We start from the raw sequence: 57,325 nt of genomic DNA, 5'->3' as shown, positions 1-57,325 counted from the left end.
CATTGCAGCGCCACCTCGGTAATCGGCATGTCCGAGTGCAACAGCCGGTGGGCGTGTTCCAGGCGCATTTTCTGGATCATCTGCCGGGGGGTGAGGTGGAACACGCGCTTGCAGTAACGCTCCAGCTGGGCCACGGAAATACCGGCGATCCGCGTCAGTTCACCGAGGGTCACGCGGCGGTTGAAGTGCGCGCGGATGTGCTCGTCCACCGCTGCCAGGCGCTGGTAGGCCGGGTGGGTTTCGCTGGCCGATTGCAGGTCGACCGAGAGGCCAGCCAGGCCGATGATTTGGCCTGTGTGGTTGTACAGCGGCCATTTGTGGGTCAGGCACCAGCCCGGTTCGCGGGTGCCGTAGAGGTGCAGTTCAAGCTGGTCTTCGAGCACAAAGCCTTCTTGCAGCACGCGCCGATCCTGCTCGGTGTAGCCCGGCCCCAACTGCGCGGGGAACACCTCGGCGCTGGTCTTGCCCAGCAGCGGCTGCAGGTGCTTGAGGCCGCAGCGTTGCACCAGGGTGCGGTTGGCGAGGAGGTAACGGGCGTCCATGTCTTTGATGAAGATCGCGGCGTTGGGGATCACATCCAGCATCGGCAGCAGTTGGGCGACGCCGGCCAATAGCTGCTCGATGCTGTGCGGGCGGCTGGCCTCGCTCCCTTGGCAAAGGGTCGCAAATGCGCTGTGCAGCATGGTCTCTCTCCCCACTTTCTGACGCGGACGCCGAGCAGATTGCCGCATGCCCGGGGCGCTGTCGAGCGCGGAAAACTGTGCTGAATTCGTCATTCGCGCTTGCGCAAAACATCAATCGGCGCCCTGCCGATGCGTTCACGATAGCGCCACTGCATGCCTATCCAATAACTCACAAGAAGGCGACGCTATGTCAGGTCAAGGCAAGTTCAAAAAGCAACTTTCGTTGATGGACCTCACCTTTATCGGGTTGGGTGCGATCTTTGGTTCCGGCTGGTTGTTCGCGGCCAGCCACGTCTCGGCAATCGCCGGTCCAGCCGGGATTTTCTCCTGGTTGATCGGTGGTTTCGCGGTGCTGCTGCTGGGCATCGTCTACTGCGAACTGGGCGCGGCATTGCCCCGCGCCGGCGGCGTGGTGCGTTACCCGGTGTACTCCCACGGCCCGTTGCTGGGCTACCTGATGGGCTTTATCACGTTGATCGCGTTTTCCAGCCTGGTCGCCATTGAAGTGGTCGCCTCGCGCCAATACGCCGCCGCGTGGTTTCCCGAGCTGACCAAGACCGGCTCCAGTGACCCGACCACCCTCGGCTGGCTGGTGCAATTCGCCCTGCTGTGCCTGTTCTTCGTGCTCAACTACCGCAGCGTGAAGACCTTCGCCATCGCCAACAACCTGGTGAGCGTGTTCAAGTTCATCGTGCCGTTGCTGGTGATCGGCGTGTTGTTCACCTTCTTCAAGCCGGAGAATTTCCAGGTGCACGGCTTTGCACCGTTCGGCCTCTCGGGCATCGAGATGGCGGTGTCGGCCGGCGGCGTGATTTTTGCCTACCTGGGGCTGACGCCGATCATTTCGGTGGCCAGTGAAGTGAAGAACCCGCAACGCACGATTCCGATTGCGCTGATCCTCTCGGTGCTGTTGTCGACTGCCATCTATGTGCTGCTGCAGACCGCGTTTCTCGGCGGCGTACCCACCGAAATGCTCGCCAATGGCTGGGCCGGGATCAGCAAGGAACTGGCGCTGCCGTATCGCGATATCGCCCTCGCACTGGGTGTGGGTTGGCTGGCCTACCTGGTGGTGGCCGACGCGGTGATTTCGCCCAGCGGCTGCGGCAACATCTACATGAACGCCACGCCGCGCGTGGTGTACGGCTGGGCGCAGACCGGCACGTTCTTCAAGATTTTCACGCGCATCGATGAGAAATCCGGTATCCCGCGCCCGGCGCTGTGGCTGACCTTTGCCCTGTCAGTGTTCTGGACCCTGCCGTTCCCGTCCTGGGAAGCGTTGATCAACGTGGTGTCCGCCGCGCTGATCCTCAGCTATGCCGTGGCCCCGGTGACCGTCGCCGCGCTGCGTCGCAATGCACCAAGCATGGCGCGGCCGTTCCGGGTCAAGGGCATGGCAGTGCTCGGCCCGCTGTCGTTCATCGTCGCCGCACTGATCGTGTACTGGTCGGGCTGGAGCACCGTTTCGTGGCTGCTTGGCCTGCAGATCCTGATGTTCGTGGTGTACCTGCTGTGCGCCCGCTGGGTGCCGACCGCGCACCTGAACCTCAAGCAACAAGTGCGCTCGTCGGCGTGGCTGATCGGTTTCTACGCAGTGACCATCCTGCTGTCCAAGCTCGGCAGTTTCGGCGGCATCGGCGTGCTCAGTCATCCGTTCGACACCGTCGTCGTCGCGGTCTGCGCCCTCGGCATCTACTACTGGGGCGCCGCCACTGGCGTGCCGGCCCACCTGGTGCGCCTGGAACACGAAGCGGATGAAAGCGAAGCCGTCGACGAGTCCCCGTCCCACGCACCGCTGGCACCGGCTACCCACTGATTGGAGCGTTTTATGAAGCGACTGCATGTGATCGACTCCCACACCGGCGGCGAACCAACGCGCCTGGTGATGAGCGGTTTCCCCGCCCTGAGCGGCGCCACCATTGCCGACCAACTGGAGCACCTGCGCAGCGAGCATGACCAATGGCGCCGCGCCTGCATCCTGGAGCCGCGCGGCAACGACGTGCTGGTCGGTGCGCTGTATTGCGCGCCCGTTACACCGGGTGCCACCTGCGGGGTGATCTTCTTCAATAATGCCGGCTACCTGGGCATGTGCGGTCACGGCACGATTGGCCTGATCGCGTCCCTGCACCATCTGGGCCGGATCACGCCGGGCGTGCACACCGTGGACACCCCCGTTGGCCCGGTGGCCGCGACGCTGCACACCGACGGCGCGGTGACACTGCGCAATGTGCCCGCCTACCGCCATCGCCGCCAGGTCGCCGTGGACGTGCCGGGCCATGGTGTAGTGCTGGGCGATATCGCCTGGGGCGGCAACTGGTTTTTCCTGGTGTCCGAGCATGGCCAACGCCTGCAGATGGACAACGTCGACGCCCTCACCGATTACACCTGGGCGATGCTCAAGGCCCTGGAAACCCAGGGCATCCAGGGTGCGGATGGCGCGCCGATCGACCATATCGAATTGTTCGCCGACGACGCCGAGGCCGACAGCCGCAATTTCGTGATGTGCCCCGGTAAAGCCTACGACCGCTCCCCGTGCGGCACTGGCACCAGCGCCAAGCTGGCGTGCCTGGCCGCAGACGCCAAGCTCGCGCCCGGCGAAATCTGGGTACAAGCCAGCATCACCGGCAGCCAATTCGAAGGCCGCTATGAATGGGACGGCGAGCGAGTGCGCCCGTTCATCACCGGCCGCGCCTACATCACCGCCGACAGCACCTTGCTGATCGACGCGCAGGACCCTTTTGCCTGGGGCATTTGAGCCCATCCCTTTTGATTGAACGTGGTTAGGAGTTAACCCAATGAGCGACAACATCTTCACCGGCTGCATCCCTGCCCTGATGACCCCGTGCACCGCCGCGCGCACGCCTGACTTCGACGCCCTGGTTGCCAAGGGCCGCGAGTTGATCGATATCGGCATGAGCGCCGTAGTCTATTGCGGCTCCATGGGTGACTGGCCGCTGCTGACCGAAGCCGAGCGCCAGGAAGGCGTCGCGCGTCTGGTGGCCGCCGGGGTGCCGACCATCGTCGGCACCGGTGCGGTCAACAGCCGTGAGGCCGTGGCCCATGCTGCCCACGCGGCGAAGGTCGGTGCCCATGGCTTGATGGTGATCCCGCGCGTGCTTTCGCGTGGTGCCTCCGCCACCGCGCAAAAGGCGCACTTCTCGGCGATCCTCAAGGCCGCGCCCAATCTGCCGGCAGTGATCTACAACAGTCCTTACTACGGCTTCGCCACCCGTGCCGAGCTGTTCTTCGAACTGCGCCGCGAACACCCGAACCTGATCGGCTTCAAGGAGTTCGGCGGCGGCGCCGACTTGCGCTACGCGGCAGAACACATCACCTCCCAGGACGACAGCGTGACCCTGATGGTCGGCGTCGATACCCAGGTGGTGCACGGTTTCGTCAACTGCAACGCCACCGGCGCGATCACCGGCATCGGCAACGCCCTGCCGCGCGAAGTGCTGCACCTGGTGGCGCTGAGCAAGCAAGCGGCCAAGGGCGATGCCAAGGCCCGCCGCCTGGCGCGCGAGCTGGAAGCTGCGCTGGCGGTGCTGTCGTCCTTCGACGAAGGCTGCGACCTGGTGCTGTATTACAAGCACCTGATGGTGCTCAACGGTGACCAGGGCTACGCCTTGCATTTCAACCCGAGCGATGTGCTCAGCGAAGCCCAGCGGCGCTATGCCGAGGCCCAGTACGCGCTGTTCCGCCAGTGGTACGCCGACTGGTCGGCCGAGCAGAACCGCGACTGATGCGTGACGCGCCGCCGTGGTGCTCACGGCGGCCATCCTCTCTTTTTTCCAGGAAAACCCCATGACTCTGACGGGCAAAATGCTGATCGGCCAGCAACTCCTTGGCGGTACGCGCGATGTGATCCGGGCCATCAATCCCGCCACCGACGCGCCCTTGGAGCCGGCCTACGCCGGTGGCAGCGGCGAGCATGTCGAGCAGGCGTGCGCACTAGCGTGGGCCGCCTTTGATCGCTACCGCGAGACTTCATTGGCGCAGCGCGCGCAGTTTCTCGAAACCATTGCCGAGAACATCGAAGCCTTGGGCGATGCGTTGATTGAGCGCGCGGCGGCCGAAACCGGCTTGCCGGTGCCACGGATCCAGGGTGAGCGTGGCCGCACCTGCGCGCAGCTGCGCACCTTTGCACGGACCGTGCGCGCCGGTGAATGGCTGGACGTGCGCGTCGACACCGCGCAGCCGCAACGCCAGCCGCTGCCGCGTGCGGATTTGCGCCAACGCCACGTGGCGCTGGGCCCGGTGGCGGTGTTTGGCGCGAGCAATTTCCCCCTGGCCTTTTCCGTGGCTGGCGGTGACACCGCATCGGCACTGGCAGCCGGTTGCCCGGTGATCGTCAAAGCCCACGCGGCGCATCCCGGCACCAGCGAGCTGGTTGGCCGCGCGGTGGCCAAGGCGGTCAGCGATTGTGGCTTGCCCGAGGGAGTGTTTTCCCTGCTTTACGGTTCGGGCCGCGAAGTGGGCATCGCACTGGTGACCGATCCGCGCATCAAGGCCGTCGGCTTTACCGGTTCGCGCAGCGGCGGCATCGCGCTGACCCAGGCGGCACAGGCGCGGCCGGAGCCGATCCCGGTGTATGCGGAAATGAGTTCGATCAACCCGGTGTACCTGTTTGCAGCGGCGCTCGAAGCACGCAGCGCCGCCCTGGCCCAGGGGTTCGTGGCGTCGCTGACCCAGGGTGCCGGACAGTTCTGCACCAACCCTGGATTGGTGATTGCGGTTCGGGGCCCGACCCTGGATCGGTTCATCCAACAGGCGGCAGACCTGCTGTCGCGCAGCGCGGCACAGACCATGCTCACACCGGGTATTTTCAATGCCTTCCAAGCCGGGGTCGGTGCCTTGAGCCAGCACGCCAAGGTGGTGGCCCGCGGCGTGCCGGCGCACGGTCCCAACCAGGGCCAGGCGCACCTGTTCGTGACCGAAGCCAGCGCCTTCCTGGCCAATGAACACCTGCAGGCCGAAGTGTTCGGCGCGGCGTCGCTGATCGTGGCGTGCGCTGACAATGAAGAAGTGCGCCACGTGTCCGAACAGCTCGAAGGCCAGCTCACCGCCACGCTTCAGATGGATGAAGCCGACCTGGCAAACGCCAAGGCGCTGCTGCCAGTGCTGGAGCGCAAGGCCGGGCGCCTGCTGGTCAATGGCTGGCCGACCGGCGTGGAAGTGTCTGATGCCATGGTGCATGGCGGGCCATTCCCGGCCACCTCGGATGCCCGCAGCACGTCCGTGGGCACGGCGGCGATCCTGCGTTTCCTGCGGCCGGTGTGCTATCAGGACTTCCCCGACGCCTTGCTGCCGACGGCGCTGCAACAGGGCAACCCGTTGCTGCTGCGCCGCCTGCTCGATGGCCAACGGGAGGCCTGAACAATGCCAGAGCGTACAGAGATCGCCGTGGTCGGCGCCGGCATTATCGGGGTCGCCTGCGCGTTGCAGCTGGCGCGCCAAGGGCGCCAGGTGGTGGTGATCGACTCGCAGGCGCCCGGCATGGGCGCCTCTTATGGCAACGCCGGCCACTTGGCCACCGAGCAGGTGTTTCCGATTGCCGACGCGTCGATCCTCAAGCGCTTGCCCGGCATGCTGATGGACCCGATGGGCCCGCTGCGCCTGGACTGGAAATACCTGCCACGTGCCCTGCCCTGGTTTATCCGCCTGCTGCTGAACCTGCGCCCGGCCCACTACCGGCGTACGGTGGCGGGCATCCGCGCGTTGAACGAAGCCAGCCTGGCCGCGTGGCAACGCTTGCTGCACAGCATCGACCGCGCGCAACTGCTGCGCGAAGACGGCTCGCTGCTGGTATTCGAACGCCCGGAGTCGCGCGCGGCACTGGAGGCAGTGCAGGAGCGCATGCGCCAGCAGCAGGTGCCGGTGACTTTCTGGACCGGCGATGCAATCCGCCAGGCGGCGCCGCAATTGAGCGATGCCATCCTGGGCGGGCTGTTTTTTCCGAGTACCGGGCACTTTCTCGATCCCTATCAGGTGGTCTGCGAGCTGGTCGAGGCGGCGAAAGCTGCGGGTGTGCAGTTTCTCCAGCGCCAGGTGCTGGACGGCCGCACAGATGATCAAGGCGTTACGCTGAGCACCGATCAAGGGCCATTGGCCGCGCGCCAGGTGCTGATCGCCTGTGGCGCCCACTCGGCCAGGCTCACTGCGGCACTGACGGGCAAAACCGTGCCGCTGGACACCGAGCGCGGCTATCACCTGATGCTGCCGCATGAGCATCAGCGCCTGCCTTTCGCGGTGACCTCCCTGGAGCGTAAATTCATCATGACGCCCATGACGGGCGGCCTGCGCCTGGCCGGCACAGTGGAATTCGCCGGGCTGGAGCGCCCGGCCAACATGCAGCGCGCCTGGCAGCTGCATCGACTGAGCAAAGGCCTGTTTCGTCAGGACCTGAGCCAGGAAGGTGCAACGCCCTGGATGGGTTTTCGACCGTCGCTGCCGGATTCGCTGCCGGTGATTGATCGAGTGTGTGACGGCAAGGTGCTGCTGGCGTTTGGTCACCAGCACCTGGGGTTGACGCAGGCGGCGGTGACGGCGGAGATGGTTGGCCGGCTGGCAAGCGGCGATCAGTTGCAGTCGGGCTTGGCACCCTATCGACTGGACAGGTTTTAAGCCGCCGGGTTGTCGGTGGAGGCCTTCAACAGTGCCTCCGCCATTTCCTCGATGTCGTCACGCATGCACAATTTTTCCAGCCAGCCGGCCGGAATTCCTTGCACACCATAGTGGGCGCCGGCCAGTTGGCCGACGATGGCCGCCGTGGTGTCGGCGTCATCCCCCAGGTTGGCGGCCGCCAACACCGCCTCGGCGAAGCTGTCCGTGTTGAGGACGCACCAGAGCGCGGCTTCCAGCGACGCCACTGCGTAGCCGGAGCCGGTGATTTGCTCGCGGGTCTTTTCGCGGTAGCCGCCTTGGGCAATCGCCAGCACTTTGGGCGCCTGCAGCCCGGTACTTGGGATCGTCAGCCATTGCTCTTTGGCGGCACCGCCTAACGCCCCGGCGATGGCCCGCGCGAGCACCACGCAACATTCGATCGCTTCCTGGGCGCCGTGTGTGGTCCGCGAGCTTTGGCGGGAAAAGTCCTCGATACGCTGAAGGTCTGGAAAGTAAAACAGCACCACTGGCGCCAGGCGCATCATCGAACCATTGCCGGCCGAAAACGGCGCGGTCGATCCGGCAAACGGGTCGCCGTGCTGTTGGAACGCCGACAGCGCCTCACGCACGGTCATGCCGATATCGAAACAATCACCCGTCGAACTCAAGTAGCCCCACGTCCACCAGTTCAGGTACCGGGCCATCTGGTCCGCCGCGTCAAAGCCGTTCTTGCGCAGGAGGCTCTCGGCCAGGCAGAGCGCCATGGAGGTGTCGTCGGTCCACTGTCCCGGCTTGAGCTGGAAAGGCCCGCCGCCGACCATATCGGTGACCGGCGCAAACGTGCCGCGCGGCATGAATTCGACTGTCGTGCCCACGGCGTCACCACACGCCAGCCCCAGCAAGCTGCCGCGATATCGATCGATAAGCGTGATGGTCATTAGCTCTCCTTGACTGAGCATTCGTGCGGATTTTTGTCTACCGCGCCCATGCTACTTGACCAACCGCTTCTCCTTCGAGGGGCGATATCCGAAATACGCGCTGTAGCACTTGCTGAAATGGCTCGGCGAGACAAAGCCGCAGGCCACCAGCACTTCCACCTGTGACAACTCGGTGTGCTGGAGCAAGCGCCGCGCTTCGGTCACGCGCAGTTCCATGTAGTAGCGCTGCGGCGTGGTGCCCAGTTGCTCCTTGAACAGGCGCTCGAGCTGGCGTCGCGAGCGCCCGGCGTAGACCGCGAGCTGGTCGAGTTCCAGCGGTTCCTCGAGGTTGGCGTCCATCAGTTTCACCACCTCACGCAGGGGGGCGCTGACGCTGACATTTTCGGTCGGCTTGATGCGCCGGTAGCGCGACTCTTCGAAGGCCAGGATGTCTTCGATGCCTTCGACCAGGGCCTTGCCATGCAGGGCCTTGATCCAGTCCAGGGCCATGTGGAAGGCGCCGGAGGGGCTGGAGGCGGTCAGGCGGTCGCGGTCGATCACGTAGGGTTCGCTGGTGACGTGGGTGGCCTTGGACACTTCGGCGAGGGCCGGCCGATGTTCGGGGTGGATGGCGCAGCGATAGCCTTGCAACAGGCCCGCACGCCCGAGGAACCACGCGCCGTTCCACAGCCCGGCGAGTTTCACGCCCTGCTCGGCAGCGCTGCGCAGCAGGTGGATGAAGTCTTCGCCGGCCTTGAGTTCGGTGCGAAAGCCGCCGCAGATCACCAGCAGCTCCAGATCCTGCAGCACTGACGAGCCCAGGCGTGCATCAGGACGAATGACCAGCCCGAGGTCGCTGATCACTTCGTCCTCCGCGCAAGCAAAGGTGCGCGTGGCGAACAGTTCAGGCCGCAGCAGGTTGGCGGTGACGAAGGTGTCGAGGGTCTGGGTGAAGGCCGGCAGCGAAAAGTGTTCGAGCAGCAAAAAGCCGACGCGGGTGAGCGGCACCGGCTGCTGCGAGGTTTCGTTGAGGTAGCGCAGGTTCTTGCCTTGCATGCCACCGCTGAATTGGCGTCTTTCCATCGAGGGTTGGCCCACGTTTATTGTTGATGCAGTGGGCGCCATCTTAGGGGCAAATGCGGTGGCTGTCTCACGCGCTGATCTTGAGAAAAGCGAGCTCGATCAAAGCCCGTGGCAGAACGGCGGCACACGCATCTGATACGGTTTTTTCTTTGTTATCTGCATCTGTATCGAAAAGCCGCCTGGGCGGACAATAGCGCCATCCCCACTCCCTTCCCTTCGGAGGCCTTATGACCAAGATGGCACTTTTCCTGTTCGGCTTTTTGGTATTGACCATCGGCATCGGCCTGCTGGCAACCATCTCGCCGGTCTGATCCAGCCTCAATCGCGGCAGCGGCTATCTCAACCGGCAAACAGCATCGGGTACAACGACAGCACCAGCAGCCCCGCCATCACGCCGTTGAAGAGCCGCACCCAGCGCGGCTCACGCAGCACATTGCGCAAGCCAGTGCCACACCCGACCCACACGCATACGCTGGGCAGGTTGACGATGGCGAACACCAGGGCAATCACCAGCACGTTGGTGACATAGCCCTCGGCCGGCGTATAGGTGGTGATGGCGCCGAGCGCCATGATCCAGGCCTTGGGGTTGACCCACTGGAAAGCCGCCGCGCCGAGGAAGGTCATGGGCTTGCCGCGTTCATCGTTGCTGTCGGACATGCCGCCTGCCGTGGCGATTTTCCACGCCAAGTACAGCAGGTACGTCGCGCCCACGTAGCGCAACACCGTGTAGGCCCACGGAAAGACCTTGAACACCTCACCCAGGCCCAGGCCCACCGCAATCACCAGCAGCATGAAGCCGATGCTGATGCCCAGCGCATGGGGAATCGAGCGGCGAAACCCGAAGTTCACCCCGGAGGCAAGCAACATGGTGTTGTTCGGACCGGGGGTGATCGAGGATACGAAGGCAAACAACACAAAAGCTGACAGCAGGCTGGTAGACATGACCATGACGCGGCATCCAAACGGGGGTGGCAGGCCTGCGACAGTAAAGCCATCCGCGCGCCTCCGCCCCGTACAGCTAGGAGCGGATCGAGCTGTACACTTTGGCGCCGCCGAGAAAGTCCCGGCAATACTGCGCGGCCAGCTCGGGACATTCGACCATCGGCAAGTGCCCCACGCCGTCGATGATCTGCAGTTGCGCCTGCGCAAGGCCGGCGAGCCAGGTCTGCGCACTGGCGACAGGCACCATGCGGTCTTCGCGGCCCCACAGAATCAAGCTGGGCACGCGCACCTCGGGTAGCCACGGCTCCATGCGGGGGCTGCCTTCGAAGTCTGCGAAAATTTCTGCAAGCTCAGCACGGCGCTTGATATACACCGCCGCCTCGGCCGCCAGCAGCACCTCGGGAATCCACGGCGGCGACGCCATGGTCATGGCGAAGAACCGATCAAACTGCGCCCGCGTGTGAATCAGGAAAGGGTTGTCGCCGGCATTGACCAGCTCTTCCACTTCATTGGGCTGCGGCAATTGCACGCCGGCTGCGCCGATCAGCACCATGGACAGCACCCGTTCCGGATACTGCGCAGCCAGCCAACTGGCGATGTAGGCGCCCATCGAACTGCCGATCACGTGCACCTGCGCGACCTGGCACGCGTCGAGCAATGCCACCATCCGCCGCGCCTGGGCCGCGATGCTGTAGTCGCCGCCTGGCACAAAGGCGTTGCTGCCGTGGCCAGCGAGGTCCGGAATGATCAAGCGGTAGTCGTCGGTAAAATACCGCGCGAAATCCAGCCACACGCCCTTGTCCGCGCTGAAGCCGTGGATCAGCAGCAGCGCCGGCGACTGGCGCTCACCGCCCTGCCAGGTCGCCAGCGTCATGCCCTTGATAGGCACCACCACGCCCTTCAAGCGCGCGCGCCGCGCCTGCACCTGTGCAATCAGCACAAACAGCAGATTGCCCACCCGTGGGTAGGTCAACCACACCCCGAGCCCCACGAGGGCCAGCAAGGCAACGATCACTAGCATCTACGCGTCTCCACCAGCAGAAATGGCTCAACGCTATAGTTGCCCAGCGTGCTTGAATCCGCGCTGAACGGATGATGAACGCCCACAGTGAAATACTTGTTGTCTTTCACGAACCTTTCACAGACGAGCGTCTATGGTCAATCCAGCTCCTAATGAACATCCCTTTAGCCCGTGCCCCCATCACGGGCTTTTCTTTGCCTGTGATTTATCGCGGGCAAAAAAACAGGCAAGTCATGGTGCATGACTTGCCTGTCTCAGTGCCTATCGGTCAGCGCGGACCGCCACCTGGCCCACCCGGGCCGCCGCCTTGACCATGGCCACCGCCATGACCGCCACCACCGCCGCCTCCCGGTGGCATGAACATCCAGCAGCCCGACAGGGTCGACAACAGCGCGACAACAACTGCCGCCTTGGTTACGTAACTCAACTTCATTCTGCACTCTCTTGCTTGACGAGATTAACTTCTCGCAGGCTATGACCGTGCAAAATGAAGTGCGTCATGACTATCGTGTAACACGTGGGTAAGGTTTGTATGCATGGCGATACAACCCATTGTTTTTCAATAGCTTGGGCTCTGTGACCGTGACAGCAAACATCCGTCGAGGCTAGCCCTTGCGCAGAAAGGCAAACATAGGCGGCACGTAATCCGCCTTGCCCAACGCCGTCATCAGGTGAACGTAGAACGGCGGCGTTGCCCAGTCGACCGCGTACTCATTCAGCGCGCAGGTCCCGGTGCCGAACCAACCCCTCCAGCGTAAACCGTGCCTGCATCAGCACCACGTCCCTGACCAGTTCCATCTCTTTGACGTTGACCTCGGTCCACTTCAATGCCTCAAGCAGCTTGGGCTTCTGCACCCGGAACGCCAGGCCCTGGGTAAACAGCGCCATCGAATGAATGACTGTGCGTTCATCCTCCAGCGCAAACCCGGCCAGGCGCGCGATAAGCAGCCGGATCACCCGGGCGATGCGTGCCTTGAAGCGCTCGTCGAACGCCGTGGTTGCACTTGCCGGGCATAACCCGGCCTGGTGGCGGTCGAGGAACGCCCGCCATGCGCTGGTCTGGGGGCTGTCCTGAATGGTCGAGACCACCGCGCCGAGGATGCCCAGTGACACCTCGATCAAGGCCGCATCAGCGGTATTTTCATCCGCAAGCGCCTGTTCAGCGGCCTCGACGGTTTCGCTCATCTTGCGCCAGAGCAAGGTGATCAAGTGCTCGACGCACGCCAGGTACACGCCTTCCTTGCCGTCGAAGTAATACTGGATCGCCGGCGCGTTGACGCCGGCCGCGGTGGCGATGTCGCGGGTAGACGCACCGTCGTAGCCACGCTCGCCAAAGATCACGACCGCCGCCTCGACGATGCGCGCGCGGGTTTCTTCACCGCGCTGATAGCCACCCTCGGCGGCCGGTTTATGTCGTGCCATGTGCTGCTCCCTTCGAATACCCGAAGCAAAATATACCAGTTGACAAAAATTCGCGAAAAAAGGAATTTATTCCACCTGATATAAATTCTGGAGTGACCCGATGTCCGCCGCACCTCCCTCCCCTCAGGTCATGCCTGAAGACAGCGTCACCACCCAACGCGGCAAGGCCCGGCGGATCCTGCTGACACTGGCGACCGTGGCCGTGCTGGTCGGTGTGTCATGGGCCGCCTGGTGGTGGATCACCGGGCGCTTCATCGAGACCACCGACGACGCCTACCTGCAGGCCGACAGCATCAGCGTGGCGCCGAAAATCAACGGCTACGTCGCCGAGGTGCTGGTCAGCGATAACCAGGACGTCAAGCGAGGCGACATTCTCGTGCGCCTGGATGCACGTAAATACCAGGCCGTCAGCGACGAGGCCTCGGCAACGATTGCCGCGCGCGAAGCCGATTTCGCCAAGGCCCAGGCCGACCTGGTGCAGCAGGATTCAACCATCGCCGAAGCCCGCGCGCAATTGCAGGGGGCGCAGGCCGATGCCCAGCATGCGCAGACCGAAGTCGCCCGCTATGCACCGCTGGCCCGCTCGGGTGCCGAACCGGAAGAACGCCTGGCGCAGCTCAACAACCAATTGGCGCAGGCGCGCAGCACGGTGGCAGCCAAGCAGGCCGCCTTGCGTTCCAGCCAGACCCGCTATGGCACGCTGCAGGCCCAGCTCAAGCAGGCCCAGGCGCAACTCGGCGTGGCCAAGGCCAGTGAGGCGCAGAGCCAGCTGGATGTGGATGACGCGGTGATTCGCAGCCCGCTGGATGGCCGCATCGCCGATCGCGGTGTGCGTGTCGGTCAATACGTGCAGCCCGGCACGCGCCTGTTGACGGTGGTACCGGTCAGCGCGATCTACCTGACGGCCAACTACAAGGAAACCCAGATCGGCGCGATGCACCCTGGCCAGCGCGTGAGCGTGCACGTGGACGCCCTGCCCGGCCATGACCTGCAGGGCCATATCGACAGCCTCTCCCCCGGCACTGGCGCGCAGTTCGCGTTGCTGCCGCCGTCGAATGCCACCGGCAACTTCACCAAGATCGTCCAGCGTGTGCCGGTGAGGATTTCCCTCGATGTGCCTGACGACATTCGCGCCGCCTTGATGCCCGGCCTGTCGGCCACCGTGGACGTGGACACCCGCACCCACGGCGCGGACGCCAACCATGGCTGAGGCACTCATGGCCGGGGTGGCCGCCGAGACACCGCGCAACGCTTCGCTGACCGACTGGATCGCCGTCGCCGCCGGGGCGCTTGGCGCGCTGCTTGCCACCCTGGACGTCTCGATCACCAACTCGGCGTTGCCGCAGATCCAGGGCCAGATCGGCGCCACCGGCACCGAAGGCACGTGGATTGCTACCGGCTACCTGATGTCGGAAATCGTCATGATTCCCCTCGCCGCGTGGCTGACCCGGGTCTTCGGCCTGCGCCGGTTCCTGATCGGCACGGCGCTGATGTTCACGCTGTTTTCGATGTTCTGCGGCCTGTCTTCCAGCCTCGGCGCGATGATCGCCGGGCGCATCGGCCAGGGGTTCGCCGGTGGTGCGATGATCCCCACCGCCCAGACCATCGTGCGCACCCGCCTGCCCCCGCATCAATTGGCGATCGGCACCACGATGTTCGGCATGACGGTGATCCTCGGGCCCCTGCTCGGCCCGGTGATTGGCGGTTGGCTGACCGAAAACATCAACTGGCGCTGGTGCTTCTTTCTCAACCTGCCCATCAGCATCGCGTTGATCACCTTGTTGATCACCGGCCTGCCCACTGAGCGCATGAACCTGCAACGTTTCATCAGCGCCGACTGGCTGGGCATTCTCGGCCTGGCCATGGGCCTGAGTTCGCTCACGGTGGTGCTGGAAGAAGGCCAACGCGAGCACTGGTTCGACTCGCTGCTGATCACCTGGTTGAGCATCGCCACGCTGGTCGGTTTTTTCCTGATCGCCGTCGGGCAATTTCGTTCGAGTACGCCGATCCTGCGCCTGCGACTGGTGCTCAACAAAAGCTTCGGCAGCGTGCTGCTGATCGGCACGGCAGTTGGCGCCGGCCTGTATGGCACGGCGTATCTGGTCCCGCAGTTCCTCGGCATTCTCTCCGGCTATAACGCCCAGCAATCCGGCGCGATCATGCTGCTGTCCGGTATCCCGGCGTTCCTGCTGATGCCGATCCTGCCGAGGATGCTTGGCCGCTATGATCTGCGCTGGATGGTCGGTATCGGCCTGTTGCTGTATTGGGCCAGCTGTTTTGTCGATACCCAGCTCACCGCCGACAGCGTCGGGCATGATTTTGTCTGGTCACAGCTGCTGCGCGGTTTCGGGCAGATCCTGGTGATGATGCCGCTCAGTCAGCTGTCGATGCGTTCGGTCGAGACCCAGGATGCCGGCGACGCGGCCGGGCTCTACAACATGTCGCGCAACCTCGGCGGCACCATCGGCCTGGCGCTGTTGGGCGTGCTGATGGACCGACGCAGCCACTTCCACGACGACCGGCTGCGCGAAGGCATCCTTGCCAACAGCCAATTGACCCAGGACCACATGGCGAGCAACGCCGCCAGCTATCTGGCGCAAACCGGCGACCCGTCCACCGCGCATTTGCAGGCGCTGACCCAACTGGCCAGCGACATCGCACGGCAAGCCTCGGTGATGGCCTACAACGACGCGTTTTACCTACTGGGCCTGGCGATGCTGGCGTGCCTGCCCCTGATCTTCATTCTGAAAAAGCGCACGGTACAACGATGATTGCTCGCTCGTTTCCCCTCCTCCTGACCGTCGGGCTGCTGTCCGCCTGCACCGTGGGCCCGGATTACCACGGCGCCCCCGACGTTGCGCCGAAAACCCTCGCCGCCGCACGCTTGCCGCATGCCGACAGCGACGTGCCACACGCGCCTGCCGTCGCGCAGTGGTGGCAGGGGCTGGGCGATCCGCAGCTCAACGCGCTGATCAGCCAGGCCCTGCAAAACAGCCCGGACATCGCCACCGCCCGGGCCCGACTGCGCCAATCGCGCGCCAGCCTCAGCGGTGCGCGTGCACAGGCGATGCCCAAGGTCACGGGCGATGCGGCGATGCTCAAACTGCGCTCGCCTGATACCTCGGCGCTGGGCGGTGGTGGCGGTGGGCGCGGCCCGCTGAGCCTGTACCTCGCCGGCTTCGATGCCAGTTGGGAAACCGACCTGTTCGGTGGCACTCGCCGCGCCGTCGAAGCCGCACAGGCCGAAGCCGACGCCGCACAGGCACAACTGGCGGATGCCCAGGTGCAACTGGCCGCCGAAATCGTGCAGGCCTACACCGACCTGCGCGACCAACAGGCGCGCCTGGCGCTGGTAGAGGCGAGTGTCGACATCGAAAACCAGGCCCTGGACCTCACTCAACAACGCCGCAACCGAGGCGTGGCCTCCCAGCTGCAACTCGAACAAGTGCTCACCCAGGCGGAAAATACCCAGGCCCAGCGCTTGCCCTTGCAAGCCGCCATCGTCGAATCCCAGGACCAGTTGAGCCTGCTGTGCGGCCTGGAGCCAGGCGAATTGGATGAGCGCCTCGCCACACCGCAGGCACTGCCTTCCATTCCCGCCCAAGTACCCGTGGCCGATCCCGCCGCCCTCTTGAAAGCCCGCCCGGACATCCGCGTCGCCGAACGCAAACTGGCCTCCAGCAACGCGCAGATCGGCGAGAAAACCGCCGACTGGTTCCCCAAGCTCAGCCTGATGGGCGACCTGTCCTTCTCAGCCGGCGACCCCGGCCACCTCGCCCGCAAGGACAACGGCACCTGGTTGATCCTGCCGCGCCTGACCTGGAACGTGCTGGATTTCGGCCGCGTCGCCGCGAGCGTCAAAGGCGCCGAAGCCGGTCGCGATGAAGCGCTCGCGCAGTACAAGAGCGTGGTCTTGAGTGCACTGCGCGATGCCGACGTCGCCCTGGCGCGCTACGGGCATCAACGCCAGAACGTGGTGCTGTTGCGCAACGTCGAATCTTCAGCGGTACGCGCGGCGGACCTGACGCGCCAACGTTATCGTGCGGGCACCGCGAGCACCCTGGATTGGCTGGATGCGGAGCGCACGCGCTACCAGGCGCAGGAGAGCCGGATTTCCGGCGATGCCGAATTACTCAAGGACTTTGCCTCGCTGCACAAGGCCCTGGGACTGGGATGGAGCCTGTGACGACGGCGTTTACACGCCCTTGCTGCCTGAGACACACTGGCGACTCGGCAGCGCAATAAAGCGCGCCGACGCGCCACTCAGGGAAGAACATGCTCACCATTCGGCAAGCGACCCAGGCCGACCTCGACGCCTTGCGCGAAGTCGGCTGCGAAACCTACCGGCAACACTTCTCGGCCATCTGGTCGCCCGCCGGCTTGCAGGCTTTTCTCGACCAGGACTTCTCAACCAGCGCGCTCAGCCGCTCACTCGCCCAGCCCGACCAGCACGCCTGGTTTATCGCCGCCGATGACAGCGGCCACCTCGTAGGCTTTGCCAAGGTCAACCGGTCCACCCCTGCCCCCGTGACCGGTGAACCCGGCGCCGAACTGCAAAAAATCTACTTCCTCACCAGCGCCGCAGGGCGCGGGTATGGCAAGCAACTCCTGCAGTTCATTCGCCAATGGGCATTGCAACGTGGAGAACGCTTGCTCTGGCTGGATGTCCTCAAGAGCAATGCCAATGCCCGTCGCTTTTACGCCGCGTCGGGTTTCCAGCAGGTCGCAGAAATTCCCTTCAGCACCGACCTGGCAGAAATCGGCATGGTGGTCATGGCGCTTGAACTCACGTCATCGGAGTCGTAGATGAAAGACTTGATACAAGGCCTCGATGGCCCCAGGACGGCACAGCAGGAACTGTTCTACGACCTGGAAGATGCGGCAGCGGTCATAGGCTGGTCCGTGGTCGAATTGACGGCCATGGCGGCCAACGCGAAAACCCCACACGAAGCGGTGGCGCTGATGAAGATCAGCGCTTTACTCGCGGCTCAGCAGGCGAAAATTGGCGGGTACGCCGCGGAGGTGAAGGAACAGCGTATTCTCAGGAGCGAGGGACCGGCTTGATGGATTGGGCATTGGTGCTGGGCGATCTACTCATGGCGTCTATGAAATCAGCGGCGCAGCACTTTTACTGCGCACGGAGTTCATTCCACGTAACGGAGCCACAAATGCGTCCGACCGGCGATCGCCTGTGCAACTGCGCAAACGCGTGCTTGTAGGTCTTCATCGCTAGTGTTGTAGAGCGCACAGAAGTCTTGGGCTACGACGTTAGCTAAGGATGTATCAAGCGGCTCAGCACGAATGAAGCCGATGTAAGAAGCACCTACGCCCATCAACTCAAAGCCATGCGCTTCCGAAAAATGACGCGCAACCGCAAAGTTCTTCGCTGGATCCAGGTCGGAAGTGAAATAGCCATTCGGAAAAGCCGCGAGTGCCTGGCAAGACTGCTGAACGGGCACCACGACAGCTGAAAGGGGCTGTTCCAGAAGAGAGACAGGGTTGTTCTGATAACCGACCCACTCCTGCAGCGCCTGCTCATCCAGCGTCAAACCATGCGCGCAAGCGTCTTCGAAAGACGTGGCTGCAACCAGGTTCATGAAATTGCGAAGACAGATTGCGAACTCCGCTTTCGTAGTCGGATAGCCTATGTATTCACCATTCTCGAAGCACTCTGGCGGTAAACCCGCTATGTCCTGCTCCGATGCATCGTCCATCCCTGAATTGTTGCGCGCATGTCCCGAGGTGTAGCGGGCCTGGTGCAGATCATCGAGCGAGAACAGAGGTGTAAATCCAGGGTGCGCCTCAGCAATCTTACGACGAGCTTCGGCGAGATCGTCAAAGCTGGTAATCCCGCTCACACCGTACTCATCGCATGTACCTACAGACGGGTTGTCACGCATGCCATTACCGCGAAATTCAATCTCCATAACCTGTTGACTGCTCCATGGTGTTACTGAATTGAGTGAGTAATCCTAAGCGTTCCAGGCTCATCAGCGGAAGATACGCTTGCAAGCGAAAACAGGCCTTGGGTTACCTCCCCATGAATGGCCGATACTCCTTTTCTTATTGATGAGTATCAGCCTCCTCTGCGGGATAAAACTCGCCCTCCTTCCCGATTTTTTCCAGCCGCTCGCGCACAATTACCTCAACGCTGGCCACGGCGGCTTGATCGTCAGAGTTGACCAACTGCACGCACAGGCGCCGGATATTCTGATCGTGGGTGCCCTCGCTCATCATCTCGTGAGTGAAGACCTGTTCGCCACGCCATAGGCATAACTGGGTATGCGTCCCGACGAGCCATATTTCGTTGATTGATCTAAGGTCGGTGGTAGTTAGTTGATCGACGGTGATTGTCTTATCCATTGCGCTGTACCTTACCCATGAGTAGATACAGGTAGACTTACAGGCATAGCGGGTCGTTCCACGCGTTGACAGTCCAACCGGGCTAATGGTGGTTGAGTACGTTCCGCCAGGACAATTGACGATTGGAAGCGGACAGTACGAGCTGACAAGGGCAATCACGTGACTGATTCTGCTGTTTCACATGCAAATGTCCGCATCAAGATCAATCCTTATCTCCCCTCCTCGGGCCATTGCTGCCAGCTAAACAGATGGCGGGCAGACTACGGAACGACCGACAGCTATCAGCCTTCAGCGACGCCTTCATACGCCTCATTGTGTGAGTGCCATACATGGCTGGATCAAGGCCAACGGCTTCCACCCAGCCTTTGACATTGACGTGTTGATAGATGGTCCGAGGTATGCAGCTGGCTCGGAAAAAGGCAGTCCTCGCTCCGGAGTTGGGCCTGGTGTATCCAGGCCGCGATAGCAAACCGTGTTTGCTCGGTGATCTCTAACTGCACTCGCCGCAACGTCTTCTGCTGCATCACCATGGCGCGTGGTGATACGTGCTCGCCATGGGCGACGTCGCGCACACGAAGCTTGGTTAAGTCGCAGGCCCGAAGCTTGCTGTCGATGGCCAGATCGAAGAGCGCAAGATCACGGGTTCGTTCTGCAATTTGAAGCCTCACCCTGATGACCCAGATATCTCTCAGTCGGAGTGGCGCTTTCTGCCCGACCAGTTTTCCTTTGTTCCAAGGCTGGCGGCTGCAGGTAGCGAAGATTTTCATGACTAGTCCTACACGTGTCGAAGGACAAGGATGGCTGACCAGAGGAAGGGTTGCTAACCGGCCAAAAACAGACATTGCTACACAGACAAATTTCAATTATTTGCCAAGCGATATAGCGCTTGAACGTGGGACCTCGCTAGCTCTGGACGATTACGTAATCCTGTTCGGGAATGCCCTATCGGTAGCCGGCTGAAGTTAATTGGGCATAAGCCCAGCGACTTCTGTTGCCAGGGTCGAATAGTTAGCCTGAAAGCGCCCCGTCAGGAGCATGCGCACGGGCGCTCTCGCTGAAAAAACCAAGGATGAAATCGCGTACATGCACGATGCGCGGATTGCGCATTGAGGCTTTGTTCCACACCAGGTACAGATTGTTGGTGGGCGCCGTCTTTTCAGGGGTGATCGAAACCAGGCGTCCCGACTCCCGCGCCTCGTTGCATTGGTAGTCAGGCAACACGCTCCAGCCCTGTCCCTTGATGACCAGGTCCTGGATGATGCGAAGATCCGGGACGGTCAGCGCCGCCTGCAACGTGGGCGCAAACTGGAACATGGCGGCCCACACCGGCCGGATCAATGGCAGGTCCTCGTCATAGGCGATTAGCGGAACACTCGTCAACTGTTCCGCGGTCGGGTGTTTACCGAGCAAGCCGGCAATCTGCGGCGCGAGCACCAGCAGAAAGCGCTCGGTGAGCAGCCTGGCAAACCCGTGCGAATGTTCATCTGGCATGGAAGCGGTGATCGCCAGGTCGGCAGTCGAGGTATTAAGAAGGCTGTAGATGCGCTCCCGGTTGCCGGTGTGCAGGCGGATCCGGAAACCTTGAGCCATCAATGGCGCCAGCCCCGCAGCGACCTTCGCATTGATAAAGTCGGATGGCCCGGCGATATGTACGGTACCGCCTCTCTCGCTACCCAGGCGGTAGGAAGCCAACCGCATTTGCAGTCCGTCAAGCATAGGTCCGATCGCGCGCGCCAATTCATCGGCCGCCTCTGTCGCGGTAACGCCTCGGGCACGCCGCACGAACAGGGGCTTCCCGACAAACGACTCCAATGCCTGGATGTGCTGGGACGCCGCCGGCTGAGTAATGCCAAGCGCCTCTGCCGCGCGGGTAAACGACTGCAGCCGATAGGCCTCAATGAAAGTACGAAGGTGATCCAGATGGCTCATGAGGTCATAGCGTCCTGGCTGCGACGCTCTCGCGACAGAGAGCAGCGTCGAATCAAGCCATAAAGATATTTATCTTAAGACCAAAGAATAATAATTTTTTCAATTTCAGGCAATTCTCTAAAGTTTCGTATCCGTCGGCTTCGCTCCGACCACATGCCGTTTGAGAGATCCATCATGCCATTTGTCGTTTACATCTTTTCGCTCAGCGCATTCGCCCTGGGCCTTGCCGAATTCGTGCCCATCGGTCTGACTGACGTCATGGCGTACAACCTGAATGTCGATGTCAATCAGGTTGGCAGCGCTGTGACCACCTATGCACTGGGTGCAACTTTCGCCGCCCCATTCCTGACGGCCTTGACGGCAGGGTGGTCGCGAAAACGGGTCATGCTGGTGACCGTCCTGGTCTTCACCGTCGGTAGCACGGCTGCAGCCTTTGCAACGAACCTTTCTACCCTGCTGATTGCGCGCTTCGTGGCAGGCATGGGGCACGGACTCTTCCTTGCGGTGGCCTCCAGCACGGCGGCGCGCCTTGCTGGTCCGAAGAAGGCAGGCAGCGCGGTAGCGGTCGTGTTTGGCGGCTTCACCCTTGCCATGGCAATTGGCGTACCCGTCAGCACCTATCTGGGTGGCGTGATCTCGTGGCGCCCGGTGCTTGGCGCAATTGGGGCATTCGGTGCATTGGGCCTCCTTGGCCTGCTGCTGGGCATGAAGGAGCCACCGTGGGCTCAGGGCCGGGAAGGTGGCGGCTCCGTGGGTCAAGCCTTTAAAGCAGTCTTTAACCCAGTCCTGCTGTTCGCGGCACTCGTGACTGTCCTCGGTTATGCTGGCTCGTTCACTGCCTATACCTACATCGCCCCGTTACTCACGCAGGTGACACATGTCAGCAGCCACACCGTCGGCGTCTTCATGCTCGTCTATGGCGTGCTCGCCGCAACCGGCAACGTGATTGGTGGCGCACTGAGCGACCGGTTCGGTGTAAACCGCACAAGCGTCGCCTTGATCGCCGGCATTGCGCTCATCACCTTGGGTATGTGGGGTTTCGCGTCCTCGACGATTGCGATGGGCATCCTCGTCGGGCTGCTGGGCATGTTTACCTTCGCCGCAGTGCCGGCCCTGCAAGCCCGCCTGATCGGTGTTGCCGAGCTGCATGCGCCGCACGCCCACGGTGTGGCCGCCGGGCTGAACATCGCCGGGTTCAACTGTGGTATCGCGCTGGGCTCGTGGGCGGGCGGCACAACGCTCGCGACACTGGGCATTTCGTACACCGGCCTCGCGGGCGCGTTGATTTCAGCCCTGGGTCTCGTGGTGCTGCTCATGCAGTTAGCGCGTAGTGGTGGCAGCGAGTATCGCGCGGCGGTGGGTAAAGACCTCCGGGCATCACCATGATGACGAGAGAGTAGCCATATCGAAGTAGGCGGAGCGTCGCGTGCTGTTGCAGCGCAGTTGGCGTGAATAGTAATGACTGGAAGGTAACGATCATGGCAACCCTCACCAACAACGTCCTTGAGCGCATCACTGTACGAATTCCGACCACGTCAGGCGACGAGATCGAAGCGTGGGTCTACCTACCCGCAGGGACTGGCCCCCGCCCCGTCGTGGTGATGGCCCACGGCATCGGCGCGATCAAGGCATGTGGACTGGCCCCGTTCGCGGAGCGTTTTCGCGAGGAAGGATTCGTCGCCATCGCCTTCGACTACCGCAACTTCGGTGGCTCCGATGGGCAACCACGGGAAGTACTCTCCGTCCCGCGCCAGCGCGAGGATTATGCAACGGTTATCGGCTGGGCTGCAGGACAGCCCTACATCGATCCTCGCAAGGTAATTATCTGGGGCACATCGTTTGCCGGTATGCATGTCGTCGAACTGGCTGCTTCGGACACTCGCCTGGCAGGAGCAATCACACAGGCGCCACTCACGGACGGCTTGGCCGCAGCAATCATGGCCCCGCCAAAACTTGGCGTTCGACTGTTCGGGTTGGCGCTGCTCGATGTTCTCGGCGCCCTGGTGGGCCGCCAGCCGATCTACATTCCCGGTCATGGCAACCCCGGGGAACTGTCCATCGGTGCCACACCTGACGGTTTGTTCGGGGAAAAGCTCATGACGCCGAAGGATGGGACGCCATGGCATAACCGGGTGGCCGCGCGTTCATTGCTGAGTTTCTCGTGGCGCCGCCCCGTGCGCCGCGCCGTGTCGGTGCGCGTTCCCTTCCTGCTCGTCGTCCCGGAGTCAGACTCGATCGCGCCAGTGCCTGCTGCGCTAAAGGTTGCACGCAAGGCTCCACGGGCTGAATTGTTCCGCAGCACTGGTGGTCACTATGACGTTTACGAAGGCGGGGCAGGTTTCGCCGACGTGTTACGCGCGCAGGTCGAGTTTCTCCATCGACACTTCGGGACAGCAGCCGAAAAAAAACATGTTTGAAGCACGTTCCGGGCAGGCATTCGGTGCTGTCGAAAGCGAACCCGTTGAACTTATGCTGCTGGCCGAAAGCAGCAGATCGCGACTGACCGCTGTCGGCCAAAAGCGGACGTTAGCTAGCGACCGGTTGAATCTACAGCCATAAGCGGACAGTTATGATGTATCACAAGAAGCAATGATGATGGAAAAGGTTTGTGGGAGTTCGAATCGCTTCTTCATCGCCACATTCAGTAAGCGCAAACTACTGCTTTCCTAGAGAAGGTTTGGGGTTTGTGGTTTTTGGCGTCTGAAAAAAGGCCATATGGTTCTGAGATGGGACTAGCGCGCTATTGGGGTGCGGAAAACAAAGCGTCGAGATTGATTGGTTGAGCATGATCCGGCTGCAGTGGACTAGTCTCTGCAGACGCCTCGATCAAGGACGAATCCATGCCAAGTAATTCAGACTCCAACATCGCCACGGCAGACGCTCTGCTTCTGCACAACCAGCATGCCCTGGGTGCAGCAATAGAAGAGGTCACTAGGTGGCTTTCAGAAAATGGAAAGCAACTGAATCTGATCGCCAGCGCTGCCAGCCTGAAATCCTTGCAGCGTCACCTGCCCGGAAGCTTGGCTAAGCAGCACATTATCGACGCTGGCATTGAGCACGAAGCGTTGTGCGCCGTTACCCGCCAGAATTAGATTGTAGCCTTTGTCGACAGTTACCGTCCCGCCAGACAGCCCGGTGTAGGCTTTGGCATAACCCGCCGATTGCGCGAACGCCCCAAGAGACGTCTCGATACCGACTTTGAGGTCCCTCGACAATTGCAATAAGGCAGCGTAAGCGGTGAAGGTATCCGCAGCGAAACCCGCATCATCGGGGGAGAAGAAAGTATTATTCCCGGGTAAATGGCCGATTGAATTCTTATTCACCGGAACCAGGCTGTTCACCTGGCCGCGCAAGGCTTCCAACCTGCCGGTGTAAGCAGCCCACGCCTCTGAGGTGGTCAAATACGAGGCCGCTGCGGCGCCCCATGAAATAGCGGCAGACTGCGCCTTGGCTTGGTCGATCGAACGCGCCTCAGCACTCGGCATTGCGTTGCCAATTTGCGCCGCAGTTTGCGCCTGGTCCAGCGCTATCGCCCCCGCATCAACGGCCTGCAGAGTGGTGCGAACAGAGCCGTAGTACGTCGAGCCCTGCTGTAGCAATGCCATCACTTCCTTACCGGCAGTGCTCCCTTGTTCGGCACCACTTTCACCTTCATAGAAGGTGATGAGCGTTCGATCACGCACCCCGAGCAAAGGGTTGGGAAACCCCTGGCTGCTGCGATAACGCTGCTTGACTGACCAGGCCTGCAACGCAGCCGTATAACCTGCAAAGTCAGGCGCCGTCGTTGCCAGAGCCGCGTCAGCCCCGCGCGCCTGGCCTGCGGCCATCGCCGCATAACCTTTGGAAGCATAATCGGCAAATATCAGGGTGCCTGGGTTGATGGGGGCGGCCCCTTAAGCGGCCTCGGTTTTCTCGGCCAACCCAATATCGGCAATATCTCTTCGTGTGCCATTGGTGAACGTAAAACCGGCGGTGGAATCGATTAACCCCCCTCCCACCTGACGGCCGTCATGCGTCGATATCAGGTCAATGGATGCGATACCCAGAGACGTCAATGTTTTCAATTCGTCAGGTGTAGAAATGCCATTCTGATCCGCATCCACCCAAACTTTAACGGCGTCAAAATAACTGCCCCCGGTCGAGGGGTTGATCAACGCGGTATCCCGAGAGAAAACCGTACTCCCAGAAGCGGCGAGGGTCGCCAGCGCGGAAAAGCCATTTTGCCCTGCAGGTGCCTTGCTTCCAGGTACCGAGAAGGACTCCCCAAACCACTCGGTTGCATTATCGATAGCGCCATTGCCATTGGTATCAAACACCAGGATGCCGTTGTCCGCCCCCACCCAACCCACCGCGCTCTTTACCCCATCAGCGTTATGATCGAACACGGCGTTGCTTTGTGACGGTGGCAGCATTTTTATGCCGTTGCCCGCCAAGTCCAACACCAGCGGCAGGTGGTATCGGCCAGATCCAGACACCTCCAATGGTAGGATGGTGACGACCCCAACGTTGTAAGTCCCCCAGCCTTGCTGAGCAATATTGAGTACTTGCTGGATTGCCGCCTGTAAGCCGTTCGACAATCTCAGTGCAAAAGGAATACTGGCGCCCAATGCAGTGGGTGACCAGCGATCAGAATAGGGTTCCTGGGCCAGGCGATGCTGCAAAGCCTTCAAGGACAGGGCATTTTCTGCAGCAGCGAATGCCCCCTCGGCAGGTGCAGCCAATAGGGCTCCTATTTGTGCCTGCTGAGATGCCAGGGTCTGGGACAAGACCAACACGCCAGCTTGGGTAGACGTCTGGCTGATGAACGCGGCCAGATCCTGCGCAGGTCCGGTGAACGTTTGACCGTTCTGCTTCCAGGTGGTGTTTACAGGCAGTCCATCGAAACCGTAGGTCTGCTCCACCGCCAATCCACCATCGGCGTTTCTCCATGCGACGGCTACCCCTTGAGCCGTCAAACGATAGGTAGCCGACAAGTCGCCATAGCTGTGTGATACAGAAACGTTTTGCTTTCCAACGGTAATAGTCGAATCTTTCGGGACCTCAATTAAGGAAATTCCGGCGACGCTGATTTGAACGCTATCTTTCTTGTAGAGCAATGTCGCTTCACCAACAGCACTGGATGCAAGCGGCACGGTCAGTTTCAAGTTTCCGTCAGCATTAACACCTATATCGCGTATGGCCGCTGCTGTATCGGGTTGGAGAGGGGTTCCAACAGGTGCAAGGCCCAGGAAAGGCATGAGTATAAGCTTTTGCCAATCGACTGTTTTAGCAACGATAACAACCACTTCACCCGTCTCTTCTATCCCGTGATAGAGAGAGCGAGCAAGCCCACCTGCGTTTTGTAAAAGAGCAATACCATAGTTGTGAACAAGCTCGGCATTCGTCTCGCCGGTCACCTGAACAAAGTCCATAGCCCAAACCACCTAAAGCAACAGGAAGGATGTCACCCAAGGTCCCGGCCCAGTTCCACTTTTCCAATCCCAGTCCATTGACCGCTGAGCTTACATCCTGATCAATAATTTGACCAATACTTGAAATAGCTCCTGTAAGTAATACCGAACCCACAACAGGAGCCGCCAACTGATCGGATGCCTTCTGAAATTCAGCATCAGTCAAATTCCGCCCAGTAAGATCGACGGCGACATACATTGAACCGCGCACCATCTCATTTGAAAAAGAACCATCATTACTATTGATCGACTTTGCAGCCTTGAGCCAATTAGAGGCGATGATTAGATCCCTTTTCGTGGCTTCATCAGACGCTAAAAGGAGCTTCTCATTGACAATATTTCTCATATATTCATAGGCGGCAGGATAGTTCTTGGCATCCTGAAACCCCTGCAACACAGCCTTTTGATTCGAATCAAACTCAACAAAGTTCATACTTAGCCCCTCAGCGAACCAGTTTCTGACTTAAAAAATCCGTGATAGTCGCATCTAAATATTCAAAATCCTGGTGGCTTGTCGAATATTGATAAAAAACAAATACGTCTCCCGCCACAAGCCTTTTAGCCAAATAGGTATTTCCCATATTCGTCACAAAGACAACTTCACCGTCCTTGCCAAGAAAACGATACATTTCGACAGATCCAACATCATAAATATCGATAGTGCCCAAGCGCCTATCTGGCTCCCGCGTTCCGACGATTCCATTTTGGTCGTATCTTTCAGAATCAATATGGCTCATCCGCAAGATAACCACAGAGTCATCCACCACTCTGGCACCTATCAATTTCATCTCCGGATATTGAACTGCAAGCGTCACAACACTGCCGTCACGGGTCTCCACGAGCCGGCACTCTTCTTTTGAAAAATCAAACTTAAAAGACGGCCCACCACCCAGCCCCTTATTTTCAAAAGAACATGGCACTGTGGCGCTCCCTATAAGTGGAATAGTTATAAGAAGTATCGCAGTGAGAAGTATTTTCAGTTTTAGCTGCACAGAACACTCCAGCGAAAAGTGAGGACCTTGAAGCTAAGACGGTTCGAGCCGCGCCAGACCGAACACCATCAATGAAAATGGTCCGCCTAACGCTCTTTCAAATTCTCCTGAACATGCTGCTGCAAAGGGCTCAGGAAGTAATCCAGCACCCGACGCTGATCCGTCTTGACCTTCGCCGTCACCGACATACCCGGCGACAGCGCAACGCGTTCTCCCTTGATATTCAAATGATCTTCTTTCAGTCGAATACGACTGCTGTAGACGGGCCCACGTTTTTCATCGTCTATCACATCGTTAGACACCCCGATCACCTCCCCTTCGACGGTGCCGTAAGAGTGAAGGTGAAGGTTTCCACCTTGGTGGATTAGAATAAATCTCAACAGGATTCATACTCAGTCCCTCAGCGAACTAGTTTCTGACTTAAAAAATCCGTGATAGTCGCATCTAAATATTCAAAATCCTGGTGGCTTGTCGAATATTGATAAAAAACAAATACGTCTCCCGCCACAAGCCTTTTAGCCAAATAGGTATTTCCCATATTCGTCACAAAGACAACTTCACCGTCCTTGCCAAGAAAACGATACATTTCGACAGATCCAACATCATAAATATCGATAGTGCCCAAGCGCCTATCTGGCTCCCGCGTTCCGACGATTCCATTTTGGTCGTATCTTTCAGAATCAATATGGCTCATCCGCAAGACAACCACAGAGTCATCCACCACTCTGGCACCTATCAATTTCACCTCCGGATATTGAACTGCAAGCGTCACAACACTGCCGTCACGGGTCTCCACGAGCCGGCACTCTTCTTTTGAAAAATCAAACTTAAAAGACGGCCCACCACCCAGCCCCTTATTTTCAAAAGTACATGGCACTGTGGCGCTCCCAATAAGTGGAATCGTCGTAAGAAGTATCGCCGTGAGGAGTATTTTCAGTTTTAGCTACACAGAGCACGCCATCAAAAGTGAGGACCTTGAACCTAAGACAGCTCTTCAACGTGCTCCCATTCCAAATACCACTCGTATGTTTCGTTGTCAGCCTTGAATTCATGTTTAACAGTCCTGCCAAGTCTCACTAGCTTTCGAGCCATGTGAGAAGAATGTGTCTTAGTCATTCTCGGCGCTTTCATAAATGTCATCGTGTGTATGATTGCTGGAGATTTTAACGCAGGAACTGCCTGATGAAATGCTTCATTCAAGGCGAATATCGCGTCAAAGCGGACAAGATCCTGAAATGTTGGTTGTTCGATAATGCGTGTTGGAAAGTCAGCTTACTGATCGTGCCATAGGCCAGTGGAGCGTAGTCGTCTACTCTCCCTGGCCACCATCGACGGGTGTTCTGGCAGTTGAATGGCGCAGGCGTCTTCAGAACTGGTACTTGAGCCCCACCATCACGTTGCGCGGATCACCGCTGTAGTAGCTGTTGTAGAGGCCGTAGCCTGTGTAGTACTCGCGATCAAAGATGTTATTGAAGTTAAGCGAGGCACTCAGGTGCTTATCGATGTCATAACGTGCCAACAAACCGACCACGGCAAAACTACCCTCCTTGGCCTCCGATTCCAGTGACTCGTTGACGAAGTATGTCTTGCCCTGCCAGATAACGTTGCCGCCAACGGTCAGGTCCTTGAGCGCACCGTTGAGCTTGTAGGTGCTTGCCAGCTTGAACTGGCGCTCAGGGCGCTGGGAGTCGATACGGTTGTGCTGCTCATCACGCGGCTGGGAATAGGTGAACCCGGTCAGTACCTGCCAGCCCGGCAATACTTCGCCGGAGGCCTGCAACTCAAAGCCCTTGGTGGTATTGGTCACACCCTCGTAAGCATCACGACCGTCGTCGGTGCTGCCTACGTACTGCGCAAAGTTGTCCTGCTTGGTCTTGAACACCGCGATGCTGGTGTTCAATGCACCGCCGTAGAACTCGGACTTGAGGCCAGCCTCGTAGTTCTTGCCGGCCATGGGTTCCAAGACTTTGCCGCTGATATCGATGTTGCTTTGCGGTTCAAAAATGTCGGTATAGCTGACATAGACCGAATGCTGCTCAGTCAGGTCATAGACCACGCCAGCGTAGGGGATGACCTTGCCGGTTTTCTTGGCATCATCATGGTCAGGGTTGGCCGGGTCAGAGTTATAACCCAGCTCGCCTTCGCGCTTGTAGTTGACGACGCGGCTACCTAGGATAACGGACAGATCGTCCGTAGGTTTGAGGCGCACCGCGCCAAAAGCGCCGACTTCCTTGATGTGATAATCCTGGGAGCTCCAGGTTACGAAGGACGTAGGGCGAGGCGCATTATTGCCCCAGTTGTCAAAGTCCACGCTCGGGCGCGCAGAGGTTGCATCGGCATTTTGCGAGAAGTAATCCGAGCGGCGGTCGCTGACATTAAGCCCCAGGATCAAGTCGTGGGTGCGACCGAGCAAGGAGAACGGCCCGGTGGAATAAGCATCCACCGAATCGGTGTTGATGACATAGGTCTTGTGGCTACGGAACAACTGGGCTTGACGGGTCGTTTGGTCTGGGTAAGGGCCCCAACCGATCAGGTTGCCTTGCAGTTGCTCGGTGTCGCCTTTCCAGTGGCTGGCTTCGACACGCAGCATCCAGTCATTGTCGAAATGATGCTCGACACCGCCAAAGTACTTGGTGCTTTCACTGTCGGCATAGGCCCATCTGGCCGCCGGGTTTTTCGAGCGGGAAAAATCGGTACGCGTGCCATCGGCGTAAAACAACGGCAACTGGCCAAAGCTGGAACCGTTGGAGTTGATCTTTTGATAGTCGATACCGCCATACACCATGGTGTTGTCGCTGATGTCGGCTTCACCGATGGCGTAGAACACGTTTTTCTTCGACGAGTAGTAATCGATGAAGGAGTTGGAGTCGTCGTACGCCGCGACGACCCGACCCAGCACTGCGCCGTTTTGCGTGAGGGGCCCGGACAGGTCCATCTCAGTGCGATAGCGATCCCAGCTACCGCCACTGCCAGACACGTACCCCTGGAATTCCGTGGTAGGACGCTTGCGCACTAAGTTGACCACGCCCGCCGGGCTGCCGACGCCGCTCATCAATCCAGTGGCGCCGCGTACGACCTCCACCCGGTCATAGATGGCCATGTCCCGCACACCCAGGCCGTTGGTGTTAGTGGTGAAATCTGAAGTAGGCACGCCGTCGTACTGGAAGCTATTCAGCGCGAAACCACGGGAATAGAAGTTGAAGCGCTCGCTGTCGTCATGCATCACCGACACACCGGGGGTTTGCCCCAATACTTCAGAGATTGTGCCCAAGCCCTGATCAGTCATTTGTTGGCGGGTGATCACCGTCACTGATTGTGGTGTTTGGCGCAGGGTAAGCGGCAACTTGGTTGCCGTACTCGTCGCGCCCGTAGTGTAGGACCCGGAGTTCTCCGTCGTCACACCCAGCGCGTGCCCCTGAATCGTGGTTGCGCCTAAGTTGAGCGCGTCATCGCTGGCGGATGGGGCGATCAAATAACTGCCGTCGTCGACCTTCTGCACCTGCAGGCCGCTTTGGCCGATCAGGCTTTGCAGGGCCTGCTCCACGGTCATCTGGCTGTGCAGCGCCGGGGCTTGCCGGCCCTCGGCGATATCCGTGGCGAACAGCACATGGCTGCCGGTTTGTTGCGCCAGCGCATTGAGGGACTTATCCAGCGCTTGCGCGGGAATATCCAAGCGGTAGGTGGCGGATTGCGCATTGGCGGCCCCCGCCAGTAACAGGCTGGAAGCCAGTAATGCCAGACGTTGCACTCGCGTGTTCTTACCCATTGTGATCCCCAGTGATGAAAGTGCTCTCTATGGGCAATGGCGTATGACGCTGTAGGAATCTTGATGTCGTGTTGAAAATAATTCTTGTCTGTTAGCGAGTCTTGTTAAGAATCACGCGGCCATCGGCGGTACGTATCAGGCTCACCGGTAGAATCCGCGGCAGCATTTCGATCAGTGTCTCGACGCTTTTGCTGTCGAACTCCCCCGACAGGCGCAGTTCACCGGTGGCTGTGTTGGCCACTTTAATACGCTGCTCGCGGTACTGCTGAAGGTCGCGCACGACCTCACTCAGTGGCGTACCGTCGAAGCGCAACTTACCCTGCTGCCAGGCCGTCAGCGCCTCGCGGCTTGCCGGTGCCACCGTGCCGACCCCTTCAGCGGTGGCACGCACCTGCTCGCCCGCCTTCAGCAGGCGTGGCGCGGTGTGGTCATTGTTGACCTCGACACTGCCCTCGATCACACCCACATCCACCCCACGCTCATCGCTGCGTAGATTGAATATTGTGCCTATGTCCCGCACTCGTACGCCCTGGCTACGCACAATAAACGGCGAATCGCCATGTACCACGGTGAACATCGCTTCGCCGTTCAGCAATTCCAATTGACGGCTGCGCAGGCGTTTTTCGATACGCAGATGAGCGCCGGAATTGAGCATCGCCAAGCTACCATCCTGCAAACGAACTTCCTGACGTTGGCCGATGGCGACCTGCACATCCTCCGTCTGCCAGGCCGGATCCAACTGCCACAAGCCACCTGCCAGCGCCAGGACCAACAATCCGGCACCCAGGGATTTCTGTTTGCTGCGGCGGCTTTTGGTGAAGGCTTTACCTTCGGCCAGCAAGGTTTCCTTGGACGGCACGCGCTCACGCAAAGCGTCCGCGAACGGCTGCAGCAGATCGTTTTTGGGGTCACGGGAAGGCGAGGAATTCATGGGTTTTTCCGAAGGGCTCGGCGCGCCGGCTCCCAATGCTGACCGATGGTCTTCATGGCCCGCCCGAAATGCTGGGTCACCATGTTCACCGAAATTCCCAGCTCCTCTGCGATCTCCCGTTGCGACATGTCATGGATGCGATGCAGCAGGAATACCTGCCGCTGACGCACGGGCAACGCCTGGATGATGTCTAGCAACGCCGCCAGCTGCTGCTCGAAATCCAGCGCCTGGGCGCCGTCCCAATCGTCGACGCTCAGGTACTCGGGCACATGGCCATTTAAATGAGCCTGCCGCGTACGCTCGGCACGAATACGGTCGATGGCGCGGTTGAACGCCGTTTTACGCAGGAATGCCAAAGGCGTGGCGATGGGGTCGCGGGGTGGTTTCTCCAGCATCTGCACGCACACTTCATGCATCAAGTCGCGTGCGAAGTCTCGGCCGTGGAAGCGACGCTTGATGTAGTCAACTAGGTCGTCGTAATGGAGAGCCAGGGCGGCCATCAGGGGGTGATGTGTGGGCATTCCGAGAACTGGCGTTTATGAGAATAGATCTCATCATAAAGGGTTGAGGGGGAGATAGCGAGGGGGAGTTCAAGGCTACTGCTGACGTGCCGATAAATTTCAGATTTAACGTAGACGCGCACACTTCAATTTTGGCGAAGCGTTTTTACACACTCTGGGCCGAAAGCTGTCGCTCCTAAGAACCTAATCTGAATGCAGCTATGGCTAGGGAGCGAAGGCAGCTCATAACAAAAACGGTGAAAGTTCTCTGTCAGCTCGATGCTAAAAACAGGCTACTTGTGGAAGCGATCCAAAAAATTGCGGAAGTGATTGCCCAAATCCCAGGCAATAAAAAACCCCGTAGACGTTAATCTACGGGGTTTCTAAGAGTGGAGGCCGAGGTCGGAATCGAACCGGCGTAGGCGGATTTGCAATCCGCTGCATAACCATTTTGCTACTCGGCCTCAAACGATCAATGCCCTTACCACTGACATTCACCGCATAAAAACTTGAGTGGGCTATAAAACCCTGCCTCTACTCTAACTTATTGAATACATTGAAGTTTTTAATGCTTCGTTGCGTTCGATGGGCGCCATTATGTACTCATTTGCTTTTGCCTGCAACCCCTTGATTTCAAAAATATTTCGCATGGGGATCAAGGGGTTGCGTGCCTGCCCTACTCCTGTACGCGCCGTTCCTGATACGCCGGGTCGGCCTTGATCTGGGCGTCGGTGAAGGGCAGCGTGCGCAGTTTTTGCTGTGAGAACAACTGTGTCTGGTCTTTGGAATGCGCGGACGCGGGGTTGCTCGACAGAGAGAATGCCAGCACGCCCTGTGCATGGGGGCCCTGGTCGTCGAAGGTGACGATTTGCAGGTAGCTGCTGCCGCTGACCACTTCGCGCTTGCCGTCGGCGCGAGGCACGGTTTGCATGGCGTTGTAGATCCCCAATTCCTGCGGACCGCCATGCACCGGGGTCTGGCCGGACACCTGGATATCGCCCCATCGGCTGTCGGCACCCAGGCCGAGTTTGGCGACCGCTGCGCTGGAAGCCAGCATGGCTTCGCGCAGGGCTTGGGCAACAGGCGCGCGGTCGATGGCCAGGCCGCGTGGTGTGGTCAGCGGCTGGGTCGGGTCGAAGGGCACGCGCCAGGCGTCGGGGATTTGCTGCAGGTGTTCGACCAGATCGATGAAGTGCACCAGGCCCAGGCCGCTGTCGAGGTTGGCGTGCCGGTCCCAGGTGCTCAGGCGGCTGCACAGCGGTTGCAACGTGGTGGCGTCGGCACCGAGTTGCTTGGCGCAGAACTCGAGCAGGTCAGGCATGACCTGGCCGGCGAGGTAGACCTCATTGTCCATGACCATGTTCTGCAAGTCGGCAACGCGGATCGGTTGCTTCTCCAGGGACTGCAGCCGCTGCAGGGCAAAACGCGCACGCGGGCCAAGGCCGATGTGGTCCTGGCTGATCACCGGTGAGAAGCCGGTCAGCGGCGCCTTGGGGTTGGCCATCCAGGCCGAGTCGTTGGAGTGCTGCACGTAGTCGGTGCGCGCAAGTTGTGGCAATTGGTCGGCGGCGAAGATGCCGGCCTGGGCCGCGCGCGGGTCCACATCCCAGGCGCAGGCGCTGTGGGCGCCGTCGAGCATGATCATCTGCAGGCCGGCACGCGGGTCGCTGCACTGCGCCAATTTCGCCGCACTGACGTTGGGCACCACCGACAGGTTCATGTACAGGCTTTGGCCCTGGTCATCGGCGGCCACGGTGTTGACCCATGGAATGCCTTGCAGCGTGTGCACCGAGGTTTGCAGGGCCTTGAGGTCGCTGGCCTGGTTCATCGCGTACCACTGCTGCAGCACGCGGTCGTTGCCCAAGTTGGCATCGCGCAGGCTAAAGGCGTAGTGGTTGTCCCAATCGAGCTTGCCCGGCCATTGCACCACCGGGCCGAACTGCGAGCTGTAGACCGGATGCACCACGGGTTGAATGCTGCCGTCCGGCTGTTTGACCTGCACGGTCACCGTGGTTTTCTCCAGGGCAATGGATTTGCCGTCGAGCAGGTAGCGCGTGGCGTCGTTGGGATCCAGCGTCAGGCGATACAGCGTGAAGTGCTTGGAGGTATCCACCGTATGGGTCCACGCCACATGCTGGTTGAAACCGATATTGATCACCGGCAGGCCGGGCAATGCGGCGCCCATCACATCGAGCTGGCCGGGGATGGTCAGGTGCATTTCGTAGAAACGCATGCCACCCACCCACGGGAAATGCGGGTTGGCCAGCAACATCCCACGGCCATTGAACGAACGCTCTCGGCCGACCGCGACCGCGTTACTGCCGCGATCCAGGCTAAAGCGCTGTTGCTGGGCGTCTGCCAGTGCAAAGGCCTTGGCAGTCGGCCGCATGCTGGCGGTTGCCTGAGGCGGTGCCGCGCCTACCAGGGCTTCGGCAAACTGGCCGACACCGCCTTCAACCAACAACCTGCGTGTCAGCTTCACCAGGTCGCCAACCTCCAGCGGCCGCACCCATGCCGCCTGGCACTGCGCGGGAGCGCCCTGCTCTTTCAGGTATCGGTTGTAGCCGGCGACGTAGCCTTCCATGCGCTGGCGGATCTGCGGGCTTTGCGCGTTCCAGAACGCGGCGACGGCCTGCGGTGTGTTCAGCCAGGTGAAAAACACGTCACTGGCCAGGTTGTTGCGTTCCTCCAGGGTCGACTGCTCGGGACCGAAGAATTTGGCGCGCTGGCCATTCACCGTCACCACCTCATTGGCCAGCAGGCACAGGTTGTCCTGGGCATACGCGTAACCAATGCCCAAGCCCAGGCCGCGCTCGTCGCTGGCACGAATATGTGGCACGCCGAAACTGGTCCGCCGAATATCCGCCGACGCTTGTGTCGACTGTTCCCGCGCCGATGCGGCCAGGCTCAACCCCAGCAACAGCCCCGCCACGCACACCCTGGACAACCCGTTGGAAATAATCACGCAGACTCCACAGTCAAATTGAACACCCTCACCAGGGGTAGCTACCCCACCGTAAGGACGCAAAAAGCCGCGGACAATTTAGCGCGCGCCGAGGTTTATTTAAGGCGGCGCGACTGTGACAAAACCGATACCGACAAAATTTCTACATCCGAAACTTCATGATTTTGCTCGCTCGTACGTCTTATTAACTAAGAGCGCCATCATTTTCCTGATCAGGCTCTGATAAGGAGTTTTGCATGTACAACCCGCAAGTGCCCACGGACGGACATTCACCGGCAGCCGACGCCCATTACGGCAGCGGCGCACAGACGTTCGGCAAAGCGCCCGAACAGCAAGGCAACCAGCGTATTCGCCATTTGCTCAAGTGTTTCGGTTTGCGCACCAGCCTGATTCGGCTGAAGGTCATCGACGCCCTGCTCACCGCCGCCGACAACCAGCGCACGCTGGGCGTGCGCGGCGTGCACAGCCATTTGCTCGAACTGGGCATCCCGCTGTCGTTTCTGAGTGTGCGCGAGGTGCTCAAGCGCCTGTGCAGCGAGGGCGTGATCACCCTCAATGCAGATAAAAGCTACAGCCTCCATGAAGAGGCTGCGAAGGTACTCGAAGGTCGCGCCTGACGTTGCGTCGCAGGCTTAGAGCTTGACCTTGCGGCGCATGATGCCGTTGATCACCACCACGACCACTGCAACGGCAATGGCGATGGTCTGGAACGTCTTCTCACTGATCGCCCCGATGTTCTGCAGATAGGACAGGCCAAACATCGTCGCCAGTACCGCCAGGGCGATCAGAATCGAGTATTTCAAACGTTGCTTTTGGGTCATGACGGGTTCCTGAACCTGAAAAAATGTATCCACTTTGTATCGCCGAACATGCCAAGTACATACCCGGCAACGGGGATGGACGCGGGTCGGCAGGGTCCTATGTTACAGGCGATGAAAAGCTTTGGCTTGTCTGACGCCTGATTGATCCTGTAAGCCCCCGGAGGACTTGGACATGCTTCGTCGTATCGCACTGCTGATCCCCTTGCTGGTCATGTTGAGCATGAGCGGCTGCTTCTTTTTCCCGCACGGAGGCGGCTGGCACGACCATCGCTATTCAGAAGGCGGGCCGGGGTACTACCACCGCTGACGCCTGAGCGGTATCAGAAAATTCTCTGATTCACCGACACTCGGTCTTACACACAGCAGTCCCCTCAGGAGGAACCTCGGCGGGTGTTTTCCACACCCAAAGAGGCGCCTGAGGAACAGGGAACCTCCTAATGACAGGCGCTTTTCTTGGCAAGTCAAAAAGGTACCCACCGATGTCAATATCTGCCTATACACCTCCCCACCAGCCCAGCGCTGAAACTCTCCCGCTTCCCACTCCCGCTGCGACACCCGCATTATTCGTCAGCCCTGCACCGACACCTCAGCCTTCAGAGGACGCCGACCAGACACCTACAGGGCGCCAGCGGCGCTCACCCACCGACACCAGCCATACCGGGCTGTCACGGTCCCTGGCGGACAACCAGAACCTGCGGACCCTGGGGCAAAAGCTCAACGAGATAGCCGCCCGCCTGGGTGTGAACACCACGCCCCAGGCCATCATCTCCGCGCTGACGACCGCTCTCATGGATATTCATCCGGCCTCAACCTACGCCTCGCAAGTAGACACCGCATCGACGCTTGAAGACTTCATCACCGACTACGGGTTGAAGATGCCCAACAGCCATTTTTCCCTGACCGCGCTGGCCGACGCGGTGCTCGACCGCTCCATGGAACACCCACTGGGCAACTTTGGTGGCGCGCTGTCCTGGCCAGTGCCGTTGAGTAGCCAGGCGCAGCGCTCGCTGATGGAAAACGCGCGGCTCTATGTGACAGAGCATCCGAATCCCCCACCGATGGTGACAAGCCAGGGGCTTCTGGAGTATTTGAACAGCAACCAGCCACTGTCTGCCGAGGCCCTGAAGGACCCGGCAAAGGCACTGGAAGCACTCCTTGGCACCGCGCGTGCGCAAGGGTTGGGTCACGCCTTGCAGACTCAATTGAACGGGATTGCCACCGATACCAGCGTAAACGACTACACGTTGGCGGCGATGAATTTGTTTCTGGACCCGACATCGATTGCTGAGCCCAATAAAACCAAGGTTGCTGGCTTCGATCTGGTCCAGCAAAGGCATTGGGGCAAACCCGCTTCCACGATAGTGGACAACCTCAGCAAGCATTTGGAGACCAAACGCTACACCACATCTGGAATGGCCAAGGTCGGTGCTTACCTGCTACTGGCCAGGACAGCCCCTGAACTGCTGATCAAAGATATTCCCGCCAATGTCACCTATGGCAGCCCTGCCTGGGTCAGCCTGTCGATCGCTGCGGCCACGATAGAACACCAGGCACCTGGTAAGGTGCCCAATATGACCTTTGCCCAAGTCATGCTGGAGGCCGAGAATGCCGGCCTGCAAAACCTTGCCATGACCCAACAGGCACAGACCGCTGCGCTGCGGGTCTGGGGGGTGGTCAACGGCGTGCTTTCTGAAACAGAGGCTGACCGTTACAACACCACCGACGTTGAGAAGGTCAGGAGTGCCTTCAATCAGCAGGCACGCATGCGCGTCGACGCCAGCAGCCAGATTGAGGCCCCTATTCCCAGCCGCAAGGAAATCGCGCTGGCCAAGCTGAAAGAAAGGTTTGGCGAGAACGTACCTTTTGAAGAGAAGCTCCTGACGGTCAAGCAGACCGTGCAGCCTCACGCCCAGCCGCTCTACGACCCCAATCGCGCGCCCGCCGGCCCGCATTCGCTGCTGGATATCGCCATGAGCGGCCTGCACCAGTATGAATGGGAGTCCACCGATGATCGGATCGTTGAGGCGACACGAGGCAAGTCCCTCAATCTGGAGGTGAAAACCGAGTTCGACACTCAATTCACCGCAGCCATCGACCAGCGCAAACAAGGCCTCAAGACGGCCGTCAAACAAATGATTGCCCAGCTTCCTCTGCCTGACAGGGAACAATTCGAATACGGCAAGCTTGAGTTCTTTCAAAATCATACTTACCAGTTGGGCCTGGGCTTTACCGATCGAACCCTCGCAGAAAAAAACCAGGCGCTGCTGGTCAAAACCACGGGGGTAGACGGCGAAAAGGTCTATGAGATCGACTTTAAACGGGGTTCCATCACCGCGGTGCCGAACACCGTCCTGACTCAAGAGCGCGAGCGCGAAGCCAACCGTGTCTTTCCGATAGAGTCGTTCAAACCCTCCGATACCGTTGCCGCAGCCCTGGCTTCAGGCGGTCAAGCGAGCGAGCCACGCGCCACCCCCAACAGCTTTGCAAGCACGCGAACCCAGGCCATTGCCGATGCTTTTGTCGAACACCTGGATATTGATAACAACGATGTGGTCAAGCAGGCCAAGGGCACCACGACGTTCGACAAGCAAATGGAAACCGAGGGGAAACTGGCGGATTTTTTTCTCGACCTGATTCCCCTCAGGTCGGCGATCGTCAACTTTCAAAACGGTAACCACCTGGACGGCGCAATCGACCTGGGCATGGATATCTTCGGGTTTGTCACCGCCGGCGCGGGGAAGGTTGCCAAGGTCGGCGCTAAAGCTGCCGGCGCGGCGAGCAAGGCCTTGAAGGTCGCGAAAATCCTCGGTACCACCGTCATCAGTGAACTCAACCCGCTGGGTGGGCTCGGCGACCTGGTGGAAGGTGGCGCCAAGCTGATCGGCAAGGGTGTGGACAAGATCAAGGGCGCGACAGACTCCTTGAACCTGGCCAATGCGATGAGTCGCGAACATGGGCCCCTGACGTACGGTTCGTTCAAGTACGGAGGCCAGACCTACGAGGCCGACACCATCCTGGCGAATGGCCAACGCTATGCCTACGATCCGGTCCAGATGAGGCCTTACGGCACCCCGTTGGACGACTTCAACCCTCTGGATGCAATGATGCCGCCCTCGCCGAGGATGGAGGGCGCCATAGGACGGCCAGGTAACGCCCGTTATAACCCCATCGACCGGCAGGGCCGTCACGTCCCCACCGCGCCCAAAACCGACCACTTGCCTGACGCAGAGTACGTAACGAGCATCAACGGTGCGCGCAATGACGCCCATTTCACCCCCAGCAGAAAAGCCGCAACCCGCGAAAAGTTTGGTCGGGAAATGGACGCCTTCTACCAACGCATGGCCTCTGGCGAACTGCCAGCGCGCCCGACCATTCCCGAGATCCCCAAAAGCGTCACACCTTCACAACTGATCGAAAAATCGCTGGACGCGGCAGATGGGGTGGTCTTTGGTGACGTTCACAAAGACCTGGCGAGCTTCCAGACACTGTTCGACAACGTGGACACCTTCAAGCAAAAAGGCGTGAAGAAGCTGTATATGGAAGCCACGTTTTATGACGCACAGATGAAGCTCGTCGACGACGGCATCGGCTACCTTGGGGATGGCATAACCCCACGGTTTCCCTCTTTCAATCAACTGGTTAAAAAGTTTTCCGATGCAGGCATAGAAGTCGTGCCGCTGGACCATTGTTACTTGACCCGGCACAAGGATGAACGCGAGCTGTACAAGCAAGCGATGAAGGCCGAGGACTTTGTGCCAAGGCTAAAGGAATTCAACTACTACGCCGCGCAGACCATCCGGCAAAACTCCGCGGGCGAAAAATGGATTGCCTTGGTGGGCAACGCCCACATGAAAACCAGCCAAGGTATCCCGGGCGTGGCAGAGTTGACGGGCAGCATTGGTGTCGGGGTGTTTAAAAGGACCGATCCGGGGCCAAGCCTCGGGCTCAGGAAAACCAATCACGTGCCTGATCCAGCCCAGCGTCTGAAACCGGATGATCTGCCTGGTGACCTGCACATCTTCAAACAGGAAAAAGCGCCACCCAGGAATTCAGTGGCGGCGTAAGCGGGTCGATGAACCGACCCACGAAAGCCCGGCGAAATGCCGGGCTTTCGTTTCAGGGCCTGTCAGCCCGCATGCACCCATCGCTGATGCAGCCCGCGTGCAAGCGCGTCCAGCGCGAACCCCAACACCCCGATCAACAGCACCATCGCCATCAGTTCCGAATAAGCCAACCGATCACGCGTATCCAGGATGTAATACCCCAGCCCCGCACTGACCCCGAGCATTTCGCACGGCACCAGCACGATCCACAGGATCCCGATGGCCAGGCGCACGCCGGTCAGCACATGCCCGACCACCCCGGGGATGACCACGCGGCGCAAGGTTTCCCAGCGCGTGGCGCTCAGGCTCTGGCTCAATTGCAACCAGCGCGGATCCAACTGACGCACACCGGCTGCGGTATTGAGCATGATCGGCCACACAGCGGCAAAGGCCAGCAGGAAGTAGATCGGCGGGTCCCCTACCCCCATCAGCATCACCACGATGGGCATCCAGGACAACGGCGAGATCATCCGCAGAAACTGGAACGCGGGCGTGGTCGCCGCCTCCAGGTTGCGTGAACTGCCCACCAGCAGCCCGAGTGGCACCCCCACCAGCAAGGCCAGGAACAGCCCGACAAAAATGCGCTTGAGGCTGACGGCGATGTGCAGATACAGCTCACCCCGCCCGAGCAATTCCCACAGGCTGCTGAACGTCGCCGCCAGCGAAAAGCGCGCGGACAGGCCGTCCGCGTCGCCCAGTACCTTCACCCCCAGCCACCAGAGCACCAGCAAACCGGCCAGGCCACTCAACCCGAGCAACCAGCCCGGGACTCTGCGGTTGTTCAAACGCCAATCTCCTCGGTCCGCTCAAAGCCGTCCGGCAAGCCAAAGGTCTTCATGCCGCCCACCGCCTCGATGGCGTTGCGCACGAAGCGGTCGTCCACCAGATCCTTGGCCACGAAGGCCGGGTCGAGGTCAGCGAGGAATTTCTTGTCGCCCTCGATCAGCGTGTCTTTCAAGCGCCGCACCAGTTCCTCGGTGTAGCTGGGGAACGGATAGGGCTGGAAGTCGATGCGGTGCTCATCCCAATTGGCGTGCTGGATAGCGCCATCGGCCAGGTAGGCCGCGCGGTCGCCGGCCGCCGGGGCGAGCACCTTGCTGAGCACCGGTTCGGCATGCGGCGTGTAGCGGTTCGGGCCGTCCTTGGACAGCAGTTTCACCGCCTCCTCGCGGTTGTCGCGGGTCCAGACCTGGGCCTTGACGATAGCGTTCACCACCTTCTGCGACCATTCAGGGCGGTTGGTCAGGTCATGTTCATGCATGAACACCACGCAGCACGCATGGTTGCGCCACACGTCACCGGTAAAGCGCTGCACACGACCGACCTTGAGGTTCTCCGCCAAGGCGTTGAACGGCTCGGCGACGATGTAGCCATCGATGCGCTTGCTGGCCAGGGCCGGCGGCATGTCCGATGGCGGCAGCACGATCAGGTTGACCTCGCTCGCGGCAATCGCACTGCCGGCCGCACGGGCGACCGGGGTCAGGCCGTTGTCGCGAAACAGCTGCTGCACCACCACGTTATGGATCGAATACCAGAACGGAATCGCTACCGACTTGCCACCCAGTTGCTTCACCTCAGTAATGCCCGGTGACACGGTCAGGCCGGAACCGCCGACGTGGTTCCACGCCACCACTTTGGCCGGCACCTTGCTGCCATAGCGCGCCCACACGGTCATGGGGGACAACAGGTGGATCACGTTGACCTGGCCCGAGATAAACGCCTCGATCACCTGCGCCCAACTGCGCAGCAGCACCGGGCGTTCGGCCTTGATGCCTTCGGCTTCGAACAGGCCATTGTTGTGGGCCACCAGCAACGGCGTGGCGTCGGTGATCGGCAAGTAGCCGATGCGTACCGGCGCATCCGGCTCGCTGGCGGCGCGCGCCTGCAGGCTGCTCAACAGGGGCAACGCGCCGGCGGCGCTGAGTACGGCGGACAGTTTGAGAAAATCACGGCGCGAGTGAGTCAGGTCATCCAGGCACATGGCAGGGCTCCGGCAGGTCAAGGGGGTTGGGTTGGGGGCGGCTCGCCTGCCGTAGGGTTTTGAGAATCTCGATGCGCAGCGTGCCGATGGCTTCCACCTGTTCTTCACGCGGCTGCGGCAGGTCGATCAGCCATTCGCCCAGCGTCCGCGCCGGGCGGTTGCCCAGTAGCAGGATGCGGTCGGACAGCAACAGCGCTTCATCAATGTCATGGGTGATCAGCACCGCCGCCGCGCCTTGCTCGCGATTGACCTTGAGCAACAGGTGCTGCATGTCCGCGCGGGTAACCTCGTCAAGGGCGCCGAATGGCTCATCCAGCAGCAATACCTGCGGCTGGCGAGCCAGGCAGCGCGCCAACGCCGTGCGCTGCGCCATGCCACCGGACAACTGCGCCGGAAACTGCTGGCGCGCGTGCTCCAGGCCTACCGCTGCGATGGCGTGGTCGACGCGGTGGCGGCGCTCTTCAGGGCTGAGGTGCGGCTGGCGAGCGAAATCCAGGCCGAAGGCGACGTTCTTTTCCAGGCTCAGCCAAGGCAACAGGCTGGGGTCCTGGAACGCCACCGCGACGCGTGGATGCGGGCCGTTCAATGGTTCACCGAGCACACGTACGCTGCCGCCTTGAGGCGTTTGCAAACCGGCCAGCACACGCAACAGGCTGGACTTGCCAACACCACTGGGACCCAGGATCGACACTACTTCGCCAGGCTGCAACTGCAGGTCGAATCCCTGCAATACCGGGCCACTCGCGTACCCCAGGCAAATCCCCTGGGCCGTCAATACCGCCGGGCTCATAGGTTGGCCTGACGCTGCAACTCGGTGCGCAATTGCACCAGGCTTGGCGTGACGATCGGCACGAAAGCCGACTCACGCCAGCGTCGCGCAAACCCACTGCCATGCGCGGTGAGATAGGCCTTTCCACCGCTGGCCTGCAACTCCAGCTGCACAGCGCTGGCGGCGGTTTCGGCCAAGGCGATGCGCAGCTTGAACAACGGCACCGGCTCGGCGGCAAAGCGCCCGGCCAACAGGCCGCTCTTCAACTCGCTGACTAAATGATCGAGGGTCACGCGCAATGTCTCGAGTTCTTCACGCAACACCGTACGGCTGGCCCCCAGATGGTTGGCGACTTCGGCCAGTGAGCGCCGCGCCAGGCCGATCGACATGCCGCACTGCAGGCCAAGGAACGCCGGGCGTACCGCTGGCAGAAACTTGCGCGCATCGTCATGCAGCAACCAGTCGCGGCTCAGCTCCACGCCTTCCAGGCCCAACGCCGCGGTGTTGCTCGATTGCAGGCCGAGCAGCTCCAGGTCGCGCGAGCGCTGCAAGCCGGCCACCGAATCCGGAATCGCCAGGATAAACGGTGCGCCACCGCCGGCATGTTCAATCGCCGCAGCGGCAACAAAGCCGTTCTTGCGCAGGTTGGTCACCCAGTGCAGGCGACCGTTGAGGGTCCAGCCGTGGTCGTTGGGCTCGGCGCTGATCTGCAACGTCTCGATGCCCGACAAAAACTTCATCGCATTCGACAACCCGGTCGCCCCCGCCAGCTTGCCGCTGAGCAGGTCCGGCAGCAGTTGCTCGCGCAGCCGCGCATTTGGGCTTTGCAGCAAATACTCGATAAACGAACGCTGGCCCCAGCACACGAAAGCCGCCGCCAGCGAATGGCTGGCGACATTGGCGATGGCCTCGACGGCGCCGGCCACATCACCGCCCAGCCCGCCGAGTGCCGTGGGCACACCGATACGCAATACATTGGCTTCTGCCAGCCGTGGCAGCACTTCCTGTGGATCGCAACTGCCCACATCCAGGGCCTGCGCTTGAACATCGAGCCAACGGCTCAAGATAGGGTCAAGCATTCATGTTTCTCCTTGTTAACGCAGAGGGACCATCGCCACTTCAGCTGGCCGGTTTTTCCCAACGGTATTGCGCCAGCTCCGGGTTCAGCGGGGTACGGGCAAACACGTTAGCGAAGTTGCACAGGGTTGCCAGGCTGACGCCCAAAATAACTTCCAGGGCCTGGCCTTCGGAGTAGCCTGCCGCACGGAACGCGTCATAACCGGCATCGCTGACATCGCCGCGGGTGGCGATCACTTCACGGGTGAAGGCGGCGAGTGTCTCATACCGCGCATTGGGTAATTCGCCACGCTGGCGCAGCGCCTCGATCACCGCCTCCGGCAGCTTGGCTTTGTTGCGCGCCACGGCGGTGTGACCGGCAACGCAGAAGTCGCAGCCATGGGTCGTCGCGGTAATCAATTGCACCACTTCACGATCAGCCAGGCTTAGTTCGGTCTTGGCGTTCAGGCCGGAGACGGTGATGTAGGTTTCCAGCGCCGCCGGAGCATTGGCCAGCACCGCCAGCAGATTAGGAATAAACCCCGAGCCTTTCAGCGCGTTTTCGAGGAAGGGTTTGGCCGCATCCGGGGCGGTTTCGGGGGTGAGCAGCGGTACACGGGACATGGAGTGGTCTCCTGGGGGGTTGGTGTAACCAGTCTGTTGGTTATAAAAAAACCCCTCAATAGGCTAAAGTAGCGATTACTTGCTCTTGAGTCTTTCCATTAGATGAATTCGTCCAGTGCACTTGTCGATTGGTTATTAGACAGCCTCGAACTCAACACCAGCTTGTTCCACGTCGGGCGTTATTGCGGCGACTGGCACGCCAGTACCCACGGCCTGGCCCGGGCCAGTTTCCACCTGATCGTGCAGGGTCAGTGCTGGTTGCACATCGATGGCGAGCCCACCCCGGTGGCGCTGGACAACGGCGACGCGGTGTTCCTGCTGCGTGACCTTGAGTATCGACTGTCGGGTGAAGCCACGGCGGCGGGCGCGCAGGAATGCCCGCGTCGCCCAATGGAGCCGCTGGACAGCAGCGCCACCGACGGCGTGGGCTTGGTCTGCGGGTTCTTCCATTTCCAGTCCGGCCTGTCGGCGATGATTGTCGACACCCTGCCCGCCTGGATCGTGCTGCGAGCCGGCGATCCGTCACTCACGGCTGCACGCAACCTGTTCGACCTGATCCTGCAAGAATGCGCACGCACTCCGCCCTCTTCCGCCTTGCTGGAACGCCTCTGCCATCTGCTGTTCCTGTATGTGCTGCGCCAACAGGTGTTGGATAACACCGAACTTGGCGGCCTTGCCGCGCTGGCCCGGCAGCCGACATTTGCGCATTTGCTCGAGCAATTGATCGCCCACCCCGAGCAACCCTGGAGCCTGGAAAGCATGGCCGCCTGCACCGGGCTGTCGCGCTCGGCGTTTTTCAAGCGGTTCAATGAACTGTGCGGGCAATCGCCAGGGCAAGTATTGCTGATGATGCGCGTGCGCCATGCCTGCCAACTGTTCAAGCAGGACCAGACCGTGGCCGATGTAGCGCTGGCGGTGGGGTATCAATCAGTGGCGGCGTTTACGCGCGCGTTTCATAAGGTCACCGGGCAGCAGCCCGGCGCTTACCGCAAGGGTTTGGCGTCGAAATAAAATGCAAGTGTGTAGTTTTACGCCAATCAAGCTGTAAGAAAATATGGAACTGTTTTTCCGGCGCTCTCACACAAGGAGTACATCTTCGGCAAACAGTGGAACTTCTCACCCATGATCAGCCCCGCAGCACCTCCGACAAGCCGCCAAAATCATGATCCGCTGCGCGATGCAAAACATTCAGCGTCCGAGGATTCCATCTACGTCCAGCCGCGTTTGGACCCGAGCAAGGGCCCGATGCAAACCAAGACCGAGGTTTTACACAACGACGATTACTCAAAGATTTCACGGCAGGCCAAGTGGGACTTCCTGAGCAGACCGCCGGAGTTAAAGCAACTCACACTGGTGATGGAAACGGGCAACGCTGCCGACGCGGTCCATGTCGGCAAAAACCCTGATGGCCGTCTCAAGGTCCAGATCAATGGAAAGTCATACGCGCTCGATGACAAGGACCGAGACGGGAAGCCCCTGCATTTGCTGATCAAAACCCACGGCGGAAACGATCAGGTAACCGTCAGTGAAGACGTGAAAAACCCGCTGACGATTGAAGGGGGCAAAGGGGATGACACGCTCACTGGCGGCGGTGGCATCACTCGGCTTCTGGGCGGGCCGGGCAACGACACGCTTAAGCTGCGCTCGCATGCAGGCTATGCCGAAGGCAACGACGGCGACGATACCATCATCGGCGGCCCCGGCAATTCAGCCATGTACGGAAACAACGGGGATGATCGGCTGTATGCGGGCGCCGGCCCCGCCACAAAACAGAGCTATCTGGATGGGGGAGCAGGCAACGACCGGCTGTACGCCGGTAATGGGCATACGGTACTCCATGGTGGCAAAGGTGACGACGATTTGGTCGGGCACGATCGAACGACGTTCTACACCGGTAAAGGTCAGGATCGAGTCTGGAACAACCAGCAAGGCGATCATATATATGCCAAGACCGGCGATGTGTACGACCGGTCGCAAGGCTCAACATTGACCCCGGTGCAACCCAGCACTGCTGGCGGTGCGGGATTTGGGGTCGTAGGCACGCCACAATTCAAACAACGCGTAGAGGATGATCTCGAGTTTCTGCGCGGCTCTCCCACTGGGCAAAAGATGCTCACGGATATGGACAGGGAAGCCGCCGTGGCAGGGGGAAAAGTCACTATCGAGGAACAAACAGACAGAGGCAACGCTTACAATTTCGGGAGTTTGGAACTGGATAAGGCTTGGGAAAACGGTCGCCGTTTAGACGGTGATGACCCTAAAAGGGGCAAGATCACCGACAATAAACCTGGCTCGCGCGCCAATAAGGGGGTGATCGCTTACGACACAAGCACTACGGTCGCACCGGATGGACGCACCTTTGGATTTCCACTCATCGGGCTGGTTCATGAAGTGGGGCATTCCTACAACGGTGCGACGGGAACAAACCTGCCAGGCACAACCATAGAGCACCCGCCAGCACGCCCTGACATTTCAATTCCTATCAGGAACACTGAGTTCCAGGTCGTCGGTTTGCCGAGCAGCGCGTCGCCTTTCGATTTCGATAACGATCCATCCACCCCGCCCACCCGCATCAACCCCGAGCATTTCACGGAGAATGGCATGAGGCGCGAAATGGGTCTTCCAGAGCGCAAAACCTACCTCACCTGAGACGCTGACGTTGCAGCCCGGTGCCGGGTTGGGCGCATAACTCCACCAGCCAATCGACAAATACCCGCACCCGCTGCGACAGCTGCCGGTGTGGCGGGTACAGTGCCGTGAGCGCCATTTTCGGCACTGCAAGCTGCCCCAGCACTTCCACCAGGCTGCCCTGCGCCAGGCGCTGCATCGCGTGGTAGTACGGCGCCTGGATCAACCCGTAGCCCGCTTCACAGGCACAGAAGTAGCCGTCGGCACTGTTGACCGCAACCACCTTGGGCAGGTTGACCGCACGCAGTTCAGCGCCGAATTGAAACTCCAGGCCAAAGCGTTTGCCGCTGGCACTGGAAACGTACTCGACCATGTGGTGCCCGGCCAGGTCATCAAGACTTGCCGGCACGCCCTTGCGCGCCAGATAACCGGGGCTCGCCAAGGTGATTTGATCCATCATTGCCAACGGCCTCGCCACCAGCGATTCGTCCAAGGCCAGGCCACCGCGCAACACGCAATCCACGGCCTCGCGGATCAGGTCCACCGGGCGGTCGTTGAGGCCAATTTCCAAATCAATGTGCGGGTATCGAGCAGTAAATGTCGGCAAGGCGGGAATGACCAGAAAGCGGCCGATACCCGAGGGCATATCAACGCTCAAGGTGCCGCGCGGGTTCTGCCGGCGCGTGGAAAACACTGCCTCGGTTTCCTCAAGGTCGGCAAGCAATTGCACGCAGCGCTGGTAGTACGCCGCACCGTCCAGGGTCGGGCTGACCTGGCGTGTGGTGCGTTGCAGCAATTGGACGCCGAGGTGCGCTTCCAGCTGCTTGATCAGGATGGTCACCGAGGCGCGCGGCAATTGCAGGCTGTCGGCCGCCTTGGCAAACCCGCCCAATTCGACGATCCGGGTGAACACACGCATCGCATTAAAACGGTCCACGGGCCGGCTCCTGGCTGATTATTTAGAAATTACGAATAGTGATAGTGCTTTTAGCCGGTTTATCAAGGTTTTGTCGAGGATGACAATGGAGCCCTTCCCCACCCAGGAGCTGGACCCATGCACACTCGTCAACTCGGTAAAAACGGCCCGCACGTCTCCGCCATCGGCCTCGGCTGCATGGGCATGACGGATTTCTACACCACCGGCAGTGATACCCAGGAGGCCGTCGCGACGTTGCATCGCGCGCTGGAACTGGGAATCAACTTCCTCGATACCGCCGACATCTACGGCCCGCACACCAATGAGGCACTGATCGGCAAAGCCATCGCCGGCAAGCGCGACCAGGTGTTCCTGGCGAGCAAGTTCGGCATCGTCCGTGACCCGGCGAATCCGGCAGTGCGCGGGGTCAATGGCCGGCCCGAATACATTCGCAATGCTATCGACGGCACCCTGCAACGGCTGGGCATCGACACCCTGGATTTGTACTACCAGCACCGTATCGACCCCGACGTGGCCATCGAAGAAACCGTCGGCGCCATGGCCGATCTGGTCACACAGGGCAAGGTGCGTTACCTGGGGCTGAGCGAAGCGTCTGCCGTCACACTGGAGCGCGCCCATCGCGTGCACCCCATCAGCGCCCTGCAAAGCGAGTATTCACTGTGGAGCCGCGACCAGGAACTCAACGGCTGCCTGGCTGCCTGCCAACGCCTGGGCATCGCCTTTGTGCCGTACAGTCCATTAGGCCGGGGGTTTCTCACCGGCGCGCTGAAAAGCCCGGATGATTTCGCTGCCGATGATTACCGCCGTTTCAGCCCGCGCTTCCAGGGCGACAACTTTGCGAAAAACCTGCTGCTGGTCCAACAGGTCCAGGCACTCGCTGCCGAAAAAGGCGTAACGGCCGGGCAACTGGCACTGGCGTGGGTGTTGGCACAGGGCGAATTCATTCTGCCGATCCCCGGCACCAAGCAGCGCAAGTACCTGGAAGAAAACGTCGCCGCCGTCTCGCTGACCCTCAGCACCCGCGAGCTGGCCGCGCTGGAGGCGATCTTCCCGGCCGATGCCACCGCCGGCCTGCGTTATCCCGAGGCGGTAATGGCGATGCTGGATATCTGACCGCCAAACCCACGGGGCGCCTGGAGGGAGGCGCCCCCACGACGAAACGTTTGGCACTCTATAGGCCGCGGGCGAGAGGAACGTTTGCAGGCGCGATGCCACGTAAGAGCAGCCCTGATGCTTCATCAGGCGCGCCTCAAGAGTCGATAAAAAGGACCTGTCATGATATCCACGCCATCCAACCCCTCGGCCACCCAGCCTTACGCCCAGCTACCCAAGCCTCCCGAGACAGCCACCTCGCCCTACACCCCACCGACCGACCTCAAGCCAGACATGGTTAACCGCCGGACACAGGTGCTGTTTGACGAAGGTGGCACCAAAATCAGCCGGTCAATCGACTGGGACCCCAGTGACCCGAAAAAGCCGCAGATCCTGAACAATTTCCTGCACGTAGAAACCGGTGATCGCGCTGACCGGGTCCATGTGCGCAATTTACCGAATGACAAGATGCAGATCACAATCAACGATAAACCGCATGTATTCGACGTCAAAAGCAAGGAAGACCGCGAGCAGGAGCTGGCGATCGATACCCACGGCGGCGACGACACGGTCATCATCGACGATGACGTCAAGCTTCGTACAAGAGTGGAAGGCGGTGATGGTGACGATCGCATCCAGGCTGGCGGCGGTCGCAGCAGGCTGTTCGGAGGGCGTGGCAACGATGCCCTGGTGTTGGGCAGTGGCTTGGGTTATGCCGCCGGCGGCGAGGGCGACGACACGATCATCGGCGGCAGCGGCAACGGCGTGATGTACGGCAACAAGGGCAATGACCTGCTCATTGCGGGCTCTGGCCCCGCCACCAAGCAAACCTACATGGACGGTGGCGACGGCGACGATGTGCTCTTCTCCGGCAGCGGGCACACCGTTGCACATGGTGGCAATGGCGATGACAACTTGGTCGGGAACGCACGCACGACGTTCTACACCGGCAAAGGCAAAGACAGCATTTGGAACAACCAGCCCAATGACCGCATCTACGCCAAGGCCGGGGATAGTTTCGACCGCACCCAAGGATCGGCTTTCACCGAAGTCAAACCCAGCAATGCCGGCAACCGCGGCTTCAGCGTGGACGTCCCACCAGAAGTCAACGAGGACCAGGCACAGGAATTCAAGCAGAGCGTCGCCGACGACTTTGAATTTCTGCGCAGTTCACCCACGGGGCAACAGGCACTCAAGCGAATGGATGAACTTGCGGCAATAAACGGCGCCAAGGTCAGCATACGGCCGATCAACCACGGCGGTAACGAATACCTGTTTGGCAGCACTGGACTGGAAAACATGACACCTGAGGAGTCCGAAAGCGCAGGCGAAGGGGCCTTCGGGACGATCACCAATGGCGTGCCCGGTGCCCGCGCCGATCGCGGCATCATTCACTTTGACTCGCCGGCTACGCTCGAAAACGCCGACCGCACCAACACACGGGTACCCGCCACCGCTCTCTTCGCTCAGGTGGCCTCCGCCTACAATGGCGCAACCGGTACATTCCTGCCGGGGGAAACCCGCGAAGCGCCGGGAGAATCGGGTCTCGCCAGGAATGAAGTACGTCAAGCCATTGGCCTGCCCAGCGATGCCGAACCTTTTGATTTCGACAATGACCCCTCGACACCGCCGAGCACTGTCAATCCGAGACCGTTTACCGAAAACGCCCTGAATGAAGAGATGGGCAAACCCTTGAGGAAGACCGTCTTATGGTCACCTAGCGATCAAGGTCGTGGGACGTAGAGCGGCGCCTCAATATCGGTTCCTACACGGAGCGCGGCGGGTAGTCGGCCTCGCTCTGGTCAACCCCAGCTATTTAGCACCATCGTACCTAAAGCTCCGCCCATCCACGCCGATAGCCCTACGAAGCTCCAAAAAGCCGCGTCGACAATAAACGCTTCGTAAGGACGAATCCCATGCCCCCACTACGCTCCATCCAAACTCGCTACACCCTGTTTCTGGTGCTGTTCGTCCTGGTGTTATTGGTCTTGACGGTCGTGGGTATCGGCCAGTTGGTTGCGCCCAAGCTGCAGTACACCGAAGAACAGGTGGTGCTCAACCGCATCAGTGAAGTGGCCGAGCAGATCCAGGGCGAACTGAACAAGGTCCAGGCCCAGCAACGCAGCATCACCCAGACTATTGTGCTGCTCGACAGTGATGCCATCGACAAGGTCCTGCCCGGCCTGGTGGACCAGTACGGCGAGCTGAAAGTCTTCGGCGGCGGCATCTGGCCGCTGCCCAACCAGCGCACGCCGGGGCGCAACAAGCACAGCACGTTCTGGCACCGCGATGCGTCGGGCAAGCTCGTAGTGAACACGTTCTGGAACAGCGACCCTGCCCCCAATTACTACGACCAGAGCTGGTACAAGGGCGGCCTCGCCGCGCCGCGTGGCCAATGTGCCTGGGCTGCCGCCTACAAGGACGACGCCAGCCAGGAGCCGCGCACCAACTGCGCCATGGCGATCCAGCGGGACGGTGCGGCGTATGGCGTCGCCACCATTGATGTGACCCTGGGCTTTTTCAACGCGCTGGTGGCCAGCAAGGAAAAAGACATCGGCGGGCAGATGCTGATCGTCGAAGGCGACGGCAAGATCATCAGCAACAGCACGCGCCTCAGTGGCCCGGTGGTGTTGAAGAACATCAGCGAACTCACCGGCACCTCGGCATTTGCCGCCCAGGTCAGCAAAGCCCTGGCCCACCGTGACCAGGCCTTGCAGCGCAGCGAGTTCGACAATCAGGGCGTGGCCAGCACGTTCTATATGCGCCCCATCGAAGGCACGCCGTGGTTCCTGGCGACCGCCCTGCCCACCTCGTTGATCACCGCCCAGCGCGACGACGTGCTCGGCAGCCTGGCCCTGGTGCAAATCCCCATGGTGCTGCTGTTGGTGCTGCTGGCGGCCTATGCGATCCGCCAACTGGTGCAACGCATGAACACGCTGAAAGCCAATATTGACGCGTTGTCCGCCGGTGACGCCGACCTGACGCGACGCATCACCATCCGCGCTGAAGACGAACTCGGCGCCATCGGCCACTCGGTCAACCGCTTTATCGTGTACCTGCAAAACATGATCGGCGAGGTCACGCAGGCCACCGGCGCCATGTCGTCGGGCCTTGAGCAACTGCAGAAAACCTCGGCGCACACCAACCAGATCCTGGTGCGCCACGCCTCGGAGACCGACCAGACCGTCACCGCCATCACCGAGATGAGTTCCACCGCCGACACGGTTGCGCAGAACGCCGCAGAAACCGCCTCGTTCACTCAACGCGCCAACGAACACGCCGACCGTTCCCGCGTGGTGGTCGGCGAAGCCTCCAGCAGTGTCAGCGCCCTGATCGGCGAAGTGGCCAGCGCCACCCACACCGTGGAGAACATGCGCCAGGACGCCGCGCGCATCACCGAAACCCTGGGCGTGATCGGCGCGATTGCGGGCCAGACCAACCTGCTGGCGCTCAACGCTGCAATCGAAGCGGCACGGGCCGGCGAACAAGGCCGGGGGTTTGCCGTGGTTGCCGACGAAGTCCGAGCACTGGCCGCGCGCACCCAGGCCAGCACCTCGCAGATCAACGAGATGCTCGCGCGCCTGACTACCGGGGTGAGTTCGTCGGTGGCGGCCATGGAAAACACCCAGGCCAGCTGCCAATCGGCGGCAGATGCCACCGCGCGGGTCAACACCGGCCTGGACGAGATGGCAGGCTCGGTCAGCCATATCAACAACCTCAGCACGCAGATCGCCACGGCCGCCGAGCAGCAAAGCGCGGTGACCGAGGAGATCAACCGCAGCATGGTGCAGATCCGACATATGGTCGAGGAACTGGTGCAGAGCGGCCATGCCACGCAAACCAATACGCAGACCCTGCTGGACGCCAATGGACGCGTGATTGCCTTGATGGGGCGTTTCAAGGTGAGCTGATAAATGGCCTGGATACTCCCGTGCAATGCGCGGGAGTCGGACTATTCTGACAGTTCACAGCCACACAGGAGGTGTGCCATGCGCGCTGCAGAGCAGTCAGTCCGCTTGGAGCGGATCAGTCAGGAACGCTTTATCCAGGCCCCCATCGATGCCGTCTACGACTATGTGACCCAGCCGGATCGCTGGCACGAATGGCACCCCACATCCCTGAGTGCCGACACCGGCACCACCGGTTCACTCCCCGTCGGCACGCGCTTTACCGAAATGATCGACCTCTTGGGCGTGCGCGTGCCCATGAGTTACCGCGTACAGGTCGCCCGCCGCCCCGGCGAGTTCAAGACCGTGTTTACCTCCCTCGCCGTCGATGGCTCCATTCACTACTTCCTGCAGCCGTTTCGCGGCGGCACGCTGTTCAAGCGCGTGCTGACCTATGAGACCGAATTGCAGCTGGCCACCTTGCATGAGCGCATGATCGAGTTGTCCGCGATTGCCCTGGACCAACTCAAGCATCGGCTGGAAAATCCGCCCTTCGTATAATTTTGAAACATTACCGCGAAGGTTGCTCGCCGGTGGGCGCTGGCTTGCCTGCGATGACGTCGTCATGATCGCCGCCATCCCAATCGCCACTTCCTGCTTGCGAGCCTTTTGATGAAAACCACCCTGCGCCTGGCCCTGCTGTCGGCCCTGTTCACCACCACACTGGCCCAGGCCGCCGACCTGATCCCCATCGACGTACACCGCGACGCCAACTGCGGTTGCTGCAAGAAGTGGATCAGCCACCTGGAAAGCAACGGCTTCAAGGTCAATGACCATGTCGAAGCCAATATGAGTGACGTCAAGCAACGCCTTGGCGTGGCGCCGCGCCTGGGCTCATGCCACACCGCCGTGATCGACGGCAAGTTCGTCGAGGGCCATGTGCCCGCCGAGCAGGTACTGGCGCTGCGCAAGCGCGACGACCTGCTGGGAATCGCCGCACCGGGCATGCCCATGGGTTCGCCGGGCATGGAAGTCGAAGGGCGCAGCGAGGCGTATCAGGTCATCGGCCTGACCCGCGACGGCCAGGATGTGGTGGTGGCCGAGTACCCGGCACACTGACCGATGCTTGCCGGTTACCTGGGGCTGTTTCTCGCTGCGTTTGGCGCCGCGACCCTGCTGCCCCTGCAATCCGAAGCCGTGCTGGTTGGCCTGCTGCTCAGCGGGCATTACAGCCTGTGGTGGCTGCTGGTGGTCGCGACGCTGGGTAATGTGCTGGGGTCGGTGCTGAACTGGCTGCTCGGGCGCGGGGTGGAGCGCTTCAAGCACCGGCGCTGGTTTCCGGTCAGCGACCCGCAACTGGCCAAAGCCCGGCACCATTACCAGCGTTGGGGGCACTGGACACTGCTGCTTAGTTGGGTGCCGATCATCGGTGACCCGCTGACGCTGGTCGCCGGGGTGATGCGCGAGCCGTTGTGGCGTTTCCTGCTGCTGGTGACCCTGGCCAAGGGCGTGCGTTACGGGGTGCTGGCAGCCCTGACCTTGCAGTGGGTGTTAATCCCCACTTAATCGCCTCCCAACAGCATCCGAGACATCTTGTCTGGAGCCCCGCCCATGCCTCTGATCCGCACCTTCTGCCTTGCCGGCCTGCTCACCGCCAGTGTCACCCCGGTGTTCGCAGCCACTGAAGGCCCCGCCTACGGGCCAGAATTGCAAGGCTTTGCGTACCCCTATCCACTTGAGCACTTCAACTTCCAATCCCAGGGCAAGTCCCTGCAGATGGGCTACATGGACATCCCCGCCACCGGCAAGGCCAACGGGCGCAGCGTGGTGCTGATGCACGGCAAGAACTTCTGCGGCGCTACCTGGGAAGGCTCGATCAAGGCCTTGAGCGAGGCCGGTTACCGGGTGATCGCGCCCGACCAGATCGGCTTCTGCACCTCCAGCAAGCCTGATCACTATCAGTACAGCTTCCAGCAACTGGCGCAAAACACCCATCAACTCCTGGAAAAGCTCGGCATTCACCAGGCGACCATTATCGGCCACTCCACCGGCGGCATGCTCGCCACCCGCTACGCCCTGCTCTATCCGACCCAGACCGAGCAGCTTGGGCTGGTGAACCCGATTGGCCTGGAAGACTGGAAAGCCCTCGGCGTGCCCTACAGCAGCGTCGACCAGTGGTACCAGCGCGAGCTTAAACTCAGCGCCGAAGGCATTCGCAAGTACGAGCTCAACACCTACTATGTAGGGCGCTGGAAGCCCGAATACGACCGCTGGGTGGATATGCTCGCCGGCCTCAACAAAGGCCCGGGCCATACCCAGGTGGCATGGAACTCGGCCTTGATTTACGACATGATCTTCACCCAGCCGGTGTACTACGAGTTCAAGGACCTGCAGATGCCGACCCTGCTGTGGATCGGCACCGCGGACAACACCGCGATCGGCAAGGACCTGGCGCCGCCGGAGGTCAAGGCCAAGCTCGGCAACTACGCGGTACTCGGCAAGCAGGTGGCCAAGCTGATCCCGCATTCCACCCTGGTGGAATTCCCGGGCCTGGGCCATGCACCGCAAATGGAAGAACCGGCACAGTTCAATAAAGCATTGTTGCAGGGCTTGAACGCCCTTTAATCCAACCTTTTTCGAGGCACGCGTGAATGTCGGTACAGATCGCAGTCATTGATGATTGGCAGAAGGTCGCCAGTGGCGTGGTGGACTGGTCGGTGCTGGAGTCGGTAGGCCAGGTGCATTTCCTGCACGACTACCCGGCGGACACCGCCACCCTGATTGAGCGGTTGCAGGGGTTTGAGGTGATTTGCGTGATGCGCGAGCGCACCACTTTCGACAAGGCCCTGCTGCAGGGCTTGCCCCAGCTCAAGCTGCTGGTGACCGGCGGCATGCGCAACGCGGCCATCGACATCCCGGCGGCCAAGGCGCTGGGCATCCAGGTGTGTGGCACCGACAGCTACAAACAGGCCGCGCCGGAACTGACCTGGGCACTGATCATGGCCTCCACTCGCAACCTGGTGGCCGAAGCCAACTCGCTGAGAGCGGGCGGCTGGCAGGTGGGACTGGGCGGCGACCTGTATGGCAAGACCCTGGGGATCCTGGGGCTGGGCAGCATCGGCCAGAAAGTCGTGCAGTTCGCCCAGGTGTTCGGCATGCGCGTGATTGCCTGGAGTGAAAACCTCACGCCGGAACGCGCAGCCGCCTCGGGCGTGACGTGGGTCAGCAAGCGAGAGTTGTTTGAACAGGCCGACATTCTCACTATCCACCTGGTGCTCAGCGACCGCAGCCGCGGCCTGGTGGATGCCGAGGCGCTGGGCTGGATGAAACCCAGCGCACGCCTGGTGAACACCGCGCGCGGTCCGATTGTGGATGAGCAGGCACTGGTGCGGGCCCTGCAAAACGGCCAACTGGCCGGCGCCGCGCTGGATGTGTTCAGCGAAGAACCGCTGCCCGCCGACCATCCGTTTCGCCAACTGGACAATGTCCTGGCCACACCGCACGTGGGGTACGTCAGCGAGCAGAACTACCGGCAGTTCTACCAGCAGATGATCGAGGACATCCAGGCCTGGGCCAATCAGGCCCCCCTCCGACTGCTCAACTGACAGGGGAGCAGCAGTTCTCCCATAGCAAACACACTTGATGAGGGAACCCCTCCCCCTAAGCAAGCCGCTCCCCCCAGCAAGCCGCTCCCCCTGTGGCGAGCAGGCTTGCCCTGCGTTGGGCTGCGCAGCAGCCCCAAAACCTGCCCCCCCGCCCAACCTGATGCACCCCACGCACCACATCGGAGCACTTCCCCGTCATACCCCCTGCAACCCTACCTCCGCCTACCCCGCCCACCACCCCGCCCCCGTTTTCCCAGC

Annotated in this window: 50 protein-coding genes, 1 tRNA gene and 3 pseudogenes (1 of these 54 cut by a window edge); 26 read left to right on the top strand and 28 right to left on the bottom strand. The window is 60.7% G+C overall.

Going from position 1 to position 57,325, the window contains the following annotated elements:
* Window positions 1-683, bottom strand: partial view of an AraC family transcriptional regulator gene (locus QMX97_RS03845; RefSeq protein WP_282396085.1) — the 5' portion only. 97 nt of this gene lie to the left of the window's left edge; the window shows 683 of its 780 coding nt (coding positions 1-683); the start codon lies at window positions 681-683; its stop codon lies off the left edge, out of view.
* 187 nt (window positions 684-870) lie between these two features.
* Here QMX97_RS03845 and QMX97_RS03840 point away from each other — a divergent pair, with 187 nt between their 5' ends.
* From QMX97_RS03840 to QMX97_RS03820, 5 genes are all read left to right on the top strand, one after another.
* Window positions 871-2,496 (top strand): APC family permease, encoded by a 1,626-nt coding sequence (locus tag QMX97_RS03840; protein ID WP_282396084.1) that lies wholly within the window; start codon window positions 871-873, stop codon window positions 2,494-2,496.
* A gap of 12 nt (window positions 2,497-2,508) precedes the next feature.
* Window positions 2,509-3,435: a 4-hydroxyproline epimerase gene (locus tag QMX97_RS03835; protein WP_282396083.1), complete on the top strand. Its 927-nt coding sequence runs from the start codon at window positions 2,509-2,511 to the stop codon at window positions 3,433-3,435.
* 40 nt (window positions 3,436-3,475) lie between these two features.
* Complete coding sequence (locus QMX97_RS03830; protein WP_065908289.1) at window positions 3,476-4,423, top strand: dihydrodipicolinate synthase family protein; 948 nt, start codon at window positions 3,476-3,478, stop codon at window positions 4,421-4,423.
* 61 nt (window positions 4,424-4,484) lie between these two features.
* A complete protein-coding gene (locus QMX97_RS03825; RefSeq protein ID WP_282396082.1) occupies window positions 4,485-6,056 on the top strand; it encodes an aldehyde dehydrogenase (NADP(+)) in 1,572 nt (523 codons plus the stop codon).
* A 3-nt stretch (window positions 6,057-6,059) separates the two neighbouring features.
* A complete protein-coding gene (locus QMX97_RS03820) occupies window positions 6,060-7,304 on the top strand; it encodes an FAD-dependent oxidoreductase (protein ID WP_282396081.1) in 1,245 nt (414 codons plus the stop codon).
* Here the strand turns inward: QMX97_RS03820 and QMX97_RS03815 are convergent.
* The 7 genes and pseudogenes from QMX97_RS03815 to QMX97_RS03785 all read right to left on the bottom strand — a co-directional run bounded on the left by QMX97_RS03815 (window position 7,301) and on the right by QMX97_RS03785 (window position 12,668).
* Window positions 7,301-8,221 carry an ADP-ribosylglycohydrolase family protein gene (locus tag QMX97_RS03815; RefSeq protein WP_282396080.1) on the bottom strand — a complete coding sequence of 307 codons (921 nt, stop codon included), beginning with the start codon at window positions 8,219-8,221 and terminating at the stop codon, window positions 7,301-7,303. The two genes, QMX97_RS03820 and QMX97_RS03815, sit on opposite strands and share 4 nt — an antisense overlap.
* Before the next feature lie 51 nt (window positions 8,222-8,272).
* Entirely contained in the window at window positions 8,273-9,256 is a 984-nt protein-coding gene (locus QMX97_RS03810; RefSeq protein WP_282396168.1) for a GlxA family transcriptional regulator, read from the bottom strand.
* A 366-nt stretch (window positions 9,257-9,622) separates the two neighbouring features.
* The gene (locus QMX97_RS03805) at window positions 9,623-10,231 is read right to left on the bottom strand and encodes a LysE family translocator (RefSeq protein ID WP_065908275.1); all 609 of its coding nucleotides are present in this window, start codon (window positions 10,229-10,231) and stop codon (window positions 9,623-9,625) included.
* Window positions 10,232-10,301: 70 nt separating this feature from the next.
* Window positions 10,302-11,246 carry an alpha/beta hydrolase gene (locus QMX97_RS03800; protein WP_065908273.1) on the bottom strand — a complete coding sequence of 315 codons (945 nt, stop codon included), beginning with the start codon at window positions 11,244-11,246 and terminating at the stop codon, window positions 10,302-10,304.
* A gap of 268 nt (window positions 11,247-11,514) precedes the next feature.
* On the bottom strand, window positions 11,515-11,679 hold the full coding sequence (locus QMX97_RS03795; RefSeq protein ID WP_282396075.1) for a hypothetical protein: 165 nt from the start codon (window positions 11,677-11,679) through the stop codon (window positions 11,515-11,517).
* A gap of 172 nt (window positions 11,680-11,851) precedes the next feature.
* Window positions 11,852-11,959: pseudogene (locus QMX97_RS03790) on the bottom strand (DUF1993 domain-containing protein); the annotation flags it as partial.
* Window positions 11,958-12,668: a CerR family C-terminal domain-containing protein gene (locus tag QMX97_RS03785; RefSeq protein ID WP_282396073.1), complete on the bottom strand. Its 711-nt coding sequence runs from the start codon at window positions 12,666-12,668 to the stop codon at window positions 11,958-11,960. The gene QMX97_RS03785 and the pseudogene QMX97_RS03790, both read right to left, overlap by 2 nt.
* Window positions 12,669-12,768: 100 nt before the next feature.
* Between QMX97_RS03785 and QMX97_RS03780 the strand changes: the two genes are divergently transcribed.
* The 5 genes from QMX97_RS03780 to QMX97_RS03760 all read left to right on the top strand — a co-directional run bounded on the left by QMX97_RS03780 (window position 12,769) and on the right by QMX97_RS03760 (window position 17,732).
* Entirely contained in the window at window positions 12,769-13,878 is a 1,110-nt protein-coding gene (locus QMX97_RS03780; RefSeq protein WP_262133524.1) for an HlyD family secretion protein, read from the top strand.
* Complete coding sequence (locus QMX97_RS03775) at window positions 13,871-15,439, top strand: DHA2 family efflux MFS transporter permease subunit (RefSeq protein WP_282396072.1); 1,569 nt, start codon at window positions 13,871-13,873, stop codon at window positions 15,437-15,439. The genes QMX97_RS03780 and QMX97_RS03775 overlap by 8 nt, the downstream gene beginning before the upstream one ends.
* The gene (locus QMX97_RS03770; RefSeq protein ID WP_282396071.1) at window positions 15,436-16,854 is read left to right on the top strand and encodes an efflux transporter outer membrane subunit; all 1,419 of its coding nucleotides are present in this window, start codon (window positions 15,436-15,438) and stop codon (window positions 16,852-16,854) included. Before QMX97_RS03775 ends, QMX97_RS03770 begins: the two co-directional genes overlap by 4 nt.
* 89 nt (window positions 16,855-16,943) lie before the next feature.
* Entirely contained in the window at window positions 16,944-17,474 is a 531-nt protein-coding gene (locus QMX97_RS03765; RefSeq protein WP_282396070.1) for a GNAT family N-acetyltransferase, read from the top strand.
* Window positions 17,475-17,732: a hypothetical protein gene (locus QMX97_RS03760; RefSeq protein ID WP_213553743.1), complete on the top strand. Its 258-nt coding sequence runs from the start codon at window positions 17,475-17,477 to the stop codon at window positions 17,730-17,732.
* Window positions 17,733-17,812: 80 nt separating this feature from the next.
* Here the strand turns inward: QMX97_RS03760 and QMX97_RS03755 are convergent, their stop codons facing one another.
* The 4 genes and pseudogenes from QMX97_RS03755 to QMX97_RS03740 form a co-directional block, all read right to left on the bottom strand.
* Complete coding sequence (locus tag QMX97_RS03755; protein ID WP_282396069.1) at window positions 17,813-18,595, bottom strand: DUF4253 domain-containing protein; 783 nt, start codon at window positions 18,593-18,595, stop codon at window positions 17,813-17,815.
* 136 nt (window positions 18,596-18,731) lie between these two features.
* Complete coding sequence (locus QMX97_RS03750; RefSeq protein WP_282396068.1) at window positions 18,732-19,031, bottom strand: hypothetical protein; 300 nt, start codon at window positions 19,029-19,031, stop codon at window positions 18,732-18,734.
* A gap of 289 nt (window positions 19,032-19,320) precedes the next feature.
* Window positions 19,321-19,798: pseudogene (locus QMX97_RS03745) on the bottom strand (integrase); the annotation flags it as partial.
* Window positions 19,799-20,039: 241 nt separating this feature from the next.
* Window positions 20,040-20,960: a LysR family transcriptional regulator gene (locus tag QMX97_RS03740; RefSeq protein WP_120448724.1), complete on the bottom strand. Its 921-nt coding sequence runs from the start codon at window positions 20,958-20,960 to the stop codon at window positions 20,040-20,042.
* Between the two features lie 174 nt (window positions 20,961-21,134).
* Here QMX97_RS03740 and QMX97_RS03735 point away from each other — a divergent pair, with 174 nt between their 5' ends.
* The 3 genes from QMX97_RS03735 to QMX97_RS03725 all read left to right on the top strand — a co-directional run bounded on the left by QMX97_RS03735 (window position 21,135) and on the right by QMX97_RS03725 (window position 24,052).
* On the top strand, window positions 21,135-22,346 hold the full coding sequence (locus QMX97_RS03735) for an MFS transporter (RefSeq protein WP_120448725.1): 1,212 nt from the start codon (window positions 21,135-21,137) through the stop codon (window positions 22,344-22,346).
* 92 nt (window positions 22,347-22,438) lie between these two features.
* Entirely contained in the window at window positions 22,439-23,377 is a 939-nt protein-coding gene (locus tag QMX97_RS03730) for an alpha/beta hydrolase (RefSeq protein ID WP_120448726.1), read from the top strand.
* Window positions 23,378-23,800: 423 nt separating this feature from the next.
* On the top strand, window positions 23,801-24,052 hold the full coding sequence (locus QMX97_RS03725) for a hypothetical protein (protein WP_282396063.1): 252 nt from the start codon (window positions 23,801-23,803) through the stop codon (window positions 24,050-24,052).
* A gap of 801 nt (window positions 24,053-24,853) precedes the next feature.
* Here QMX97_RS03725 and QMX97_RS03720 read toward each other — a convergent pair.
* The 9 genes and pseudogenes from QMX97_RS03720 to QMX97_RS03680 all read right to left on the bottom strand — a co-directional run bounded on the left by QMX97_RS03720 (window position 24,854) and on the right by QMX97_RS03680 (window position 35,564).
* A complete protein-coding gene (locus QMX97_RS03720; protein WP_282396062.1) occupies window positions 24,854-26,371 on the bottom strand; it encodes a hypothetical protein in 1,518 nt (505 codons plus the stop codon).
* 482 nt (window positions 26,372-26,853) lie between these two features.
* A complete protein-coding gene (locus QMX97_RS03715; RefSeq protein ID WP_282396061.1) occupies window positions 26,854-27,402 on the bottom strand; it encodes a hypothetical protein in 549 nt (182 codons plus the stop codon).
* Window positions 27,403-27,488: 86 nt separating this feature from the next.
* Window positions 27,489-27,766 (bottom strand): annotated as a pseudogene (locus tag QMX97_RS03710) (hemolysin secretion protein D); the annotation flags it as partial.
* A 36-nt stretch (window positions 27,767-27,802) separates the two neighbouring features.
* On the bottom strand, window positions 27,803-28,279 hold the full coding sequence (locus QMX97_RS03705; RefSeq protein WP_282396060.1) for a hypothetical protein: 477 nt from the start codon (window positions 28,277-28,279) through the stop codon (window positions 27,803-27,805).
* Window positions 28,280-28,768: 489 nt separating this feature from the next.
* Complete coding sequence (locus tag QMX97_RS03700; RefSeq protein WP_282396053.1) at window positions 28,769-31,168, bottom strand: TonB-dependent receptor; 2,400 nt, start codon at window positions 31,166-31,168, stop codon at window positions 28,769-28,771.
* Between the two features lie 91 nt (window positions 31,169-31,259).
* Window positions 31,260-32,099 (bottom strand): FecR domain-containing protein, encoded by an 840-nt coding sequence (locus QMX97_RS03695; protein WP_003210519.1) that lies wholly within the window; start codon window positions 32,097-32,099, stop codon window positions 31,260-31,262.
* Complete coding sequence (locus QMX97_RS03690; protein ID WP_023658735.1) at window positions 32,096-32,620, bottom strand: RNA polymerase sigma factor; 525 nt, start codon at window positions 32,618-32,620, stop codon at window positions 32,096-32,098. The genes QMX97_RS03695 and QMX97_RS03690 overlap by 4 nt, the downstream gene beginning before the upstream one ends.
* Before the next feature lie 369 nt (window positions 32,621-32,989).
* Window positions 32,990-33,063, bottom strand: a tRNA-Cys gene (locus QMX97_RS03685).
* Window positions 33,064-33,275: 212 nt separating this feature from the next.
* The gene (locus QMX97_RS03680; protein ID WP_282396048.1) at window positions 33,276-35,564 is read right to left on the bottom strand and encodes an acylase; all 2,289 of its coding nucleotides are present in this window, start codon (window positions 35,562-35,564) and stop codon (window positions 33,276-33,278) included.
* Window positions 35,565-35,800: 236 nt separating this feature from the next.
* On the opposite strand from QMX97_RS03680, the gene QMX97_RS03675 reads away from it, so the two are divergent.
* The gene (locus QMX97_RS03675) at window positions 35,801-36,181 is read left to right on the top strand and encodes a fe2+ zn2+ uptake regulation protein (protein WP_065908163.1); all 381 of its coding nucleotides are present in this window, start codon (window positions 35,801-35,803) and stop codon (window positions 36,179-36,181) included.
* A gap of 15 nt (window positions 36,182-36,196) precedes the next feature.
* On the opposite strand, the gene QMX97_RS03670 is transcribed toward QMX97_RS03675, so the two are convergent.
* On the bottom strand, window positions 36,197-36,385 hold the full coding sequence (locus tag QMX97_RS03670) for a hypothetical protein (RefSeq protein WP_016978057.1): 189 nt from the start codon (window positions 36,383-36,385) through the stop codon (window positions 36,197-36,199).
* Window positions 36,386-36,557: 172 nt separating this feature from the next.
* On the opposite strand from QMX97_RS03670, the gene QMX97_RS03665 reads away from it, so the two are divergent.
* Window positions 36,558-36,692 carry a hypothetical protein gene (locus tag QMX97_RS03665; RefSeq protein WP_256595088.1) on the top strand — a complete coding sequence of 45 codons (135 nt, stop codon included), beginning with the start codon at window positions 36,558-36,560 and terminating at the stop codon, window positions 36,690-36,692.
* A 172-nt stretch (window positions 36,693-36,864) separates the two neighbouring features.
* Window positions 36,865-40,449 (top strand): membrane-targeted effector domain-containing toxin, encoded by a 3,585-nt coding sequence (locus QMX97_RS03660; protein ID WP_282396044.1) that lies wholly within the window; start codon window positions 36,865-36,867, stop codon window positions 40,447-40,449.
* A gap of 62 nt (window positions 40,450-40,511) precedes the next feature.
* Here QMX97_RS03660 and QMX97_RS03655 read toward each other — a convergent pair whose 3' ends face one another.
* From QMX97_RS03655 to QMX97_RS03635, 5 genes are read right to left on the bottom strand one after another with little or no spacing between them, the layout of a single operon-like run.
* Complete coding sequence (locus QMX97_RS03655) at window positions 40,512-41,273, bottom strand: ABC transporter permease (protein ID WP_282396043.1); 762 nt, start codon at window positions 41,271-41,273, stop codon at window positions 40,512-40,514.
* Window positions 41,270-42,469, bottom strand: coding sequence for an ABC transporter substrate-binding protein (locus tag QMX97_RS03650; protein ID WP_282396042.1), 1,200 nt, complete (start codon window positions 42,467-42,469; stop codon window positions 41,270-41,272). The genes QMX97_RS03655 and QMX97_RS03650 overlap by 4 nt, the downstream gene beginning before the upstream one ends.
* Window positions 42,456-43,259, bottom strand: coding sequence for an ABC transporter ATP-binding protein (locus tag QMX97_RS03645; protein ID WP_201144768.1), 804 nt, complete (start codon window positions 43,257-43,259; stop codon window positions 42,456-42,458). Before QMX97_RS03645 ends, QMX97_RS03650 begins: the two co-directional genes overlap by 14 nt.
* Window positions 43,256-44,317 carry an acyl-CoA dehydrogenase family protein gene (locus QMX97_RS03640; protein WP_106803717.1) on the bottom strand — a complete coding sequence of 354 codons (1,062 nt, stop codon included), beginning with the start codon at window positions 44,315-44,317 and terminating at the stop codon, window positions 43,256-43,258. The genes QMX97_RS03645 and QMX97_RS03640 overlap by 4 nt, the downstream gene beginning before the upstream one ends.
* A 40-nt stretch (window positions 44,318-44,357) precedes the next feature.
* Window positions 44,358-44,918, bottom strand: coding sequence for a carboxymuconolactone decarboxylase family protein (locus QMX97_RS03635; RefSeq protein ID WP_282396040.1), 561 nt, complete (start codon window positions 44,916-44,918; stop codon window positions 44,358-44,360).
* Window positions 44,919-45,020: 102 nt separating this feature from the next.
* On the opposite strand from QMX97_RS03635, the gene QMX97_RS03630 reads away from it, so the two are divergent.
* Entirely contained in the window at window positions 45,021-45,929 is a 909-nt protein-coding gene (locus QMX97_RS03630) for an AraC family transcriptional regulator (protein WP_065908148.1), read from the top strand.
* A 111-nt stretch (window positions 45,930-46,040) separates the two neighbouring features.
* A complete protein-coding gene (locus tag QMX97_RS03625; protein WP_282396039.1) occupies window positions 46,041-47,567 on the top strand; it encodes a M91 family zinc metallopeptidase in 1,527 nt (508 codons plus the stop codon).
* Here the strand turns inward: QMX97_RS03625 and QMX97_RS03620 are convergent.
* Window positions 47,560-48,483, bottom strand: a complete 924-nt coding sequence (locus tag QMX97_RS03620; RefSeq protein ID WP_106803715.1) for a LysR family transcriptional regulator — start codon at window positions 48,481-48,483, stop codon at window positions 47,560-47,562. The genes QMX97_RS03625 and QMX97_RS03620 overlap by 8 nt on opposite strands.
* A gap of 117 nt (window positions 48,484-48,600) precedes the next feature.
* Here QMX97_RS03620 and QMX97_RS03615 point away from each other — a divergent pair, with 117 nt between their 5' ends.
* From QMX97_RS03615 to QMX97_RS03580, 8 genes are all read left to right on the top strand, one after another.
* Entirely contained in the window at window positions 48,601-49,596 is a 996-nt protein-coding gene (locus QMX97_RS03615) for an aldo/keto reductase (protein WP_106803714.1), read from the top strand.
* Window positions 49,597-49,758: 162 nt separating this feature from the next.
* Window positions 49,759-51,318 carry a M91 family zinc metallopeptidase gene (locus tag QMX97_RS03610; RefSeq protein WP_201144772.1) on the top strand — a complete coding sequence of 520 codons (1,560 nt, stop codon included), beginning with the start codon at window positions 49,759-49,761 and terminating at the stop codon, window positions 51,316-51,318.
* Window positions 51,319-51,491: 173 nt separating this feature from the next.
* Entirely contained in the window at window positions 51,492-53,486 is a 1,995-nt protein-coding gene (locus QMX97_RS03605; protein WP_106803712.1) for a methyl-accepting chemotaxis protein, read from the top strand.
* A 78-nt stretch (window positions 53,487-53,564) separates the two neighbouring features.
* The gene (locus QMX97_RS03600; RefSeq protein ID WP_106803711.1) at window positions 53,565-54,023 is read left to right on the top strand and encodes an SRPBCC family protein; all 459 of its coding nucleotides are present in this window, start codon (window positions 53,565-53,567) and stop codon (window positions 54,021-54,023) included.
* A gap of 111 nt (window positions 54,024-54,134) precedes the next feature.
* Window positions 54,135-54,581 (top strand): DUF411 domain-containing protein, encoded by a 447-nt coding sequence (locus QMX97_RS03595; RefSeq protein WP_213553761.1) that lies wholly within the window; start codon window positions 54,135-54,137, stop codon window positions 54,579-54,581.
* 3 nt (window positions 54,582-54,584) lie between these two features.
* Window positions 54,585-55,028 carry a YqaA family protein gene (locus QMX97_RS03590; protein ID WP_106803710.1) on the top strand — a complete coding sequence of 148 codons (444 nt, stop codon included), beginning with the start codon at window positions 54,585-54,587 and terminating at the stop codon, window positions 55,026-55,028.
* A 45-nt stretch (window positions 55,029-55,073) separates the two neighbouring features.
* Window positions 55,074-56,087, top strand: a complete 1,014-nt coding sequence (locus QMX97_RS03585; RefSeq protein WP_065908132.1) for an alpha/beta hydrolase — start codon at window positions 55,074-55,076, stop codon at window positions 56,085-56,087.
* A gap of 26 nt (window positions 56,088-56,113) precedes the next feature.
* A complete protein-coding gene (locus QMX97_RS03580) occupies window positions 56,114-57,067 on the top strand; it encodes a D-2-hydroxyacid dehydrogenase family protein (RefSeq protein ID WP_282396037.1) in 954 nt (317 codons plus the stop codon).
* Window positions 57,068-57,325 lie beyond the last annotated feature (258 nt).

The organism is Pseudomonas sp. PS01298 (assembly GCF_029959745.1).
In the GTDB taxonomy this organism is placed as follows: Bacteria; Pseudomonadota; Gammaproteobacteria; order Pseudomonadales; family Pseudomonadaceae; genus Aquipseudomonas; species Aquipseudomonas aylmerensis.
The sequence above is the reverse complement of the archived record's forward strand: the minus strand, read 5'-3'. Positions and strand labels throughout refer to the sequence as shown.

Bases quoted from the DNA above. Each gene is read 5' to 3' on its own strand.
- QMX97_RS03840 (WP_282396084.1), top strand. From the start codon at position 871: ATGTCAGGTCAAGGCAAGTTCAAAAAGCAACTTTCGTTGATGGACCTC.
- QMX97_RS03835 (WP_282396083.1), top strand. From the start codon at position 2,509: ATGAAGCGACTGCATGTGATCGACTCCCACACCGGCGGCGAACCAACG.
- QMX97_RS03830 (WP_065908289.1), top strand. From the start codon at position 3,476: ATGAGCGACAACATCTTCACCGGCTGCATCCCTGCCCTGATGACCCCG.
- QMX97_RS03825 (WP_282396082.1), top strand. From the start codon at position 4,485: ATGACTCTGACGGGCAAAATGCTGATCGGCCAGCAACTCCTTGGCGGT.
- QMX97_RS03820 (WP_282396081.1), top strand. From the start codon at position 6,060: ATGCCAGAGCGTACAGAGATCGCCGTGGTCGGCGCCGGCATTATCGGG.
- QMX97_RS03815 (WP_282396080.1), bottom strand. From the start codon at position 8,221: ATGACCATCACGCTTATCGATCGATATCGCGGCAGCTTGCTGGGGCTG.
- QMX97_RS03810 (WP_282396168.1), bottom strand. From the start codon at position 9,256: ATGCAAGGCAAGAACCTGCGCTACCTCAACGAAACCTCGCAGCAGCCG.
- QMX97_RS03805 (WP_065908275.1), bottom strand. From the start codon at position 10,231: ATGGTCATGTCTACCAGCCTGCTGTCAGCTTTTGTGTTGTTTGCCTTC.
- QMX97_RS03800 (WP_065908273.1), bottom strand. From the start codon at position 11,246: ATGCTAGTGATCGTTGCCTTGCTGGCCCTCGTGGGGCTCGGGGTGTGG.
- QMX97_RS03795 (WP_282396075.1), bottom strand. From the start codon at position 11,679: ATGAAGTTGAGTTACGTAACCAAGGCGGCAGTTGTTGTCGCGCTGTTG.
- QMX97_RS03785 (WP_282396073.1), bottom strand. From the start codon at position 12,668: ATGGCACGACATAAACCGGCCGCCGAGGGTGGCTATCAGCGCGGTGAA.
- QMX97_RS03780 (WP_262133524.1), top strand. From the start codon at position 12,769: ATGTCCGCCGCACCTCCCTCCCCTCAGGTCATGCCTGAAGACAGCGTC.
- QMX97_RS03775 (WP_282396072.1), top strand. From the start codon at position 13,871: ATGGCTGAGGCACTCATGGCCGGGGTGGCCGCCGAGACACCGCGCAAC.
- QMX97_RS03770 (WP_282396071.1), top strand. From the start codon at position 15,436: ATGATTGCTCGCTCGTTTCCCCTCCTCCTGACCGTCGGGCTGCTGTCC.
- QMX97_RS03765 (WP_282396070.1), top strand. From the start codon at position 16,944: ATGCTCACCATTCGGCAAGCGACCCAGGCCGACCTCGACGCCTTGCGC.
- QMX97_RS03760 (WP_213553743.1), top strand. From the start codon at position 17,475: ATGAAAGACTTGATACAAGGCCTCGATGGCCCCAGGACGGCACAGCAG.
- QMX97_RS03755 (WP_282396069.1), bottom strand. From the start codon at position 18,595: ATGGAGATTGAATTTCGCGGTAATGGCATGCGTGACAACCCGTCTGTA.
- QMX97_RS03750 (WP_282396068.1), bottom strand. From the start codon at position 19,031: ATGGATAAGACAATCACCGTCGATCAACTAACTACCACCGACCTTAGA.
- QMX97_RS03740 (WP_120448724.1), bottom strand. From the start codon at position 20,960: ATGAGCCATCTGGATCACCTTCGTACTTTCATTGAGGCCTATCGGCTG.
- QMX97_RS03735 (WP_120448725.1), top strand. From the start codon at position 21,135: ATGCCATTTGTCGTTTACATCTTTTCGCTCAGCGCATTCGCCCTGGGC.
- QMX97_RS03730 (WP_120448726.1), top strand. From the start codon at position 22,439: ATGGCAACCCTCACCAACAACGTCCTTGAGCGCATCACTGTACGAATT.
- QMX97_RS03725 (WP_282396063.1), top strand. From the start codon at position 23,801: ATGCCAAGTAATTCAGACTCCAACATCGCCACGGCAGACGCTCTGCTT.
- QMX97_RS03720 (WP_282396062.1), bottom strand. From the start codon at position 26,371: ATGGACTTTGTTCAGGTGACCGGCGAGACGAATGCCGAGCTTGTTCAC.
- QMX97_RS03700 (WP_282396053.1), bottom strand. From the start codon at position 31,168: ATGGGTAAGAACACGCGAGTGCAACGTCTGGCATTACTGGCTTCCAGC.
- QMX97_RS03695 (WP_003210519.1), bottom strand. From the start codon at position 32,099: ATGAATTCCTCGCCTTCCCGTGACCCCAAAAACGATCTGCTGCAGCCG.
- QMX97_RS03690 (WP_023658735.1), bottom strand. From the start codon at position 32,620: ATGCCCACACATCACCCCCTGATGGCCGCCCTGGCTCTCCATTACGAC.
- QMX97_RS03675 (WP_065908163.1), top strand. From the start codon at position 35,801: ATGTACAACCCGCAAGTGCCCACGGACGGACATTCACCGGCAGCCGAC.
- QMX97_RS03670 (WP_016978057.1), bottom strand. From the start codon at position 36,385: ATGACCCAAAAGCAACGTTTGAAATACTCGATTCTGATCGCCCTGGCG.
- QMX97_RS03665 (WP_256595088.1), top strand. From the start codon at position 36,558: ATGCTTCGTCGTATCGCACTGCTGATCCCCTTGCTGGTCATGTTGAGC.
- QMX97_RS03660 (WP_282396044.1), top strand. From the start codon at position 36,865: ATGTCAATATCTGCCTATACACCTCCCCACCAGCCCAGCGCTGAAACT.
- QMX97_RS03650 (WP_282396042.1), bottom strand. From the start codon at position 42,469: ATGTGCCTGGATGACCTGACTCACTCGCGCCGTGATTTTCTCAAACTG.
- QMX97_RS03645 (WP_201144768.1), bottom strand. From the start codon at position 43,259: ATGAGCCCGGCGGTATTGACGGCCCAGGGGATTTGCCTGGGGTACGCG.
- QMX97_RS03640 (WP_106803717.1), bottom strand. From the start codon at position 44,317: ATGCTTGACCCTATCTTGAGCCGTTGGCTCGATGTTCAAGCGCAGGCC.
- QMX97_RS03635 (WP_282396040.1), bottom strand. From the start codon at position 44,918: ATGTCCCGTGTACCGCTGCTCACCCCCGAAACCGCCCCGGATGCGGCC.
- QMX97_RS03630 (WP_065908148.1), top strand. From the start codon at position 45,021: ATGAATTCGTCCAGTGCACTTGTCGATTGGTTATTAGACAGCCTCGAA.
- QMX97_RS03625 (WP_282396039.1), top strand. From the start codon at position 46,041: ATGATCAGCCCCGCAGCACCTCCGACAAGCCGCCAAAATCATGATCCG.
- QMX97_RS03615 (WP_106803714.1), top strand. From the start codon at position 48,601: ATGCACACTCGTCAACTCGGTAAAAACGGCCCGCACGTCTCCGCCATC.
- QMX97_RS03610 (WP_201144772.1), top strand. From the start codon at position 49,759: ATGATATCCACGCCATCCAACCCCTCGGCCACCCAGCCTTACGCCCAG.
- QMX97_RS03605 (WP_106803712.1), top strand. From the start codon at position 51,492: ATGCCCCCACTACGCTCCATCCAAACTCGCTACACCCTGTTTCTGGTG.
- QMX97_RS03600 (WP_106803711.1), top strand. From the start codon at position 53,565: ATGCGCGCTGCAGAGCAGTCAGTCCGCTTGGAGCGGATCAGTCAGGAA.
- QMX97_RS03595 (WP_213553761.1), top strand. From the start codon at position 54,135: ATGAAAACCACCCTGCGCCTGGCCCTGCTGTCGGCCCTGTTCACCACC.
- QMX97_RS03590 (WP_106803710.1), top strand. From the start codon at position 54,585: ATGCTTGCCGGTTACCTGGGGCTGTTTCTCGCTGCGTTTGGCGCCGCG.
- QMX97_RS03585 (WP_065908132.1), top strand. From the start codon at position 55,074: ATGCCTCTGATCCGCACCTTCTGCCTTGCCGGCCTGCTCACCGCCAGT.
- QMX97_RS03580 (WP_282396037.1), top strand. From the start codon at position 56,114: ATGTCGGTACAGATCGCAGTCATTGATGATTGGCAGAAGGTCGCCAGT.